General features: G+C 38.4%; 59 protein-coding genes and 1 other annotated feature (1 of these 60 running past the window's edge). Of the genes, 22 read left to right on the top strand and 37 right to left on the bottom strand.

The genetic code is table 11. The features are described from left to right. The 3 genes in view from prmC to hemA are tightly spaced (at most 28 nt apart) and all read right to left on the bottom strand, a layout consistent with a single transcriptional unit that may run on beyond the window. Positions 1–487, bottom strand: the 5' portion of a protein-coding gene (prmC, locus tag AACV01_RS04625) for a peptide chain release factor N(5)-glutamine methyltransferase (RefSeq protein ID WP_049196457.1). The gene continues 362 nt to the left of window position 1, outside the view; the window shows 487 of its 849 coding nt (coding positions 1–487); its start codon is at positions 485–487; the stop codon falls past the left edge of the window. Next, positions 487–1,569: a peptide chain release factor 1 gene (gene prfA / locus AACV01_RS04620; RefSeq protein WP_094959132.1), complete on the bottom strand. Its 1,083-nt coding sequence runs from the start codon at positions 1,567–1,569 to the stop codon at positions 487–489. The genes prmC and prfA overlap by 1 nt, the downstream gene beginning before the upstream one ends. Before the next feature lie 28 nt (positions 1,570–1,597). Next, on the bottom strand, positions 1,598–2,860 hold the full coding sequence (gene hemA, locus AACV01_RS04615) for a glutamyl-tRNA reductase (RefSeq protein WP_004242677.1): 1,263 nt from the start codon (positions 2,858–2,860) through the stop codon (positions 1,598–1,600). Positions 2,861–3,099: 239 nt separating this feature from the next. Here hemA and lolB point away from each other — a divergent pair, with 239 nt between their 5' ends. The 3 genes from lolB (at position 3,100) to prs (ending at position 5,646) form a co-directional block, all read left to right on the top strand. Continuing rightward, positions 3,100–3,738 carry a lipoprotein insertase outer membrane protein LolB gene (lolB, locus tag AACV01_RS04610; RefSeq protein ID WP_004242669.1) on the top strand — a complete coding sequence of 213 codons (639 nt, stop codon included), beginning with the start codon at positions 3,100–3,102 and terminating at the stop codon, positions 3,736–3,738. Then, complete coding sequence (ispE, locus tag AACV01_RS04605; protein WP_004247961.1) at positions 3,735–4,610, top strand: 4-(cytidine 5'-diphospho)-2-C-methyl-D-erythritol kinase; 876 nt, start codon at positions 3,735–3,737, stop codon at positions 4,608–4,610. Before lolB ends, ispE begins: the two co-directional genes overlap by 4 nt. An 88-nt stretch (positions 4,611–4,698) precedes the next feature. Further along, entirely contained in the window at positions 4,699–5,646 is a 948-nt protein-coding gene (gene prs, locus AACV01_RS04600; RefSeq protein ID WP_004242665.1) for a ribose-phosphate diphosphokinase, read from the top strand. Between the two features lie 237 nt (positions 5,647–5,883). Here the strand turns inward: prs and ychH are convergent, their stop codons facing one another. Continuing rightward, positions 5,884–6,162 (bottom strand): stress-induced protein YchH, encoded by a 279-nt coding sequence (gene ychH, locus AACV01_RS04595; RefSeq protein WP_004242663.1) that lies wholly within the window; start codon positions 6,160–6,162, stop codon positions 5,884–5,886. A 345-nt stretch (positions 6,163–6,507) separates the two neighbouring features. Here ychH and pth point away from each other — a divergent pair, with 345 nt between their 5' ends. The 3 genes from pth (at position 6,508) to AACV01_RS04580 (ending at position 9,852) form a co-directional block, all read left to right on the top strand. Continuing rightward, positions 6,508–7,092 (top strand): aminoacyl-tRNA hydrolase, encoded by a 585-nt coding sequence (gene pth, locus AACV01_RS04590; RefSeq protein ID WP_004242660.1) that lies wholly within the window; start codon positions 6,508–6,510, stop codon positions 7,090–7,092. Between the two features lie 191 nt (positions 7,093–7,283). Next, entirely contained in the window at positions 7,284–8,375 is a 1,092-nt protein-coding gene (gene ychF / locus AACV01_RS04585; RefSeq protein ID WP_004242658.1) for a redox-regulated ATPase YchF, read from the top strand. Between the two features lie 397 nt (positions 8,376–8,772). Continuing rightward, positions 8,773–9,852, top strand: a complete 1,080-nt coding sequence (locus AACV01_RS04580) for a hypothetical protein (protein ID WP_237584992.1) — start codon at positions 8,773–8,775, stop codon at positions 9,850–9,852. Positions 9,853–10,120: 268 nt separating this feature from the next. Here the strand turns inward: AACV01_RS04580 and AACV01_RS04575 are convergent, their stop codons facing one another. From AACV01_RS04575 to AACV01_RS04540, 8 genes are all read right to left on the bottom strand, one after another. Beyond that, positions 10,121–10,657, bottom strand: a complete 537-nt coding sequence (locus tag AACV01_RS04575) for a fimbrial protein (protein WP_004242654.1) — start codon at positions 10,655–10,657, stop codon at positions 10,121–10,123. 13 nt (positions 10,658–10,670) lie between these two features. Next, positions 10,671–11,219, bottom strand: coding sequence for a hypothetical protein (locus tag AACV01_RS04570; protein WP_004242653.1), 549 nt, complete (start codon positions 11,217–11,219; stop codon positions 10,671–10,673). Positions 11,220–11,229: 10 nt separating this feature from the next. After that, complete coding sequence (locus tag AACV01_RS04565; RefSeq protein ID WP_004251411.1) at positions 11,230–11,763, bottom strand: spore coat protein U domain-containing protein; 534 nt, start codon at positions 11,761–11,763, stop codon at positions 11,230–11,232. Positions 11,764–11,775: 12 nt separating this feature from the next. After that, positions 11,776–12,786 (bottom strand): fimbrial protein, encoded by a 1,011-nt coding sequence (locus tag AACV01_RS04560; protein ID WP_004251413.1) that lies wholly within the window; start codon positions 12,784–12,786, stop codon positions 11,776–11,778. Positions 12,787–12,796: 10 nt separating this feature from the next. After that, positions 12,797–13,465, bottom strand: coding sequence for a fimbrial chaperone (locus tag AACV01_RS04555; protein WP_004247958.1), 669 nt, complete (start codon positions 13,463–13,465; stop codon positions 12,797–12,799). Further along, entirely contained in the window at positions 13,458–15,833 is a 2,376-nt protein-coding gene (pefC, locus tag AACV01_RS04550) for a PefC/AfrB family outer membrane usher protein (protein ID WP_161682498.1), read from the bottom strand. The genes AACV01_RS04555 and pefC overlap by 8 nt, the downstream gene beginning before the upstream one ends. Positions 15,834–16,042: 209 nt before the next feature. Next, positions 16,043–16,561 carry a fimbrial protein gene (locus AACV01_RS04545; protein ID WP_004247956.1) on the bottom strand — a complete coding sequence of 173 codons (519 nt, stop codon included), beginning with the start codon at positions 16,559–16,561 and terminating at the stop codon, positions 16,043–16,045. Between the two features lie 49 nt (positions 16,562–16,610). Beyond that, positions 16,611–16,874, bottom strand: coding sequence for a helix-turn-helix domain-containing protein (locus tag AACV01_RS04540; RefSeq protein WP_004247955.1), 264 nt, complete (start codon positions 16,872–16,874; stop codon positions 16,611–16,613). A 769-nt stretch (positions 16,875–17,643) separates the two neighbouring features. On the opposite strand from AACV01_RS04540, the gene budA reads away from it, so the two are divergent. The 8 genes from budA to AACV01_RS04500 all read left to right on the top strand — a co-directional run bounded on the left by budA (position 17,644) and on the right by AACV01_RS04500 (position 27,208). Beyond that, positions 17,644–18,480: an acetolactate decarboxylase gene (gene budA / locus AACV01_RS04535; RefSeq protein WP_036894824.1), complete on the top strand. Its 837-nt coding sequence runs from the start codon at positions 17,644–17,646 to the stop codon at positions 18,478–18,480. A gap of 64 nt (positions 18,481–18,544) precedes the next feature. Beyond that, the gene (gene alsS / locus AACV01_RS04530; RefSeq protein WP_124724794.1) at positions 18,545–20,224 is read left to right on the top strand and encodes an acetolactate synthase AlsS; all 1,680 of its coding nucleotides are present in this window, start codon (positions 18,545–18,547) and stop codon (positions 20,222–20,224) included. A gap of 168 nt (positions 20,225–20,392) precedes the next feature. Next, on the top strand, positions 20,393–20,905 hold the full coding sequence (locus tag AACV01_RS04525) for a DedA family protein (RefSeq protein ID WP_004242635.1): 513 nt from the start codon (positions 20,393–20,395) through the stop codon (positions 20,903–20,905). Between the two features lie 405 nt (positions 20,906–21,310). Next, the gene (locus AACV01_RS04520; RefSeq protein WP_004242633.1) at positions 21,311–22,345 is read left to right on the top strand and encodes a TAXI family TRAP transporter solute-binding subunit; all 1,035 of its coding nucleotides are present in this window, start codon (positions 21,311–21,313) and stop codon (positions 22,343–22,345) included. 12 nt (positions 22,346–22,357) lie between these two features. Next, entirely contained in the window at positions 22,358–24,325 is a 1,968-nt protein-coding gene (locus AACV01_RS04515) for a TRAP transporter permease (protein ID WP_004242632.1), read from the top strand. Continuing rightward, positions 24,326–25,039, top strand: coding sequence for a FadR/GntR family transcriptional regulator (locus tag AACV01_RS04510; protein WP_004242631.1), 714 nt, complete (start codon positions 24,326–24,328; stop codon positions 25,037–25,039). Between the two features lie 17 nt (positions 25,040–25,056). Continuing rightward, a complete protein-coding gene (lhgO, locus tag AACV01_RS04505) occupies positions 25,057–26,259 on the top strand; it encodes an L-2-hydroxyglutarate oxidase (RefSeq protein WP_004242630.1) in 1,203 nt (400 codons plus the stop codon). Between the two features lie 580 nt (positions 26,260–26,839). Next, positions 26,840–27,208 (top strand): helix-turn-helix domain-containing protein, encoded by a 369-nt coding sequence (locus AACV01_RS04500; RefSeq protein ID WP_004242629.1) that lies wholly within the window; start codon positions 26,840–26,842, stop codon positions 27,206–27,208. 116 nt (positions 27,209–27,324) lie between these two features. Here AACV01_RS04500 and AACV01_RS04495 read toward each other — a convergent pair whose 3' ends face one another. The 22 genes from AACV01_RS04495 to AACV01_RS04395 form a co-directional block, all read right to left on the bottom strand. Beyond that, positions 27,325–28,344 carry a lipoate--protein ligase A gene (locus tag AACV01_RS04495; protein ID WP_017827232.1) on the bottom strand — a complete coding sequence of 340 codons (1,020 nt, stop codon included), beginning with the start codon at positions 28,342–28,344 and terminating at the stop codon, positions 27,325–27,327. Positions 28,345–28,421: 77 nt separating this feature from the next. Next, on the bottom strand, positions 28,422–28,913 hold the full coding sequence (locus AACV01_RS04490) for an NlpC/P60 family protein (RefSeq protein WP_012367837.1): 492 nt from the start codon (positions 28,911–28,913) through the stop codon (positions 28,422–28,424). 147 nt (positions 28,914–29,060) lie between these two features. Then, complete coding sequence (arnF, locus tag AACV01_RS04485; RefSeq protein ID WP_004242625.1) at positions 29,061–29,462, bottom strand: 4-amino-4-deoxy-L-arabinose-phosphoundecaprenol flippase subunit ArnF; 402 nt, start codon at positions 29,460–29,462, stop codon at positions 29,061–29,063. After that, positions 29,459–29,800, bottom strand: coding sequence for a 4-amino-4-deoxy-L-arabinose-phosphoundecaprenol flippase subunit ArnE (gene arnE / locus AACV01_RS04480; RefSeq protein ID WP_004247948.1), 342 nt, complete (start codon positions 29,798–29,800; stop codon positions 29,459–29,461). Before arnE ends, arnF begins: the two co-directional genes overlap by 4 nt. Further along, on the bottom strand, positions 29,800–31,461 hold the full coding sequence (gene arnT / locus AACV01_RS04475; RefSeq protein ID WP_004247947.1) for a lipid IV(A) 4-amino-4-deoxy-L-arabinosyltransferase: 1,662 nt from the start codon (positions 31,459–31,461) through the stop codon (positions 29,800–29,802). The genes arnE and arnT overlap by 1 nt, the downstream gene beginning before the upstream one ends. A 7-nt stretch (positions 31,462–31,468) precedes the next feature. Next, positions 31,469–32,362: a 4-deoxy-4-formamido-L-arabinose-phosphoundecaprenol deformylase gene (gene arnD, locus AACV01_RS04470; protein ID WP_004242622.1), complete on the bottom strand. Its 894-nt coding sequence runs from the start codon at positions 32,360–32,362 to the stop codon at positions 31,469–31,471. Further along, a complete protein-coding gene (gene arnA / locus AACV01_RS04465; protein WP_004242621.1) occupies positions 32,362–34,344 on the bottom strand; it encodes a bifunctional UDP-4-amino-4-deoxy-L-arabinose formyltransferase/UDP-glucuronic acid oxidase ArnA in 1,983 nt (660 codons plus the stop codon). Before arnA ends, arnD begins: the two co-directional genes overlap by 1 nt. Continuing rightward, positions 34,344–35,324, bottom strand: a complete 981-nt coding sequence (gene arnC / locus AACV01_RS04460) for an undecaprenyl-phosphate 4-deoxy-4-formamido-L-arabinose transferase (RefSeq protein WP_004242618.1) — start codon at positions 35,322–35,324, stop codon at positions 34,344–34,346. Before arnC ends, arnA begins: the two co-directional genes overlap by 1 nt. Then, positions 35,324–36,469, bottom strand: a complete 1,146-nt coding sequence (gene arnB / locus AACV01_RS04455) for a UDP-4-amino-4-deoxy-L-arabinose aminotransferase (protein WP_036894814.1) — start codon at positions 36,467–36,469, stop codon at positions 35,324–35,326. Before arnB ends, arnC begins: the two co-directional genes overlap by 1 nt. A 134-nt stretch (positions 36,470–36,603) precedes the next feature. Beyond that, positions 36,604–37,353 carry a vitamin B12 ABC transporter ATP-binding protein BtuD gene (locus AACV01_RS04450; protein ID WP_161682496.1) on the bottom strand — a complete coding sequence of 250 codons (750 nt, stop codon included), beginning with the start codon at positions 37,351–37,353 and terminating at the stop codon, positions 36,604–36,606. Between the two features lies 1 nt (position 37,354). Further along, entirely contained in the window at positions 37,355–38,389 is a 1,035-nt protein-coding gene (gene btuC, locus AACV01_RS04445; protein ID WP_060554626.1) for a vitamin B12 ABC transporter permease BtuC, read from the bottom strand. A gap of 283 nt (positions 38,390–38,672) precedes the next feature. Further along, positions 38,673–38,969 (bottom strand): integration host factor subunit alpha, encoded by a 297-nt coding sequence (gene ihfA / locus AACV01_RS04440; RefSeq protein ID WP_004242612.1) that lies wholly within the window; start codon positions 38,967–38,969, stop codon positions 38,673–38,675. A 4-nt stretch (positions 38,970–38,973) separates the two neighbouring features. After that, positions 38,974–41,361: a phenylalanine--tRNA ligase subunit beta gene (pheT, locus tag AACV01_RS04435; protein ID WP_161682494.1), complete on the bottom strand. Its 2,388-nt coding sequence runs from the start codon at positions 41,359–41,361 to the stop codon at positions 38,974–38,976. A 14-nt stretch (positions 41,362–41,375) separates the two neighbouring features. Beyond that, positions 41,376–42,359, bottom strand: a complete 984-nt coding sequence (pheS, locus tag AACV01_RS04430; RefSeq protein ID WP_004242610.1) for a phenylalanine--tRNA ligase subunit alpha — start codon at positions 42,357–42,359, stop codon at positions 41,376–41,378. Positions 42,360–42,461: 102 nt separating this feature from the next. Next, positions 42,462–42,584: a sequence feature (Phe leader region), on the bottom strand. Beyond that, on the bottom strand, positions 42,536–42,583 hold the full coding sequence (gene pheM, locus AACV01_RS17845; RefSeq protein ID WP_120655563.1) for a pheST operon leader peptide PheM: 48 nt from the start codon (positions 42,581–42,583) through the stop codon (positions 42,536–42,538). (Overlaps the previous feature by 48 nt.) A gap of 99 nt (positions 42,585–42,683) precedes the next feature. After that, positions 42,684–43,040, bottom strand: a complete 357-nt coding sequence (rplT, locus tag AACV01_RS04425) for a 50S ribosomal protein L20 (RefSeq protein WP_004242609.1) — start codon at positions 43,038–43,040, stop codon at positions 42,684–42,686. 42 nt (positions 43,041–43,082) lie between these two features. After that, positions 43,083–43,280 (bottom strand): 50S ribosomal protein L35, encoded by a 198-nt coding sequence (gene rpmI, locus AACV01_RS04420; protein WP_004242608.1) that lies wholly within the window; start codon positions 43,278–43,280, stop codon positions 43,083–43,085. Between the two features lie 94 nt (positions 43,281–43,374). Beyond that, on the bottom strand, positions 43,375–43,914 hold the full coding sequence (gene infC, locus AACV01_RS04415) for a translation initiation factor IF-3 (RefSeq protein ID WP_012367833.1): 540 nt from the start codon (positions 43,912–43,914) through the stop codon (positions 43,375–43,377). Positions 43,915–43,917: 3 nt separating this feature from the next. Continuing rightward, entirely contained in the window at positions 43,918–45,846 is a 1,929-nt protein-coding gene (gene thrS, locus AACV01_RS04410; RefSeq protein ID WP_004242605.1) for a threonine--tRNA ligase, read from the bottom strand. A gap of 281 nt (positions 45,847–46,127) precedes the next feature. Then, a complete protein-coding gene (locus AACV01_RS04405; RefSeq protein WP_012367832.1) occupies positions 46,128–47,039 on the bottom strand; it encodes a fimbrial protein in 912 nt (303 codons plus the stop codon). Positions 47,040–47,268: 229 nt separating this feature from the next. Continuing rightward, positions 47,269–47,955, bottom strand: coding sequence for a helix-turn-helix transcriptional regulator (locus AACV01_RS04400; RefSeq protein ID WP_049196696.1), 687 nt, complete (start codon positions 47,953–47,955; stop codon positions 47,269–47,271). 91 nt (positions 47,956–48,046) lie between these two features. After that, positions 48,047–48,394, bottom strand: a complete 348-nt coding sequence (locus AACV01_RS04395; protein ID WP_004242601.1) for a tRNA-binding protein — start codon at positions 48,392–48,394, stop codon at positions 48,047–48,049. 266 nt (positions 48,395–48,660) lie between these two features. On the opposite strand from AACV01_RS04395, the gene AACV01_RS04390 reads away from it, so the two are divergent. Both AACV01_RS04390 and AACV01_RS04385 read left to right on the top strand, forming a co-directional pair. After that, the gene (locus AACV01_RS04390; protein WP_004247938.1) at positions 48,661–49,257 is read left to right on the top strand and encodes a GNAT family N-acetyltransferase; all 597 of its coding nucleotides are present in this window, start codon (positions 48,661–48,663) and stop codon (positions 49,255–49,257) included. Between the two features lie 106 nt (positions 49,258–49,363). Continuing rightward, positions 49,364–50,098 (top strand): MarC family NAAT transporter, encoded by a 735-nt coding sequence (locus AACV01_RS04385; RefSeq protein ID WP_004242597.1) that lies wholly within the window; start codon positions 49,364–49,366, stop codon positions 50,096–50,098. On the opposite strand, the gene AACV01_RS04380 is transcribed toward AACV01_RS04385, so the two are convergent. Next, complete coding sequence (locus AACV01_RS04380; protein WP_161682492.1) at positions 50,050–50,751, bottom strand: transglycosylase SLT domain-containing protein; 702 nt, start codon at positions 50,749–50,751, stop codon at positions 50,050–50,052. The two genes, AACV01_RS04385 and AACV01_RS04380, sit on opposite strands and share 49 nt — an antisense overlap. A 390-nt stretch (positions 50,752–51,141) precedes the next feature. Here AACV01_RS04380 and AACV01_RS04375 point away from each other — a divergent pair, with 390 nt between their 5' ends. The 5 genes from AACV01_RS04375 (at position 51,142) to AACV01_RS04355 (ending at position 55,725) form a co-directional block, all read left to right on the top strand. Continuing rightward, positions 51,142–52,050, top strand: coding sequence for a metal ABC transporter substrate-binding protein (locus AACV01_RS04375; RefSeq protein WP_161682490.1), 909 nt, complete (start codon positions 51,142–51,144; stop codon positions 52,048–52,050). After that, on the top strand, positions 52,047–52,934 hold the full coding sequence (locus AACV01_RS04370; protein WP_161682488.1) for a manganese/iron ABC transporter ATP-binding protein: 888 nt from the start codon (positions 52,047–52,049) through the stop codon (positions 52,932–52,934). Before AACV01_RS04375 ends, AACV01_RS04370 begins: the two co-directional genes overlap by 4 nt. Before the next feature lie 2 nt (positions 52,935–52,936). Next, entirely contained in the window at positions 52,937–53,848 is a 912-nt protein-coding gene (locus AACV01_RS04365; RefSeq protein WP_004242585.1) for a metal ABC transporter permease, read from the top strand. Continuing rightward, complete coding sequence (locus tag AACV01_RS04360; protein WP_004242584.1) at positions 53,845–54,702, top strand: metal ABC transporter permease; 858 nt, start codon at positions 53,845–53,847, stop codon at positions 54,700–54,702. The genes AACV01_RS04365 and AACV01_RS04360 overlap by 4 nt, the downstream gene beginning before the upstream one ends. Before the next feature lie 150 nt (positions 54,703–54,852). Continuing rightward, complete coding sequence (locus tag AACV01_RS04355) at positions 54,853–55,725, top strand: fructosamine kinase family protein (RefSeq protein WP_004242583.1); 873 nt, start codon at positions 54,853–54,855, stop codon at positions 55,723–55,725. Between the two features lie 93 nt (positions 55,726–55,818). Here AACV01_RS04355 and AACV01_RS04350 read toward each other — a convergent pair whose 3' ends face one another. Then, on the bottom strand, positions 55,819–56,373 hold the full coding sequence (locus AACV01_RS04350; RefSeq protein ID WP_004242582.1) for a YniB family protein: 555 nt from the start codon (positions 56,371–56,373) through the stop codon (positions 55,819–55,821). 185 nt (positions 56,374–56,558) lie between these two features. Here AACV01_RS04350 and hxpB point away from each other — a divergent pair, with 185 nt between their 5' ends. Then, the gene (gene hxpB / locus AACV01_RS04345; protein WP_004242581.1) at positions 56,559–57,227 is read left to right on the top strand and encodes a hexitol phosphatase HxpB; all 669 of its coding nucleotides are present in this window, start codon (positions 56,559–56,561) and stop codon (positions 57,225–57,227) included. Positions 57,228–57,314: 87 nt separating this feature from the next. Here hxpB and tnpA read toward each other — a convergent pair. Beyond that, positions 57,315–57,671: IS200/IS605 family transposase (gene tnpA / locus AACV01_RS04340; RefSeq protein ID WP_161682486.1), on the bottom strand; the 357-nt coding region annotated here is incomplete at its 5' end.

Genomic DNA, 57,671 nt, shown 5'->3' with positions numbered 1-57,671 from the left:
ATTCTACGTTGCTAAGTGCCAAATGTTGTGCATTTTCTATCGCTAATGCTACCGCTTCTGGTTGAAAATCAACACCAAGGACACGACAGTCAGAACGTTCCGAAGCTATCGCTAAGGCAATAGCCCCTGTCCCCGTACCTAAATCTAAAATTCGACTTGCTTGTGCAGAGAGTTTCTCTAATGCTTTTTCAACTAGACATTCGGTATCAGGCCGAGGGATAAGTGTTGCAGGAGAGACTTTTAAAGGTAGTGACCAAAATTCTCTCTCTCCTACTAAATAAGCGATAGGCTCGCCCTTTATACGTCGAGCAAGGAGGGATGACAATTGCACTAGTTCATCTTCTAAAAGTACAGTTTCACTAAAAGCAATCAAATAAGTACGAGCACGTTTTGTTACGTGCCCTAATAGAATTTCTGCGTCCCGCTTTGGGCTGTCACTATCAATTAATTGCAAGGCTGCTTGATGCAGCCATTGTTTATAATTCATTAATCTTGCTCAGATAAAGCGGATAGCTGATCGGCTTGATATTCAGTGACAATAGGTTGAATAAGTGCATCTAGTTTACCTTCCATCACCTCATCTAACCGGTAAAGCGTAAGGTTTATGCGATGATCCGTCACGCGACCTTGTGGGAAATTATAAGTTCTAATACGATCAGAACGATCACCTGAACCTAATAAGTTACGGCGTTCAGATGCTTCGGCTTCTTGACGTTTTTGTACTTCGGCAGCACGAATACGCGCACCTAATACTGACATCGCTTTCGCTTTGTTTTTATGTTGAGAACGCTCATCCTGACACTCTACCACAATGCCCGTCGGGATATGCGTAATACGGATGGCCGAATCCGTGGTATTTACGTGCTGACCACCCGCCCCTGATGAGCGAAAAGTATCAATACGTAAATCACTTGGGCTAATTTCGGGTAATTCAGCTTCTGGCACTTCAGGCAATACCGCAACAGTACAAGCAGAAGTGTGAATGCGTCCTTGAGATTCTGTTTCAGGCACGCGTTGTACACGATGCCCGCCTGATTCAAATTTCAGTACCCCATAAGCACCATCACCAATGACTTTGGCAATGACCTCTTTATAACCGCCATGTTCGCCTTCGTTTGCATTCATCACTTCAATACGCCAACGACGTGCTTCGGCATAACGGCTATACATACGGAACAGGTCACCGGCGAAAAGTGCGGCTTCATCACCACCCGTTCCGGCACGAATTTCAAGGAAACAGTTGAACTCATCATCAGGATCTTTAGGTAATAACAGTACTTGAAGTTGCTGTTCTAGCTCCTCATTGACGCTTTGTGCTTCTTTTAGCTCTTCTTGAGCCATCTCTTTCATTTCAGGATCATCAAGCATCATTTCTGCCGCTTCCATATCATCTTGCACTTTTCGCCATTGACGATAACAAGATGTGACATCCGTTAATTGAGCATACTCTTTTGAAAGCGCACGAAAACGCTCCTGAGAGGCAATAACATCAGCTTCTGCTAGAAGTGCTTGAATTTCTTCATAACGCTCTTGTAGAGCTTCCAACTTAGCGACAATAGAAGGCTTCATTCGTAGATTAAGATCCTGTTAGATAAAGTTAATTATGGGTAATACCCAAACTTTCACGTAAGAGATTCAGGCGTTCAATATCACCATCACTGGCAGCCTGTTGAAGAGATTTGGTTGGTGTATGAATAAGGCGATTCATCAACTGATGAGAAAGCTGTTGGATCACTTTTTCTGCATCAGCGCCATTTTGTATCAATGCAATCGCTTTTTCTGCCATTTCTGCACGTAACATTTCTGCACTATCGCGATATTCTCTAATCGCCCCGACAGCACCTTGAGCACGTAACCAATCCATAAATTGGCCACTCTCTTGTTGCACGATATGTTCAGCTTCAATGGCTGCGGCTTGGCGCTGTTCACGGTTATGCTGAATGATAGCTTCTAAATCATCAACACTATAAAGATAAACGTTACTCAGTTTTTCAATATCTTGTTCAATATCACGAGGCACAGCAATATCAACGAGTAGCATTGGTTGATTACGACGTTTCTTTAACGCCCTTTCTACCATGCCTTTGCCAATAATAGGCAACGGACTTGCTGTTGAACTGATCACAATATCCGCTTGAGAAAGTGACTCATCAATATCAGATAAAGTGATAACCTCAGCGTCAACTTCATTCGCTAAACGTTGCGCTCGCTCTTTGGTGCGATTAGCAATAATGATTTTTTTGACTTGATGTTCACGTAAGTGACGCGCCACTAATTCAATCGTTTCACCCGCACCGACCAATAAGATAGTCAATGATGATAATGACTCAAAGATTTGGCGCGCTAAAGTACAGGCAGCAAAAGCGACAGAAACAGCATTAGCACCAATTTGGGTCTCTGTTCTCACTCTTTTCGCAACTGAAAAGGATTTCTGAAACAGACGTTCCAGCTCTGAAGAGAGCGAGTGGTAGTTTTGAGAATCGGCAAACGCTTTTTTGACTTGCCCTAAAATTTGCGGTTCACCTAGCACCAAAGAATCTAAACCACTAGCAACGCGCATCAGGTGGCTCACTGCTTGATTATCTTGATGCCAATAAACACTATTTTTAAGCTCATGAGGCTCAATTTGGTGATACTGACATAACCAACTGATCAGTTGTTCATGGCTATTTTCTTTATCTTCTAGACTCAGATAAAGCTCAGTACGGTTACAAGTAGACAGCACTACACCACCTCTTACAGCAGGTTGCTGTAACAAGTTATTTAAGGCGTCACCCATGGTATCAGGAGAAAAAGAGACTTTCTCACGTAACGCTACGGGGGCTGTTTTGTGATTAATACCTAATGCTAATAACGTCATATCTTATAATTGAGTTATGAATAAATACCGACTCGCGACTTGACTTAGTATAAACCTAAAACAGCGCATTTAGTATGGACTCTTCATTGCCGCCATTCTACTTGATGAACTCTTTCAATAAAAGTGCTTACTTGTATGATAGGCAAATTCAATCGACTATTTAACGAAATATCGTTATATCTTCGCGTTTATGATACGCTTTTTTGCAACAAAGAACGAATGTAAGGAATATCTCAGCTATGCGCTCACGCATTTTTCCAACCAAATCACTTTTGCGTCTCCTTCCGCTAGCTGCGCTGCTACTAAGTGCATGTAATTTAAATAATATACAAACACAAGGTTCAGCGTCAGATAACGATGTTCAATGGCAATCGCGTCAACAAGCATTAAATAAGATTTCACAATATGAAACACGTGGCGCCTTCGCTTACATTGAAGGCACCTATAAAACTTACGCACGTTTCTATTGGCAAGATAAAGATACCGATCGCTATCGCTTACTTTTAACCAATCCATTGGGGACGACAGAGCTAGACTTAAATGTGATGCCTGGTGTGATTGAAGTGACTGATAATGGTGGTAAAAAGTATTATAGTGACAATCCAACTGAAATGATTTATCAGCTCACCGGTATGGTGATCCCTTTAAAAAATTTACGCGCTTGGTTAATTGGTTTGCCGGGTGATGCCACGGATTTTGAACTCGATGCAAATCATCTTTTAAAATCGGTTACATGGCCAACCCCAGAAGGTGATTGGGTGGTAACCTACCAATCCTATGACACCGCAATAACACCGAACTTGCCACAGCGCCTTGAATTAAAACAAGGTGAACGCACGATAAAATTAAAAATGGATAACTGGGATATACAGCAATGACACTAAGTTGGCCCTCTCCTGCCAAATTAAATCTTTTTCTCTACATTACCGGGAAACGCCCCGATGGTTACCATAATCTACAAACCTTATTTCAATTTTTAGATTATGGCGATACGCTGACTTTTACGCCCCGTAATGATACTCAGTTAACCATCTTAACCCCCGTTGAAGGGGTTGCAGATGAAGATAATCTGATTATTAAAGCAGCCAAATTATTACGTCAATACTGCCATCAGCACCATATTCCCCTACGCTATCAAGGGGCAGATATTAGTATTGATAAAAAACTGCCCATGGGAGGAGGTTTAGGGGGAGGCTCTTCCAATGCTGCGACAACACTGATAGCCCTTAATTACCATTGGCAAGCAGGCCTAAGCGATGAAACATTAGCCACACTCGGCGTGACGTTAGGCGCAGATGTGCCGGTATTTGTTAAAGGGCATGCCGCTTTTGCTGAGGGTGTTGGTGAAATATTAACCCCGGCATCACCCAAAGAGTGTTGGTATTTAGTTGCTCACCCCGGAATTTCTATCCCAACCCCGACAATCTTCACAGATCCAGAATTAAAACGTAATTCGCCTATTCGCTCTCTGGGCGCATTATTACAGGCTCCGTTTGCAAATGACTGTGAAATGATCGCAAGAAAACGTTTTCGTGAGGTTGAATATCTGCTTTCGTGGCTGTTAGAATATGCACCGTCACGCTTAACTGGGACAGGTGCTTGTGTATTCGGTGAGTTTGAATCGCAAGAGGCCGCTAGTGAAGTGTTAATTAACGCCCCTGAGTGGGTGCACGGATTTGTGGCGCAAGGCGTTAACATTTCCCCTGTGCATTTATTCCGCTCAAGGATACCTGTGTTATTGCACCCGTAACTATGATGTTTACAAACCCTATGTTGATAAACACGTTCTTTACAGGTCAACAATATCTCTCTCTGGACGCAAGCCTGAGGTTTTTCTCGTGCCCGATATGAAGCTTTTTGCTGGTAACGCAACCCCGGAACTGGCTCAACGTGTTGCCAATCGACTCTATACTAGCTTAGGAGACGCTGCTGTAGGTCGTTTTAGCGACGGTGAAGTCAGTGTGCAAATCAACGAAAACGTACGTGGTGGTGATGTTTTTATCATTCAATCAACCTGCGCACCAACTAATGATAACTTAATGGAATTAGTGGTCATGGTTGATGCATTACGTCGAGCTTCCGCTGGTCGTATCACTGCTGTTATTCCTTACTTCGGCTATGCCCGTCAGGATCGCCGTGTTCGTTCAGCCCGTGTTCCTATCACGGCTAAAGTTGTTGCGGATTTCTTATCTAGTGTAGGCGTAGACCGTGTTTTAACCTGCGACTTACATGCAGAACAAATCCAAGGGTTCTTTGATGTACCGGTTGACAATGTCTTCGGCAGCCCGATCCTTTTAGAAGATATGCTTCAAAAAGAATTGGACAACCCTATTGTTGTTTCTCCAGATATTGGCGGTGTTGTTCGCGCTCGTGCTATCGCTAAACTTCTGAATGATACTGATATGGCAATTATTGATAAACGTCGCCCTCGTGCTAACGTTTCTCAAGTTATGCATATTATCGGTGACGTTGCTAATCGCGACTGTATCCTTGTTGACGATATGATCGATACAGGTGGTACATTATGTAAAGCAGCAGAAGCGCTGAAAGAACGTGGTGCTAAACGTGTATTTGCTTACGCGACTCACCCTATTTTCTCTGGTAATGCTGTTGAGAACATCAGAAGCTCTGTTATTGATGAAGTGGTTGTCTGCGATACAATTCCATTGTCAGCAGAAATCAAAGCATTAAATAAAGTCCGCTCATTGACCTTGTCTGGTATGTTGGCTGAAGCCATTCGTCGTATCAGTAATGAAGAGTCAATTTCTGCGATGTTCGAACATTAATTTGTCGATTTAATATCGTACTTTGAGATAATTAAACCCGCTATAGCCTATGTTATAGCGGGTTTTTTGTTATCTTTTTAAGATAAAATATTTAGACAATAAAAAACCCGCGATCACTTTATCAGCGGGTCTTTAGATATGTATTATCTGCATATTAACGACAATGAGTTACTTATTATCTATTCTTACTTTATTATGAATTATGATTTTATCTATATTTTATTGATGCCCACACTGTTATGGATAACGATGATTATCATGGCGACGATAACGTTCGTCATGATTACGCAACCACCAATATCTTTCTGCAACGGTTTCTCTACCACCAATACGAGCCCCTGCTAACCAAACAAGTGCACCAATAAAGATCCCCATTAGCGAAGCATCAGATAAAATATCAGGTAGTCCTAATGGAAAAATATGGCTAAGAAGATTATAACCGAGACTACCGAGCATAAGCACCATACCGATAGCCATCAATAAATTGCCAACGGCAAAAGCATGTTTATATTTCATGTTGCACCTCCAAGCGCGTCGTCAGACGATTCAACACCAAAATACATCGAATAACCTTTTATTCATTGTAGTTATTATAGCCATAAAGACTAAAAAGGTATTGTCGCAGTGATCACATGCTCTGAAAATTATTGACAATTCTTTGCAAAAAATGTGTTTTATTGCTTTTATAAATCATTTATCGGTGCTAATACGCCTGTTTCGCTCTTTTTGCCCTATCAAATAATAAGTATTCTCTCCTAGAAAGATTTCAACAAAATAATCATGACAATCTATTTTGTGCTTCTTGACAGAGAAAGGTAAACTAGATGCTTTCTTTTAAGACGATAACAGTGAAAGGCAATTGTGAGTAAAATTAAACTTATCGTCGGGTTAGCCAACCCCGGTGCTGATTATGCCCAGACTCGCCATAATGCGGGTGCTTGGTATGTTGATTTATTGGCTCAACGTCATCAACAATCTCTAAAAGAAGAGAGCAAATTCTTCGGCTATACTGCTCGTATTAATTTAAATGGTAATGATGTTCGTTTATTAGTCCCTACCACTTTTATGAATTTAAGTGGTAAAGCGGTATTAGCGATGGCAAATTTTTATCGTATTCAACCCGATGAAATATTGGTTGCACATGATGAACTGGATTTACCACCGGGTGTGGTAAAAATGAAATTGGGTGGCGGTAATGGTGGCCATAACGGACTAAAAGATATTCAGAGTAAATTTAGCAATAACCCCAATTTTTATCGATTACGTATTGGGATTGGTCATCCCGGTGATAAAAACAAAGTGGTCGGTTTTGTGTTAGGTAAACCACCAACAAGTGAGCAAAAACTTATTGATGATGCAATTGATGAAGCCCTTGCTTGTACAGATATTCTGATGCGTGATGGTTACGAAAAAGCTATTAATCGTTTACATAGCTTTAAAGCTTAACCCCTATCAATAAAGCTATTAGTGTATCAAATAAGTTAACTGGGCAATGCCATGCCCTTTTCTTTTGCGCAATTAATCCCTGATGATTTAATCAAACAGGGATTTGTTCTATAATAGCGCCAATTTTTTTAACAGCACACAACAGGAGCTCCCCCTTTCCTGTTGTTTTTTATGTGACAAGGTGAACGTTTATGGGATTTAAATGTGGTATCGTCGGTCTGCCTAACGTAGGGAAATCTACACTGTTTAATGCCTTAACTAAGGCAGGTATTGAGGCAGCCAACTTCCCATTCTGTACTATTGAGCCAAATACAGGTGTTGTACCCATGCCTGATCCTCGCTTAGATAAGTTAGCAGAAATTGTAAAACCACAACGAGTGTTACCTACAACAATGGAGTTTGTTGATATTGCAGGTTTGGTTAAAGGCGCATCTAAAGGTGAAGGCTTAGGTAACCAATTCCTTACCAATATCCGCGAAACTGAAGCTATCGGCCATGTCGTGCGTTGTTTTGAAAATGACAATATTGTGCATGTGGCGGGTAAAGTCGATCCTGCTGAAGATATTGAAACAATTAATACCGAATTAGCGCTTTCTGATTTAGATACCTGTGAACGAGCAATGCATCGTAATCAGAAAAAAGCCAAAGGTGGTGATAAAGTTGCTAAAGCAGAGATGGAAGTTTTAGAGAAATGTTTACCGCACTTAGAAAAAGCCGGTATGTTGCGTGCATTAGATTTAAGTGATGAAGAAAAAGCGATTATCCGTTATTTAAGCTTTTTAACCCTGAAACCAACCATGTATATTGCCAACGTCAATGAAGATGGTTTCGAAAATAATCCTTATCTTGATACGGTACGTAAAATCGCTGAAGCCGAAGGCTCTGTTGTTGTTCCTGTTTGTGCTGCTATCGAAGCAGATATTGCAGAGCTAGACGATGAAGAGCGCGAAGAGTTTATGCAAGATTTAGGCATCGAAGAGCCGGGCTTAAACCGTGTTATCCGTGCAGGTTATGCGTTACTCGATTTACAAACTTACTTTACTGCTGGTGTAAAAGAAGTCCGTGCTTGGACAATCCCTGTAGGTGCAACTGCCCCACAAGCTGCAGGTAAGATCCATACTGACTTTGAAAAAGGTTTTATCCGCGCCCAAACCATCTCATATAATGACTTTATCACTTATGGTGGTGAACAAGGTGCGAAAGAAGCAGGTAAAATGCGTGCGGAAGGTAAAGATTATATCGTGCAAGATGGCGATGTGATGAACTTCTTGTTTAATGTGTAATAAATAGCTTTATTATTATTTAGTATTATTCGGTTTTCTTCACGTTTAAATACTAACAAAAGCAGCATAAACTCTACGAGACTTATCGAAAGTTTATGCTGTTTTATTTTATAAAAAATAACTTTAATATAATTTAATATCTAATTTATGCATTAAATTTGCATCCCACTCATTTAATGAGTTTTTACTTAAAAATAAAATAGATTATATATTGATAATCAAAAAAATAATAAAATGCGTATATTTCAATAAAAACAATTTATTACATTTTAATCATTATAATTTCCCATTAAATAGTTTCATTGCAATTTTTTACAACGAAAGTGCCCAATTAATACGTGTTGAGCAACAGACAAATCACCCTTATCGCCAATTTGGATGGACTGATGCCGGTGTTATGGCGTGGCATAGCGATAAATATGGCTTGCGCAGTGAATACCGCTGGGCACTTTCAGAAGATAATCTTTGGCGAGTGATTGAAAACAAAACGAGCGAAGGCGAAAGCTATCGTCTTGAATATGATGATATCAACCTCACACGAACGGCATATTGGCACGATGGTTCAACCTCATTTTGGCAACTTAATCATGATCACCAAATTATTCATTATACCGACCGTACAGGCATTAAAACGGCGCTAATTTGGGATGAGTTTGGATTACCTTGCGGTTGTCGCAATGCGTTGGGTCATACACATATTAGTGAATGGGACGCATTGGGCCGACTACTCAGCATAACGGATGGTAATGGTAACCAAACGCGTTGGCAATATCAGAATGAACGCGAGCGCCTTATCACTGTATTTTGGCCGGATAACACAGAGTCGCGTTTAGCGTATGACAGTTTGGGGCGACTGGTTGAAGAAGCTCACTTAGGCGACAGAGTCTTCACATCCGCACCACGCACAATATTACTCGACTATGATGCGGCGGGGAACCTTGCCAAACGAGAGACTTTAACTGATCGCTATCAATATCAATGGGATAGTATGAACCGCCTATTGGTCGCCAGCAAACAACCTAATCAACGTGGTCTTGAAATGGGTTTGCAAGCGAATCAAGTCCACTTTACCTACGATGCACTTGGCCGCATTATTCGTGAACAAACAGGCGACGATATCGTCGAATTTAATTATGATGAACTCAATAACCTAAGCCGTCTGACGTTACCTCAAGGTGACAGCCTCAACTGGCTCTATTACGGCTCCGGACATACCACTGCCATCAACCACCTTATTGACGGTCGCTCACAGTTAATTACTGAATTTGACCGTGACGACCTACACCGTGAAATCAGTCGAACTCAAGGAGCTCTCACCCAATATCGGCAATACGATAAACTGGGGCGAACCATTAGCACTTTCAGCTCTCGTGATAAACAGCACCCGTTAAATGGCATTACCTTATGGCGTAAGTGGTTTTATGATCCCCAAGATAATCTTGGTGCCATGGAAGACACCTATCGAGGTTGGGTATAATACCTGTATGACTCAGAGCAACGTTAAAAAAAAGTCGCCAGTAGTGAAAACCTTGATACCATGCTGTTTTACGATCGCGCAGATAATCTACTTGAGCGTCCGCAATCAGAAATTGATGCTGAACACTCCCCTAGCACTAAAGACAGTTTTCTATTCATGGGGACAAAATTATAGATCTTAGCCCCAATGATAATATTACAGCAATTGCTCTGTAATATATAAAGGAAACATAATATGGCGTTCCCTTTTTGAATAAGATTAAAATAAATTACTTATATAATGCATTAATAATTATGCTACTTTTTAGTGAACCTTTTTCAACAATTTGAGATTGAGCATATGGTTTTGCAAAAAAACTAATATCAAATTGATTATTAAGATCTGCACTAAAACTTTTATTCACTCCAGATAGATTTATTGGGCTTGAGTCTGCCCATGATAAATAAATTCCTACACCAGATAAATTGGTTTTAAGTTCACCACCAATACCATTATTTAATGCACCTTGGCTACCAGGCTTAACTTTGATATCAATATGCTCAGGTTTAAAACCACTTTTTTGGCAATCAACAATAAATTGTGTTTTTACGGCTGGTTGATTACCAGCTAATAAATTACTTTCGTTAATAACATCAAAATCTACTATTTTATTAAATCCTTTTCCATTATTAATATCACAAGTGATTCTAACTACATCCAAAGAAATTGTTAATTGAGCATCAGGTAAGATTTCATCTGATAAACTTGGTTGAGGAAAATTACTTAAACAAGTAATAATAAAATACATATATATTTTTTTATTCATACAAAAACTCATATCAGATATATTTTATTTTGATAGTTATATGGGTATTTCCATTACCCAAATGAACGGACTTTCCTCCTAATGGAAGTACAACTGGTTTTATTTTAAGTTTAACTTTCATCAATGAAGCATCCGTTTTTTTAAAAAAAAGTGCCTTCCCCATTGGTACCCCTTCACCAATAGCACCTATTTGTTCATCTTCCCACGACACAAAATAGCCAAGTGTGGTATTTTTTGAACCAATATAACCCACACTACCCATGGTTAAATGAGGATTAGCAGGTTCAAAAAGTATTGTAACTCTTTGTGGCTTAATTGTGCCCGTACAATCCAAAAAGAGTGTTGAGTGCCCTTCAACTTCACCCGATAAAATAGTCGCTGTATCAACTGCTCCAAAAGTAACATTGTCAACAGTAGCGGGTAAGCATGTAGCTATTTTTACATTCATACTAAATTGCGATTGAACAGCACCGCCAATGATTGAGGTTGCATTTAACTCAGAGCCATAACAACTTCTTGTGATAAAGATTAACAGGCTGGTAAGCAATATAGATTTGCACATAGTCCCTCAACTAATTGAAAGTTAGTTTAATGTTTAACGCCGTATTTGCTGCACCAGGAGAAACAGTCTCCCCAAGAGCAACAGGTTTAACTTTAATTGGAATAGTAAAACTTTCTTGCGTTGGCTTGTTTGTTGGGGTAATTGTACTGCCATTAATAGTAATTGCTGTATCCACAGGTTTAACGGTCGAATCTCCCCACTTAAGTTGATAACCCACCGTTGAATTTAATTTAGTATTAATAATGCCATTTGCTACATCTTTAACACCATCAGCCGCCGTAAATGCTAATGTGTAATTAGTCATTTTTGTATCGCATACAATAGCCAATGATATTACCTTCTCTGCGACAGCTCCTTTTTTAATATCACCCGCGCTTTGGTCACCAAATGTCACATCACCAACCGTTGTACTGCAAGAGGCTTTCACTGTCATACTTAAATTTGAAGTGACTGTTCCACCAGTAACATTAGAGGTGAAACTTGTTGCTCCAACATAAATAGGAAATAAAATAACGCTAAACATAAAACAAGATTTTTTTACCATCGTTAACTCCATTTAATTTAACTTTATATTAATCGTTAATGCAGTATTAGCCGGCCCAGGGATTGGCTGTGTGGATAACGCAACAGGTTTTACCCTTATCGGAATAGTAAAATTATTGGTTTTTGGCTTTGTATTCGGAGCTATTGCCACATTATTAATAACTACAGCACTATTAATGGGTTTAACCGTGCTATCTGCCCAAGAAAGTTGATACCCCACTGAACTATTATCTTTAACCTTAATGATCCCTGTTGTGGCATTATTCACACCATCTTTACCAGAAAAACTGAGTGTGTATGCAGGTAATACAGCATTACACGTAAAAGAAATATTTATATTTTTTCCTGCAATAGTATTCATTTTTACGTCACTAGCGGTTTGTTCACCAAATGCGACGTCATTAACAGACACTGCACAAGAAGCATTATTTATCAACGTCATCGATGTTGGTGCACTAAGAGCAACGCTTTCCTTTTGTAACGTATTGCCCATTTGACCAATTCGAGAATAATAATTACGTTTCAACATATAGACAGGATTAATAACCGTTTTTCCTACAGGTGGCTTTTTTTGTAAATAAACAACGCCTGAATCAGTACCACCACCGGGACCTGTTAAATTGGTCCAGCCAACCCCAGATATTTTATAATCTAGAACTAGCAGCCAAGAAGAATTAGCACAACTTCCCGTTGAACGAAAACGCAAGTATCCATCTGGTGAATTTTTATCAACTGTACCAGTAGTCGGGCATAATGTTGGTGATGAGCCATATTGATCAACAATATAAATATAATTTCCATTTGTATTTCCCGCCCCACTATTAGCACGTAGACATTGACCAGCAACGTTTATAGGGGCGTCTGGCGCACCAAAAGAATAAAGCTTATCTCCCACTTTTTTATTTGTAATATCTATTTGGGCTGGAAAATTATATTTGATTGACACATTCCGACATCGAGCAGCAGAAGTATCCATAGCAATAAAAAATAATAATAGCGTGAAATAAAATGATTTATTTTTCATTTTTACTTCCTTAATTAAGCTCAATAACACGTCTAGCACCATAATCATCAATAGCTTCAACGGTTACTTTACCTAACAATGGGCGCTGCACATTTACCTCACTGAAAGGTGGAAATAAACTAATAGATTGCTCAATGTCTTTTGACAAGACCAAAGGATTATTATTGACTGACACTTGAGTTAATGCAAAATAGTAAGGTGTAGGATTCTTTAAAACTGAACCACTATATGTCAGACTTTTTTCTGCATCCTCGCGTTTTTCAGCTAAAATCTTAGGGCGATAAATCAGTTTAACTTGTGTGTTTAATGCAACAGCAAGCACATTACTGTCATCGGCAGAAGAAATTGGCGGGATTTCCTGAATATTGAGCCAAAACAATGATTCCCTATCTTTAGGTAAAATATCATTTACATATAGCAAGCGGATTAATTGTTTTTCTCCTCCAGTTATTTTGAATAAATTAGGTGCAGGAATAAAGAACACTTCATTCCCATTAAGATTATCAATCCAAACTTGGCCACCATAGGTTTTATCACTATTATTCTTAACTTCTATCGCGATATTCTTGCGACCTTCATCATAAATAAAGCGAGTACCATTAAGCGTAAACGCTGAATATGCTTTAAAACAGGTTAATGACGATATGATTAAAGCAAAAACAAATACTATTCTATTCATTACATTCAATTTCCATAATTTTATGATCATTAGATTCTACTTTCTCCAAATTTAAAGTACATTTTTCACCATTAGGTGATATAACGAATAGCTTATTAGGCTTATCTAATAAATTTAATAAAAGAACCCCAGAATTTGAAACAAATCCTATATATTCATCATTTTTATTTCTAACAGCACTTCCAGCAGAAATAAAATCACCATTTTTATTTTTTATTCTTAATATATACCTTTGAATTGTTGAATATTTAAACTCGCGATAAATAATAGCTTTATCTACTGGAGTAAAGTTTTGAACAGAATCAAGTAATTCAACATTATTCGGAATTTCTTCTGTATTTATTTTTAAATTATTTTCAATGTATGGTGATACCCCAACAATAGTGTTTCCTTCTTTGTCAGTTGGCGGTGAGTCATTGAATGTTATACCCTCTATATTTTTAATTTTTGCAATTGCGACAGTATCTCTTCTGACATTACTGAATAATAATCCTGTATCTGGGGTGGCTAATAAACTTCCTGAAGCATTAATAGAACTGGTAGTTTGATGGCCATTTTGAGAAATCGCATATCCCGTATTAATAATACTATGATCAATACCAAAATAAGCAGAATTAGACCAATTATCACGATCTTTACTTGTATTGATACTATAGTTTATTTTTTCATTAATACTTCCAGAAACACCAGAATTAAAACTAGCTTTATTTTTCCTATCGTAGCTAACAGAATTTGCCCAAAAATGATTTTTATCATATAAGCTAAAGGGAATATTTATTCCAACAGAAATAATATAATTATCATGCTCATAATCGTTTAATTTTTGATAATCCGCTGATAATGAGAAATCGACAGATTTAATTGTTGTATTGTAAGTAATATTTGTGCCAACTTCATTACTAATACTATTTCTATATGTTTGCATCCAAGCAGATAAGCTAACAAAGCTACCATCAAAACTTTGGGACAATATCGTTTCATAACGCTCTTTACGATTACTGCGATGATATAAAGCATTTGAATTAAATTCATTAAAATCAACATAATCTTTACCAGTATAGCGATATGCGAGTAGCTGTAAATTAGTATTATCAGTCAATGAATTTGCATATTGTAACGAATAGCTGATACCAGACTGCCTAACTTCGGGTGCTGTTGGTGTCTGTTTTTGAAATACACTTACAGCAGTATTAGCAGTAAATGACATTGCACCAAATCGTCCAAAATCTTTACTCATTCCTAATGCTGCACTTTTATAATTATTATGCAAAATTCCCGCAGCATGAACCGTAACATTAGTTAATCCGTAGTCAAATGCACCTAGAAAAAATAAACTATTTTCTCTTTTACCTACTGTTTCTTTTTCTCCGATAGCAATGTTGTAATTTATTTCATCTGTGCGTAATAAGGAAGAAAGTGTGGCAACAGGATAATAGCGAACTGTTTTTGTCCCATCACTTTCTTCTACTGTCACTGTTATATTTCCATTACTTACTGGTGCTATATTTTTTAATTGATAAGCCCCTGCGGGAACAACTTGTGAACTTAATACATATCCATTTTGAGATATAGTAATTTTAGCATTAGAGTTTGCAACACCAGAAATAACCGGTGCATAACCTCGTTTTTCCCATGGGCGCATATCCCTTTCCGAGCGGAGTGACATTCCATAAAAAGCAAAGTTAGGTAATATTGATAAAGAGGTTATTGTTTTACCTACGGTAAAACTTCCTTGTATTGATTTAATTGCTGTGGAAACTGTTGCCTCCGATGTTTCTGTACCCGAGTTCCTTTGGTAACTACTACGAACATAAGCGACCCAACGACCTAAATTAGCATATAAATCAAAATCACCATAAATTTGTGCTTGTGAAGAACTGGTTTTAGAAATATAGCCCGAATAGTTTAATTTAATACCTGTTATCCCATAATCCCATTCCTGCCGGCGCAGAGATTCATCTAATGCAATTTGAGGAATACTAAATGTTAAAGTTTGCTTCGAATTATCAAAAATAACCTGAGCCCCAGGATAACGGCTAATATCATAACAATCGCGCTCAGGATGATAATATAATTCAAATAAATTTAATTTTATTGGAAGCGATAACTCATTAATCCAATCTTTTTTTAAACATAAATTTTCATTATCTTCTGGTGAGATAATTAATTCTTTTTTACTAATTAATTTTCGATTGAAAATAACCTCAACAATATAATGCCCAGCAGGATAATTGGTATTTTCATCAAATACACCAGCAGCTTGCAGTTGAACTCCTCCATGTAAGAAGTCCATATTTAAATCTGCGCAAACATAAAATGGACTTACTAACAAGGATAACACAAAAGCATTAATTGATTTTAAACGCATTGATATTATCCATTAATATTTTCAAATGAAATAAAGGATCAATGACCCTTTATTCCAGTCATAATGCTTATATTAAACTTTATTTATATTCACAAAAATAGAATAGATTAAAAGCACCCTAAATAGAGCATAATAATAACTATTATTAGAATAATTAAATAAAAGTAACTACATTGATAATAGACATTATAAAATTAAATAATGAAACATTATTTATAAGCTACTGCATAAGTTGCGCTTGAAATTACAGTACCCTCTGTAACAGTTTGACCTGCCGTTGCTGTCATTCTTGCTTTAAATTTCATATTACCAATTGGATCATTACCATTACCAAAATCAACACTTTGGTTATTATAAGTTACATCCTGATTAGGTGTGGTTGAATTAATCGCTGTTAATTGAATAGATACACCACCGGCAGTACCTTTCATATTAGCAAGACCTGAATTAGTAAAACCTGCACTTTGCCAACCAACTTGGCCACTGGTTTTTTTCAGGCATTCATCCGTACGAGGGACTAATTCAAATTCAACATATTTACCATTGGTATCTGCAGTGGTCATTTTACCCAAATCGATTGTTGATTTAACTAAACCACCAATTTCTGTATCAATATCACACGTTTCCGACGTAACCGCACCAATAAATTGAACTTCACCAGTATTAGCTAATGTATATCCACTAAATAATGCACTGCTCATGACTAAAGGTAATAATAATTTTTTCATTTAAACTTCCCCATATATTAAATATTAATTAACAACAATTAAATCAGAATTAATACCTATCAGTTAATTCATTAAATGTTAAAAACTCACTCCATGATGAGTCCAATATCATCAGTATTTTATTAAGTAAGGTAACAGTAATATTTGTAGTTCCATTTTCATATCGAGAAATTTGTTGCTGACTAACATTCAATATGATCGCTAAATCCTGTCCTGTTAAACCTAACTCTTTCCTTTTATACTTTATAAACAACCCTGTTTTTTTATTAAAAAAATCCGACATACTAACGCTATTATTATCATCTTTTTTCATTTGTGAAAGCATTCCTTTTTCTTACTTTACCCTCTACTTAACTAAAATTTTTATTACTATATTGTCATAATTAGACTTAGTAAAAACGTTTTAATCGATCAATTAAGTGAAATATAATAGATAAAACCTATCATAATCAGACCATCGATCGGAAATACCGATCATAAATGTAAAAAAATCAACATAATCTGTTGATATATAATGACAAATGAAAATTAACAACTTACATAATAACAACAGCAATCTTACATATATAGATACATTTCTGTTTACCTGGAATTAAAAGTTACATTTTGTAACACTTTTATCCTTCTTGATAACTCTAACTTCCTCCTAAATAATAATTATTAAAATTAATCTTTTTTTAAATTTTAATAAAATTAATTTTATTATTTATAACTAAAAATATATTTCTAATAAATCACAATGAAAATAAAAAACTATTAATATCCATTTTCTTTAAATTCTTCTTTAATTTCCTTGTGATTACTCATAATCGCTTAAAATAATTCCATTAATTTATAGTTTCTCATGGAAACAAACAAATCAACCTCATCAATAACATTGATATTTTTTTAATTTTTTTTTAATAAAGTTACACTTAAAATTAAATTCATAAAAAACAATTAAATAGCTTTAATCTCACTCTCTATGATTATCACATCTTTTTTAATATCAATTAAAACATTTGAAAATCTTACCTATAGGGCTAATAATGAAATTGATAGTTGATGAATGTCTATCTAAATAAATAAGGATCTGCTTCATTATGAAAACTAGCTTTAACCATATCGAGCGAGATAATAGTGATATCACCCACAACCATAAAAATACTCATAGTTCCTGCAACTGCACCCAAGAAATAATAACTTCTTTAAATCATTATATTAATAAACACCCAGAATGTACTATCTACCAAAATTCTTTAATGAGTAGTCTTATTGCTGGTGTTTATGATAGTGATGTTACTATTGCTGATTTATTAAAGCATGGTGATTTTGGTTTAGGTACTTTTAATCATCTTGATGGCGAATTGGTAGCCTTTGATAGTAACGTTTTTCAATTACGTTCAGATGGCAGTGCGCGAGAAGCCCGTCCAGATCAAGGATCGCCTTTTGCTGTAATGACATTCTTTAAACCTGATATTACACATCAGTTTTCAGATCCTGTCTCTCAACAACAGGTTCACAATATTATTAACCAATATGTCCCTTCCGATAATCTATTTTGTGCCATCAAAATTGAAGGCGAATTTGAATTAGTTAAAACACGTACAGTGCCACGTCAAGAGCCTCCTTATGTACCCATGTTAGAAGCCATTGAAAATCAGCCTATTTTTACCTTTCACGATGAAATGGGTATTATTGCCGGCTTTCGTTCCCCGCAATTTACTCAAGGCCTTAATGTTGCTGGATTTCATGAGCATTATATTAATCACCAACGTGAAGGTGGTGGCCATGTACTTGATTATCAATTAAAAAAAGGCACCCTACAAATCGGTGTTATCTCTCGTTTTACTATTGACTTACCTCATCAATCAACATTCTTAGAAGCTAATTTAATGCCCGATGACCTTCATCAGGCAATAGAACAAGCCGAAAACTGAAAGTAATCATTCCTAAAGGTCATTCTGTTTTTATTCATTCACTTGCAAACTTAAAGAAGGTTTTATGAACTCTCATCATTGGAATTGCGGTGCTGACTTGGTGGTTAAGCAATTAGAACAACATGGTGTTAAACAAGTTTTTGGGATCCCCGGAGCCAAAATTGACCGTGTTTTTGATTCTTTGGTTGATTCAACAATTAAAACTATTGTTGTGCGTCACGAAGCCAATGCGGCTTTTATGGCGGGTGCGGTAGGACGTTTAACCGGTAAAGCGGGTGTGGCGATAGCCACTTCTGGTCCCGGTTGTTCTAATCTAGCAACGGGCATTGCGACAGCTACATCAGAAGGTGATCCTCTAGTTGCCTTAGGAGGCTCAGTTAAATCTACGGATAGACTTAAACTGGTTCATCAAAGTATGGACACAGTAACAATGTTTAACCCAATCACTAAGTTTTGTGCTGAAGTTGATTCTTCACAATCAATTTCAGAGACGTTAGCCAATGCTTTTCGTCATGCGGAATCAGGTCGTCCCGGCTCGGCTTTTTTAACCTTTCCAATGGATATACTCAATAATGAGGTAGATAGCCCATTATTAACACCTAAATCCAAACCTAATTTAGGTGCCGCGAGTGATAGTGCAATTCAAGAAGCGATCAGCTTATTATTACAAGCGAAAAACCCTGTGATATTAATAGGGCTTCAAGCCAGCGATCCGGAAAATGCTCTTGCCTTACAAAATTTCCTTGATATTTTTCCTGTTCCTATTGTAGGTACTTATCAATCTGCCGGGGCTATTGCTCATCGCCATTTTCCACTCTTTGCCGGGCGAATTGGCTTATTTAATAATCAGCCAGGGGATGAATTACTGGCACACGCTGATTTAGTTATCACTTTAGGTTATAGCCCGATTGAGTATGAGCCTTCCTTATGGAACAGTCATAATGCCAATATTATCCATATTGATGAGATCCAAGCTGAAATCGATTTAGCTTACTGCCCTGCCTTAGAATTAACAGGCAATATTAAATTAACACTGGATGAGTTAACGCAACAATTAACTCACCAGCCTAATTCAAAATTACAATTGTCTAATCAGAGCCAAGGAATACTAGAGAAAATACGTCAGCAAAGGGAAATTTTGCAACAAAATAGTTATTTTAGACAAGGCACACCTATTCATCCTTTAACTATCATACATGAAATGCAAGATATCATTGATAACGATGTCACTCTTTGTATTGATATGGGGAGTTTTCATATTTGGCTTGCACGTTACCTTTATAGTTTTAGAGCGAGACAAATGCTAATTTCTAATGGTCAACAAACCATGGGAGTTGCATTACCTTGGGGAATAGGCGCTTCTTTTGTACGTCCTTGCGATAAAATTATCTCTGTTTCTGGTGATGGGGGATTTATGCAATCTTCAATGGAGCTAGAAACCGCAGTTCGTCTTAATACCAATATATTGCATATTATCTGGGTTGATAATGCTTATAATATGGTGGAGATGCAAGAAGAGGTAAAATATGGCCGTCCTTCTGGCGTAAAATTTGGTCCCATTGATTTTAAACACTATGCAGAATCTTTTGGTGCTAAAGGATTTTCTGTTGAGTGCGCATCTCAACTTCGTGAAACCTTACGTAAAGCGATAGCTGTTGATGGTCCTGCTGTGTTAGCCATTCCTGTTGATTATCGTGATAACGATAAATTAATGAAGCACATTAATTATAATTTAATTATTTAGTAATAAGCCCCTCCAGCTAACAGATTAGTCATTAAAATGGAGGGGCATTTTATTTACAAGCTCTTGACTTACTTTTTCTGACCATTAAATTTTGCTAGGCTAACGGACAGTCTGGTATAAAGATGCACTCTATACTAAAGGGGCAAAATATTATCAAAGGAGAATAAAATGGAAATACTCCATTCAATGCTTGACACATTAAGTCATGTTTCTCCTATCGCTTTATTTTTTACTATTACCCTACTCACTGCGGGAAAATCTACTATTGGTATTTCATCCTTTTTACCTCCCGCATCGTTAATGCTGATCTTAATATTTGGGGTTTGCTTGCCCTTCCATTCGCCTATTTTACTTTGGTTAGCAACTAGTTTAGGTGCCTTATTAGGATCTATAGCGAGTTATCAGTTAGGGCGTTCCATTTATTATTTCCCTCGCTTAAATAAATGGGTTACCCGCTATCAAACAAAGATCTTACGTATACAACAACTGTTAAAAAATAAAGCATTCTTTATTCTTTTTATTTCACGCTTTTTAGCTGTGTTTCGCTACCTTACGCCTTTTAGCGCAGGTTTATTAAAACTCCCCATTTATGGTATTTATCTAACAAGTGCTGTTTCAGCCTTAGTGTGGTCAGGAGTATTTATTTTAATAGCCAATGGCGTAATCTCCATCTCATTATAAAATAATAATTTTTAATTATTTATTATCTTTAATTGACTAATTTTGATATTTATTCGTTAGCCATACCCGTTAATTATTGTTTTCTCGCCCCTCTCTGCTCTTATTTATTCCTTTAATGTAAATAGTTATTTATTTTATAAAATCTATTATTAATTTATTTTTTAGTGAATTATTTTTCAAACACCCCAAATTATCGATATTTTCTCTGTCTTCTTGATAAAAACCCCTTAATTATGAATATAATTTACATAATTACCATCATGATCACAATTTGTTACATTCACGTATCAAATTAATCAACCCAGTTCACAATTTCGTAACCTTCCTTTACCTATAAAAGTTGTCATGTTGTATACAAGTTGATGTGAAATATTCACCTGCGTTTTTATGTACAGGAACAACATCATGAGAATAAGAAAAACAAAGCTTGCCATCGGTATTGTTGCTGTTATTGCTGTTGTATCACTAGCAATGATCGGCAAAAAAGAGAATGCCAATAAGCAATTTCTCTCTGTAGCAACGGCCTCAACAGGAGGAACTTATTACCCGATGGGAGTCGGTTTAGCCAATGTTTGGAGCACCCACCTCAAGGATAGAGGAATACAAGTCACAGGGCAGTCCTCTGCTGGCTCAATTGAAAATATCTATTTAATGCAACAAAACGAAGCTCAGCTTTCTATTCTACAAAGTCTATTAGCTGTGGAAGCTTACGAAGGTGTGCGTAATTTTGAAGGCAAACCTGAAAAAAATCTACGTTCTATATCAATGCTTTGGCCAAATGTAGAGCACTTTGTCTTAATGAATGACAAAGTAAAAACAGGAACATTGGATGATATTCGTGCCACCAGCTTCTCTGTCGGGCCACAAGCCAGTGGCACTGAACAATCGACCATTATCATTCTTAAAGGTGTGAATTTAACTAAAAAAGAGATCACTCCTGAATATCTTGGTTATGGAGATACCGTTTCAGCAATGCGTGATGGACGCCTTGATGGGGGAGCATTACCTGCGGGTGTTCCCGCCTCTGCGGTTACCGATATGTATGCCAGTGGTGTTAATGCCAAATTACTTGAAGTGACTGATAAGCAACTTGATGATATTAATCATATTGCTAACTCTTGGTTTCGCTTTGAAATACCAGCAAATACCTACCCTCGCCAAGCAGAAAAAGTAAACACCATTGCACAACCTAATATCTTAATGACAACCACAAGTATTGATGACCAGTTAGTTTATGAATTGACTAAAACCATGTTTGAAAACTTACCAGAAGTTCATCAAGTACATAGTGCTGCAAAATACATCACCACCGAAAATGCGTTAAAAGGTGTTTCTGTGCCATTACACCTTGGAGCTTATCGTTATTACAAAGAAATTGGATTAGATATCCCTGACTATTTAATTCCACCTGAAGCTCAAACGCAAACTAATAATAAATAACAGGAGTGAGTTATGACTAATAATGACCACCTAACTCCGGTAGAGCCACCAGCATTAGATAAAGAAGCTAGCTCAGGCACTCGTCACCTTACCGGTATCTATTTAAAAATCACCACCACGCTGGCGATATTCATTTCGTTGTATGCTATTTACTCTAATGCCTTATCCAACACCCAAGAGTTTTATCGTAATACTATTTTTCTTAGTGGTATTTTGATCCTTGGTTTTATTTTATTTCCATTCTCTAAACGATTTTCTACCGCAAAATTTAATGGCTGGGATTATCTGTTTATCGCTTTAACATTAATCAGCTATGGCTATTTTTTCTTTAACTATGTTGATCTCCATGTGGTAAGAAAAAGCATTCCCAACACAATGGATTATGCGATGGCAATTCTTGGCATTATTGTTCTTTTTGAAGCAGCAAGAAGAACAACGGGCTATTTTATTCCGAGCCTAGCCACATTCGCTATTATCTATGCCCTATTTGGCCAATACTTTATGGGTATTTTTGGTCATGCAGGATTTTCTGTAGAGAGACTGTTATATCGTTTATTTATGACCAGTGAAGGTATTTTTGGTATTACACTCTCTACTGCCTCTACCGCTATCGTGGTATTTATTTTATTCGGTTCGTTTTTAAGTGTTAGTGGTGCCACAGCACTATTTAATGATTTAGCGCTAGCCATGGCGGGACGTCGCCGTGGGGGACCTGCTCAAGTTGCCGTCATTTCATCAGCATTAACAGGTTCATTAAGTGGTAGCGCGGTCGCCAACGTAGCCACTACGGGAACCTTTACCATTCCATTAATGAAAAACATTGGCTTAACATCACGTTTTGCGGGTGCCGTTGAAGCTACTGCATCTACAGGTGGAATGATCATGCCACCAATTATGGGTGCGGCAGCTTTTATTATGGCGGGCTTTTTGGGAATTTCTTATACCACGATTGTTATTGCCGCGATTATTCCTGCGTTGCTCTATTACGCGGCCTTGATCATGGCAATTGATATTGAAGCGAAAAAACAAGGTTTAAAAGGACTTAGCAAAGAGAATATTCCACAAGTTAAAGCGGTATTAAAAGCACGCGGTTTATTACTATTACCTTTAATTATTGTAATTGGCACGCTATTAATGGGTAAAACCCCTATTTATGCGGGTTTTCTTGGTATATTAACCATTATTGTTGCCAGCTGGCTAACACCTGATAAAACGGTACGAATGACATTAACTAAAGTGGCTGATGCTTTAGCAGAAGCGGCTCGTGGCTCGGTACAAGTGACTATCGCTTGTGCTGCCATTGGTGTGATTATTTGTGTTGTTACCATGACCGGTATCGGTGCGACCTTAGCATTTAATATTGTCTCTATGACTGACAATACATTATGGATGATCTTACTGGTTGTGATGTTAGTCTGTATTGTATTAAGTATGGGCTTACCATCAACTGCTCTATATATCGTGGTTGCCGTTACAGTGTCACCTATTTTAATTAAAGCCGGTGTGATGCCTTTAGCAGCGCATTTCTTTGTCTTCTGGTTTGGCGCGTTATCCAATATTACTCCTCCGGTCGCCCTAGCGAGCTATACGGCAGCAAGTATTGCGAGAGCCGATCCGATGCAAACTTCATGGGATGCGGTACGTTTAGCACTCCCTGGTTTTATTATTCCTTTTATTTTGGTTTATAACCCTGCATTACTGATGCAAGGTGATAATTTAAGTGTTATCTCTATCGGGTTAATGGTCATTAGTGCATTAGTGGGAATTTATGCACTAAGTATTGCCACTGCGAATTTTTGGATAATCAAAACAACATGGTTTGAACGTATCGCCTTTGCAGCGGCCGCTATTTTAATGATTAAGCCCGGACTATATACCGATTTATTAGGTATGGCGTTGATCTTACTTACTGGCGCTTTCCATCTGTTGCGCTCTAAAAAACAGCTGGTCAATGTAGGGCAAGTATCTGGAGAAAACTAGATGATAAAAAAGATCTCACGCCAAAAAGCGTCGCAACAAATTCTTGATCAAATTAAGCAAAATATTTATGACGGGACCTATCCTATTGGTGAAAAACTACCGTCTGAAAATGTACTCGCTGACGCCTTTGGCGTTAGCAGAGTTCCCATCAGAGAAGCATTAGGGGTATTAGAAGCGAGTGGCATTATTACGTCACGCCAAGGGGGCGGTAGACGCGTTATTGACCACTCTATCTTGAGTAAATACGAACCTATTGTGATGGAAATTGCTTGTCCTCAAGAAATTGAATCACTGCTTGAAATGCGTGAGGTCATTGAACATGAAGCGGCAGCCATTGCCGCTTTACGTCGAACACCAGAAGAATTGCTGACGATAGAGCAAGCACATCAGGCCTTTATCTTAGCCACGCAGAAAAACAACAACATTGGTCATCAAGAAGATTATCAATTTCATCGTGCCATTATGGTTGCTTCACATAATCCTTTTTTCGTGCGCATCCTCGATAACTTACATGAGCTTTATCTTGGCGTATTGATGTATTCCTTAAGCCAAAATAAAGGACGTATTGCCGAAACTGAGCGTGTTATTGCAGAGCATGAAGCTATTGTTGAAGCAATAAGACAACAAGATAGTGATGAAACTAGCCACAAAATGCGTCTTCATTTAGCCAATGTACGTGGAAAGTTAAAGCGTTTACAACAAGAAAAAAATTAACTCTTATACTGGATTATATGGGTAGTATTATGACTTATGACGTAATTATCATCGGTGCAGGATTAGTAGGATTAGGGGTTGCCAGTGCATTACAAGAAAGCCAACCTGAGCTTAAAGTACTGGTGATTGATAAGGAATCTGGCCCCGCCGTTCATCAAAGTGGCCATAACAGCAATGTTGTTCATTCGGGGATTTACTATACACCAGGAAGCTTAAAGGCAAGACTCGCTAAGCAAGGTAACATCACGACTTACAATTTTTGTAAACAGCATCATCTCTATTACGATCGTTGTGGCAAAGTGATTGTGGCAACTGATGAAAAAGAGCTACCAGCATTAGAAAATATCTATCAACGCGGAATACAAAATGGCCTTGAAGTGATTAAAATGACCGAGAGCGAGCTAAAAGCCAGAGAGCCTTATGTTAATGGTATTGCTGCTTTGCTTGTTCCTGATGCCGGTATTGTCAATTATCCGGAAATTGCCGCCAAACACGTTGAAATCATTCAAGCTCGAGGTGGAGTATTTGCCTTTAACCAAGCAGTAAATGCGATTAATGAAACGGACGAAACGGTAACAGTCACCACGTCCACAACACAATTTACCGCAAAGTGGCTGATTAATTGTGCTGGATTATTTAGTGATCGGGTAGCAAAAATGGCGGGCTACGATACTGGCATGAAGATAGTTCCCTTTCGTGGCGAATATTTTATGCTCAACTCAAATAAAAATTATTTAGTTAATCATCTTATTTATCCTGTGCCGAATCCTGATTTCCCATTTTTAGGTGTCCATTTTACACGTATGTATAACGGGCATCGTGACGTAGGCCCTAATGCCGTATTAGCCTTTAAACGTGAAGGCTACAAGAAAAGTGATATTGACTTAAAAGATCTCACTGAAGTACTAACCTATAAAGGATTTTGGAAAATAGCCGGAAATTATTTAGGTGAAGGGATGGCCGAATTACGTCGTTCCTATTCACGTAAGCTGTTTGCCCAAAATGCACAAAAGCTTATTCCTGCTCTACGTGAAGCAGATATTCACCCTGGCCCGGCAGGTGTACGCGCCCAAGCTTTAACTCGCGAAGGAAAATTAGTCGATGATTTTCACTTTGTTAAAGGCAAACGTTCATTACATGTATGTAATGCCCCTTCTCCTGCCGCAACAGCATCGATTGAAATTGGTCGTGAAATTGTAAGAGAGCATTTTTTATTATAAAAAATCTTTCGTCTCACTCGCAGAGTGTCTCCCGTTGTCTGCGAGTGAGCTTATTTAGCATATCTGCTTTTATCTTCTGCTCCTGTCTACAATCCCCCCTATGCAATAACCGTTTTTTGACAGATTTATGTTAGCCTCTATATATTGATAAAAGCACCTTAAACAACCAAGTATCAATACTTATTTTAATTAGAAATATTAATCATTAAAAAAACGATTTCAACCAATAAAATTGGATTTGAAATACATCTTCATCAATGATTTAATTGATTTTTTATCAAAAAATATAACAGTCTGCAAAACAACAGCTATAACAAAATTTAGCGATTGTTAAATAATAGAGTAAATTCAATAAAATAAAATGCGCCAATTTTATAAAACTTATCACTTTCTTTTTGATAGACTATCTATCAATCATTGTTTATTACTTATCTCTATTGCTTTGATAATGATTATCAATCATAAAAAGCACTTTTTGCCTACCTATTATTTCCTCTATGCTTAAAATAGATTACAAATAACATACGTTACTATTCTATTTAATTGGGCACTATGTCCCCACCTATTGTGGGAGGTTTTTATGGCTGAAAATGTCGTTAATGATATTCTGAAATGGTTAGAAACTCAGTTACAACGTAATGAGGGTATAAAGATTGATACGATTGCAAATAAAAGTGGCTACTCGAAGTGGCATTTGCAACGTATTTTTAAAGATTTTAAAGGTTGCACATTAGGCGAATATGTACGTAAACGTCGCTTATTGGAAGCAGCAAAGTCTTTACAAGAAAAAGACATGTCCATTTTAGATATTGCTTTGATGTATGGCTTTAGTTCCCAAGCAACATTTACTCGTATCTTTAAAAAACACTTCAACACTACACCAGCTAAATTTAGAGAACATGGTGAGTTACCAGATACACGTCGTTTTATGTCATGTGAAAATAGCTAATATAGCCAGAAGTATTGACTGACAAAACAAAGCGGGAAAACATCATGTTTTCCCGCTTTGTTTATTATATCAAACCATTTTATTGTCAGTCGTTTTCTTAAATAGATAATAATCAATTAAGAAAGCGCATGAACAAGCCACTGTTGCAGCTCTTCAAGCTCTGATTGGTTATTTGGGTACTGCTCTATTAATTGCGCTAATAGTCTTTTCATCGAACTAGAAGCATAACGCTGTCCAACTAACATCTGCGATAACTTTTCTAATGGTGCGGGATCTAAACTGTCGGTATAAATTTGGCTTCTAATAATCGTACCGCGTTCAATATCAAAGTGCAGCTCAACACCACCCCATTTAAAGCGATTATCTAATAGATGTGAAAACGCAGGCGCTTGACCAAAATTCCACTCCCAACTACTTTGTTTTGCAAATGTTTCTGCAAAACCCGGTAAATCAGGTAATTTTTGTGGTGAAATAATTTCAGCTTCAACACGCTCACCATAATAGTCAAAAAAACTGTCAGTAATCGCTTGGCATAACTTTTCATGAGTTATATCGGGTTTTAATTCCACTAAATTAGTGACACGAGAGCGCACCGAAGTGATCCCTTTCGCCTGTAGTTTTTTCGGATCTGGATTTAAATAGTTAGCTAAACGAGATAAATCAGCATTAATTAATAAAGTACCATGATGAAAACCACGATCTTTTGTTTCTTTATAGGCTGAGCCAGAAATTTTTCTTTCACCATCAGCCAATGGTACGACTAAATCATTTCGTCCTGATGCCGTTGCTTGTATGCCGGCTTTCGATAACCCATCTAAAATAATTTGCGTCGAAATGGTTTTATTATATTCGGGTTTGCCTGCCATAAAGGTAAAACAGGTATTACCTAGATCATGAAATACTGCACCGCCACCACTTGAGCGACGCGCCAATTTCACACCATCTTCTTCCATTTTTCGGGTATTACACTCTTTCCATGGGTTTTGTGCTCGACCAATCACCACAGTATTATCATTACGCCATAAAAAAAGGACTCGTTGATCAGCTGGCATCTGTTTAAAAATGCACTCTTCAACCGCAAGGTTAAACCATGGATCATAAGACTCAGAAAGAAGTAGACGCAATTTGCCTGACATAAGATATCCCTATATGAAAAAAGTTAGCTATAAGATAGCATAACACTCAGTAGGTTAGCGCCTTCAATGGCACAAAATTACAATCGACGAGCCTGCCAGAAAGTTTTTTTCCAATAGGCATTATCTAATGATGAACGAATAACGCCTTTACTGGTAGAAGCATGAATAAAGGTATTGTCAGTATCATAAATACCAACATGAAGCCCGTTATCCCCTCCTCCTGTTTTGAAAAATACTAAATCACCAGGCATCAAATCACTTTTACTAATTTGTGTACCATATTTAGTTTGATCGATAGTCATTCTTGGCAGTTGTATATCAAAACGATCACTATAAGTCCTATACACAAACCCTGAGCAATCAATACCTGATGGGCTCATGCCACCATAGCGATAAGGCGTACCATACCATTGCTCTAGCTGAGATTTTAATTGCACAATGACCATAATAGGATCAGAAAGTTGCGTTTTTAACGGGGGCGCGGGTGGGAGACGCTTAGAGGGACTCGATGAGCATCCAGCTAGCAGAATAATACAGAGTAAGAAAGAATAAAAAGTAGGCTTTCTCATTGCATCCACCCAATTATTGACAATAGATTTAAAATCTATCTGCTTTTTTACGTAAAAACAAGTGATTGAAGGTGAATACACAAGCATTGATAGTGTCAATCGCACAATAGCTCACTTTAAAGAGAAAATAACACTTGATCAGTTAAGCTAATGCGATGTTGTTTGCTCCGTTTTTTGGCTTATTAACCAAACACCTAGCATAATAAAAATGATACCTATTGTTTTAGACCACGACAGTGTTTCTTGAAACCAAGGTAAGACCACCGCGAGAATATAAACAAAGACATAGCTAAGGCTGATGAGTGGATAAGCTTTGTTTAGGGGGATTGTACGTAAAGTCAATAACCAACAAACCATTGACAGTACGTAGCCAATCAGTCCCACGAAAACAACGCTGATAGGTATTATGTTTGCCCATAACCAATGAAGATCAAACCACTGTTTTTCTAATTGCAGATCAGGTAATTCTGACATACCTATTTTTAACAGTAGTTGTGCAACTGTGACTAATAATGCGCTGGCGATAGCCCATAAGTAACCGGTTTTCATGACTGCATACTCATCAACACAATACCTAACATAATCGAGGCAATACCAATCCAATGTTTCACATTAACCGTCTCTTTATAGATAAATTGGCCTATCAAAGTGACGACAATAAAGTTAATACTCAACATCGGATAAGCAATACTAAGTGGGAGGATTTGCAGTAAACGTAACCAAAATAACATGCCAAAGCCTAGCATAGCGATGGCAGTAATAAGCCAGAAAATCGTCTTTCTGGCTTTAGTGGTTGAATTATTTTGCCAACTCACCACTGCTTGTTTCTGACAAACTTGGCCAATACAGGTTAGCAAACTAACAATAAGTAACAAAAAAAAGGCCATTACTTACGTTTCTCATAGGTCAAAATAGCCATACGACGATTCGTCACTAACTCTTCAGGTCGTGGCATCTGTGCCAGTTTCTTCGGATCTTTATAAGTGATCACCACAGAGACATTACCTTCTTTTCTGGCATTTTCTAACCATTGCTCAAAACTTTCAGGTTTTAGTAATCTATGTTGAGAATCTGGATATTCAATTCCATAGGTTAATTCCCCTGTTCTCTCATAAAGGTAGATATCGCTACGTTGCAATTCCCAAGCTAATCCAGCCCCCACACCAACGCTGTTACTGACTATATATTTGCTCGCATTGAGGGTATCGATATTTTGGCGAATAAACTCTTGCGGTAATTTACCATCAATAGAGCTATTGGGAATGGCTTGCCCAATACATAAGCTTACCCCTAAAGAGCAAGAGGCTGCCCATAGCCAATGTTTACCATTTAATGTAGAGCAGAGATAACCAATGATGCCCCATAATGAGAAAGCGACAATCGCTAATACCCATTTGGACCATTCATAAGGCATATAGATAGGTTTAGAAGAAACCAATTGAATAATTAATATCGCAACAACAGCAGCAACACCAATAAAAATATTAATATAGCCATTAATGCGCAGTGCTTTCATTTTAAATTTTCTAGCACAGTCTACACCGTATTTGGCCATTAGCATCGCCAACGGTCCCATAAATGGCAACATGTAAGTAGGTAATTTACCTTTCGCGATACTAAAAAATAGGAAAGGTACTACAAACCAACATAGTAAGAAAAAGAGTTCAGGACGCTTACGGCGCTTCTTCCATGCACTAGTTAGTGCCCCTGGTAATAATCCAAGCCAAGGAATAACACCCAGTAAAATTATAGGGATGTAATACCAGAAAGGAGAACTATGCTGAGCATCATCACCAGAAAAACGCTGGATATGCTCAACCCAAAAGAAATAGTGCCAATAATCAGGCTCAGCCTTCGCCACCGCTAAAACCCATGGCAAGCTAATTAACGCCGCACTTAAAACAGCAAGCACACCATAGAGTAACATCCGAGTGAACTGTTTTTGGTAAAGGGTTACAGGGATCATCACGATAACAGGGATAGCTAATGCCAAAAAGCCTTTGGTCATAAAGGCCATACCACAAGCTAAACCTAGCGTTATCCATGCCAGTATACGCGTTTTTACCGTGGTTGCTTTCAACGCCCAAAAACAACACACCATACTTGCAGTAACCCAAAGCGCTAACATCGGATCAAGTACGCTATAAGTTCCGACGCTAAACACCAAAAACATGGATAAATAAATTAAGCTAGCCACAAAAGCGACTTGACGATTACGCCACATCATCCGTGCTAATAAATAAATAAGTAGCGCACTTAATAGGATAGAAATAACTGAACCAAAGCGTACGGCAAAATTGGTGTGGCCAAATATTAACTGGCTAATATTATTAATCCAGTAACCTGCTACTGGTTTTTCAAAATAGCGGATATCAAGCATATGGGGAACAATCCAGTTCCCGCTCACCACCATTTCACGGCTAATTTCCGCATAACGTGTTTCATCAGGTTGCCATAATAACCGGCTGTTCAATGGAAATAAGTAGGTAAGAACAAAAAAAAGAGCCAAGAGGATGGCCCCGATTTTACTCGCCCGGTTATTCAACATAGTTTTGTTAGACCTCTTGTTGGCACCCTAACCAGCCTTCTCGACCTGGAAAGTCAGATCGGACAACTTTACCCATCGGAAGCATGTCTATATCTTGTGGTAGTAGATGGCTTAATGGACAGAATTCGATGCCTTCGTTTGCAATCATTGCCAATAACTGCTCAAATTGAGCCGCTTTTGACATTCCCTCAACTTCGGTATGAATAGTATAAACAGGTATACCCTGATCTTTTTTGATTTCATCAATAATAAATTGATTAAAATCTTCGTCCTTTACCTTAGTACCGACCACTTCATCATAAGTTGGTAATGTTACTGGAATTTGCACTGTACCGATAGAACCATTTTCTAGAACTGGCCTAAATGGATGCGTTCCCCGACAATCACTATTGTAGTCAAATTGGAAAGCTTCTTTAACCATTAAAACACGTTCATCAGCACGCCACCCAGCAACCGCAGAACATTTTACAGGTTTTTCAAGTGCTTTTTCCAGTGCTTCTACACCTAAACGAACCTGTTGCATTAATTCTTCTGTTGACCAACGGCCTACTTTAGCTTGCCAACCTTGATGATCCCATGAGTGTAATCCGACTTCATGCCCCGCATCTTGGGTTTGTTTCATCAAATAGCCTAAATTTTTGGCAATTTTTTTACCCGGCCACGCCGTACCGGCCAATAGAATATCCAGTCCATATAATGAAGCGGCATTCGACCTTAGCATTTTCCACAGAAATTTCGGTTTTAAAAGGCGCCATAAATGGCGCCCCATATTATCTGGACCGACACTGAAGAAAAAGCTGGCCTGAATGTTATGCTTGTTAAAGACATCCAGCAATTGTGGAATACCTTCTTTTGTACCTCGATAAGTATCCACATCGACTCTCAAGCCAACTTTCTTCATTACTTATTACCTAACTCTTCAACTGCACCACGTAAGAAGAAGTCTAATGTCTCTTCTACCGTTTGGCGTGTTTCGATAGTTGGTTTCCAATCTAATAGACGCTCAGCATTTTTGATGCTTGGTTTGCGGTGTTCAACATCTTGATAGCCTTTACCGTAGTAGCTGCTACTTTCGATTTTCTTGAAGCCAGCAAATGGAGGGAAGTGACCGCGTAACTCATGTTTTTCAAAGCAATCTAACAGCATTTCTGCTAGCTCACGAATACTAGCTTCGTTAGTTGGGTTACCGATATTGATGATCTGACCATCACATTTGTTATCACGATTTTCAATAATGCGGAATAATGCTTCAATACCATCATTGATATCAGTGAAACAACGTTTTTGCTCACCACCATCAACCAGTTTAATCGGTGAGCCTTCCACTAGGTTCAAAATTAACTGAGTAATTGCACGAGAGCTACCAATACGCGCTGAATTTAAGTTATCAAGACGTGGCCCCATCCAGTTAAATGGACGGAATAAAGTGAATTTCAGCCCTTCTTTAGCACCATAAGCCCAAATAACTCGGTCTAATAACTGTTTAGAAACAGAGTAAATCCAACGTTGTTTATTAATAGGACCGACGATTAAGCGTGAATTATCTTCATCGAACTCTTTATCATCACACATACCGTATACTTCTGATGTGGATGGGAAAATAATACGTTTATTGTATTTAACACAATAACGAACAATTTTTAAGTTCTCTTCAAAGTCTAATTCAAATACACGTAATGGATTACGGGTATATTCAATCGGTGTTGCAATCGCTACTAATGGCAAGATCACATCACATTTCTTGATGTGATACTCAATCCATTCTGTATGAATGCTGACATCACCTTCAATAAAGTGGAAACGAGGGTTACCAATAAAGCGTTCAATTGCTGATGAACCGATATCCATACCGTAGATATCATAGTTACCATCTTTTAATAAACGCTCAGTTAGGTGGTTACCAATAAAGCCATTGACACCTAAAATCAGTACACGTTGACGACGTTTCACTTGTGCTGTTGCTTTTGGTCCAACGCGTACATCTGTCACGATCCCCATTTCAGTGGCTAAACGGCTGCCTTGAACATAAAGACCATTTTCACTTTGACCTGTGATAACTTCAATTGCACCTTTCGCACATGCGATAACTAAAGGCTCAGTCGAAATAACAGTACCCGGACGTTTACCTTGGTTATCTGCCACTGGACGTGCACGCCAGATAATCATTTTGCGCTCACCTAAGAAAGTGAAAGCACCTGGGTATGGTTCAGTAACGGCGCGAACTAAATTATGAACCGTTTTAGCATCTGCATTCCAGTCAATTAAACCGTCATCAGCACAACGACGACCATAATAAGTTGCTTGGCTTTCATCTTGCGCTGTTGTTGAATAGTTACCTGAGGCGATATGCGGTAACGTATGAGCCATTAATTTCGCCGCAGCTTCTCTGACTTTTTCATGTAAAATTAATGAAGTATCAGTATCTTCAATCGTTACTTTTTCTTGTGCAACGATATCACCAGCATCTGCTTTAGCCGTCATTTTATGTAAAGTGACACCTGTTTCAGTTTCACCATTAACAATGGCCCAATTGATAGGTGCACGACCGCGATATTTAGGTAATAAAGAGCCATGTAAATTAAATGCACCTTTAGGTGCTAAATTCAGGATCTCATCGCTTAGCATATGGCGATAATAGAAAGAGAAAATGACATCTGGCTTCATCTCACGAATACGCTCAATCCATAATGGATGATTAACGTTTTCTGGAGCAAACACGGTTAATCCCATTTCTGCGCTAACACGCGCTACGGATGAGAAGAAATGATTTTCGTTAGGATCGTCAGTATGGGTAAATACAGCTTGAATATCGAAACCCGCTTTTTCAAGTGCTTTTAAACCAACACAGCCAATATCATGATAGGCAAATACTATTGCTTTCATTAGTCTTCTTCCTGATTTTTGTTGGGTTTTTTAACGCCAACCACTTTTTGGATAAAATACCGAGGACGCGCTCTTACATCATTATAAATTCGGCCTATATATTCACCTAATAGACCCATTGCAACGAACTGCGCACCGATAAACATGAATAAGATAGCAAAGAGTGTAAACACTCCGTCTGCCGCCCAAATTGCACCGAAAATAAGTCGTAGTACAATCAGTAATACGGCAAGTAAAAAGCCGGCAACAGCAATCACACTACCTACGACACTTAATAAACGTAATGGTGCAGTTGTCAGACAGGTTAATAAGTCGTACATCAAATTGATGAGTTTTAAGAAACTGTATTTTGAATCACCATATTCACGCTCAGCGTGAGCGACTTCAATTTCAATCGTACGACGAGCGAAGGTATTCGCTAAAATTGGGATAAAAGTACTACGCTCATGGCATTGCAACATCGCATCAATAATATGACGACGATATGCTCTTAACATACAACCATAATCCCCCATTGAACGACCTGTTGCCTTGGTTATCATGGCATTAATCATTTTAGAGGCCGTTTTACGAAACCACGAATCTTGACGGTTACGGCGTCGAGTTCCGACAACATCATACCCCTCTTCTGCGGTTGCCACTAAACGGGGGATCTCCTCTGGTGGGTTTTGTAAATCAGCATCTAAGGTAATGACTAAATCCCCATCAGCTTGGTTAAAACCCGCCATAATAGCGGAGTGTTGACCATAGTTGCGATTTAAAATAATCGCAATAACATGGTTATCTTCAATGTTGGCAGCTTCTTCTAGCATTTTTGCTGAATTATCACTGCTTCCGTCATCAACAAGGATCAGCTCATACTCTTGTTCTAACTGTTTACAGCTTTTGATTGTTCGCTCTAAAAGCTGTGGGAGACTCTCTTCCTCGTTATAAACGGGAATAACGACTGATACTTTATTGATTTTTTCAAATGTTGACACTAGATATGCTCCGAAAGAATTTCATTGATCGCATCGACAACGCGAATAACATCTTTATTGCTCATATCAGGAAACAGCGGCAGCGAGCATAACGTTGCAGAGTTCCATTCTGATTGAGGAAGGGATAACGAAGGGTAGCGCTCACGATAATATTTTTGTGTATGCGCAGCACGGAAATGAAGCCCTGTACCAATCTCTTTTTGTTTGAGTTTTTCCATAAATGTATCACGATCGATACCACAGGCATTTTTATCAACTCTGACCATAAAGAGATGGTTAGCATGTAAGTGTGGATATTCCGGCACACTTAACATTTCCAATGGTGAATCTTGAAGTTTTTCACGATAAAGGGCAACTAACTCAGCACGTTTAGCATTCATTTCTTCTAAGCGACTTAATTGCACTACCGCGATAGCAGCATGAATATCCGAGAGATTATATTTATAACCAGGCTCAACGACTTCCGCTTGAGGTTTACGTCCTTGGATTTGACGATCAAAAGCATCAACACCCAAACCATGAAATTTTAAGCAACGGACTCGATTGGCTAATTCATCATCGTCCGTAACAACTAATCCACCTTCGGCACAAGTGACATTTTTAATGGCATGAAAAGAAAAAATAGAAGTTCCCTTCTCACCTATCCATTCATCTTTATATCGAGTACCTATCGCATGTGCTGCATCTTCAATCAGAGGAATGCCCGCCTCATCAGCAACCGCTCTTAGTGCATCAAGATCACAAGGCGCTCCGGCATAATGCACAGGGATGATTGCTTTGGTTCTTGGGGTAATCGCTTTTTTTACCGATTCAGCGCTGACCATTAATGTGTCACGATCAATATCGACCATTACTGGCTCTGCGCCTAATAACGTAATGATATTGATAGTTGATACCCAAGTTTGGGAAGGTGTAATAACTTCATCACCAGGCCCTATTCCCATTGCCATCAAAACAACATGCATACCCGCTGTTGCAGAACAAACCGCAATAGCATGTTTGCTACCAAATTTTTCACAAAAATCTTGTTCTAGCTGATGATTTTGGGGACCTGTTGTGATCCAGCCGGAGCGTAAAACGCTTTCAACTGCTTTAATCTCTTCATCCCCGATAGCAGGACGGGAGAATGGAAGAAAGTGACTCATAAAAATGTAGCCTAATTAATGAATGAATAAAAACTAATTATATACAATTTGCTGTTTCACAGCACCCGTTGTTATTAAGAAAGCCTTAAAGAAGGCTTAATAATTTCCGATGCGCAGACTCTGACTCAATAACATCACTCTATTACTTGCCAAATTACACTATTTGCTGATCTATTACATCTAATCTTAGTATTAAATGTAGTAGATAATAAATTTTCATCCAACAAAAGTGCTGAGTCACCTGAGTTGATTATTGTTCCCTCTAACATAAACCATAACTTATCTGCTTTTAGATAAGAATGATTCAAATCATGAGTACTCATAATAATACTGCCACCTTGTAGACAAAATTTATCTAGCCATTTATCCAATAAAGTAAGTTGTACAATATCTAAATTATTTGTCGGCTCATCAAGCATCATTAATTTTCCTGTTAAATCATCGCTTGACCATAATTGTATAAAAGTGGCAACAATCCGAACGCGTTGCCATTCCCCACCAGATAAATGATGAATATTTTTTGACAATAATTTATTGATTTGAAAATCGCTTAATAGTGCATTCAATTCTTGAATATCCATTTTTGATAACTGATAGGATAAAGAAAGATAATGAAACACTGGCATAAATGGCAAAGCTAACGATTGTTGTCTAACAACGCTTTGTATTCTAGAAAGTTCGACAATTTTATAATCTCTCATTGAAGTTTCGTTTAAAAATATATTTCCAACGTATGAAACTTCACCAGCAATGGCCATTAACAACGTACTTTTACCCGCCCCATTCGCGCCAATTAAATGAATGCGTTCGCCATCATTAACTTGTTCAGTAATACCATATAGTCTTTTATTGACAGCTAATTTATATAGTTTTAATTGTGCCATATTATAAGCGCTCCATCTGTTTAGTGGCTAATAACCAAATAAAAAGAGGTGCGCCTAAGGTGGCAGTTATCACGCCAATAGGGACTTCTGCGCCATTTAACATCAGCCTTGATATTAAATCAGCGAATATCAGTAAACTCGCTCCTGTTAAAGCACAGCCCGGTAACAAGGTTTTATAATGTGTGATACCAGACAATCGTAATAAATGCGGTACAATCAACCCGACAAAACTAATTGCGCCGGCTAGAGCAACGCTAAAACCAATTAATAAACCAACGGTTAAAATAAACCAATTACGCCATATAATCACAGAAATGCCGAGTTTTTTGGCTTCAAAACTCCCCAGAGAAAGGTAATTTAAAATATCGGCTTGCCAAATAAGAAGTGTGATGATTGGAAGTAATGCCCAAAATAATATTTGGTGACGCCAGTCAATGCCACTAAAGCTCCCCATAAGCCAGTACATTAATTGTCTTAAATCTAACGCAGAGCTAAAATAGACCAGCCAAGTCATAACAGCACTTGCTAATACCCCTAATGCTACGCCTATTAATAATAATTGAGCATTAGATAGTTTTTTTATTTGTGAGAAAAACATTAATAAGCAGGTGATCCCCAAAGCCCCTAATATCGCGGCACTGCTTATTAACCAGTATGCAGTTCCTAATTGGAAAACAATCAGTAACACAACACAAACACCCGCACCACTGCTTACACCTAAAAGTCCCGGCTCTGCTAACGGATTTTCAAAGATTGCCTGCATAATGGCACCAGCAATCGCTAAGCTTGCGCCAACCATCATCACAGCCAATATTCTTGGAAGCCTAATTTGCCAAATAAATAAACTAGCTTCTTCAGTGAGCCATTTATTGGGGAATAACCAAATTTCACCGGCTGAAAGTGAGATAACAATAAGAACAAATAAAACTAACGCCAGCAAAGTGAGTTTTAGCTTATCACTAATTTGCTGTTTGTTTCGTAATTGATTAAGCGGATCATCATATTGATTATTCATATTGTTTAGTAAATAGCCCATAAATTACGCTATTTTTATAAATATATTGCTAATAAATGTAGGGCAACATAACACAGTCCCTTTCAATGAAGAAAATTAAATTTTCTATCTTAAAGAAATAAACCTTCCAGTATGATTAATTTTAAACCAATGATTATTCCCCTCAAGCACATCTTATTTAAACAATAAAATGACTATTAGGCGCTTATCACAGATAAGCAAAAGAAAAATAGAAGGAGTAAATCGTAGAAGTAAGTCGCAAAAAAAACGGCTTTCAATAGAAAGCCGTTTTGGTGTTTAAGTATTACTCTTTTGGTGTCGCATTTTCAACCCGGCTTTTTAACTTTTGTCCCGGGCGGAAAGTTACAACACGGCGGGCTGTAATAGGAATATCTTCCCCTGTTTTCGGGTTACGACCTGGGCGCTGATTTTTATCACGTAGGTCAAAGTTTCCGAATCCAGACAGCTTCACCTGTTCTCCATTTTCCAGAGAACGACGCACTTCCTCAAAAAAGGCTTCTACAAGGTCTTTTGCATCGCGTTTGCTAACGCCAAGTTTTTCAAACAGATTTTCTGCCATTTCAGCTTTTGTAAGCGCCATAGGTCTAGTCCCTCAAGGATGCTTGGAATCGCTGTTTCAATGCTGCAACACAGGTATTGACTGTGGCAGCAATCTCATCTTCTTCCAGAGTATGCTCGATATCCTGCAAGATTAAGCTAATAGCGAGGCTCTTATAACCCTCCGCTACTCCCTTACCACAATACACGTCAAATAAGTTTATGCCAACTATTTGATTTCCGCCAACTTTCTTACATTCAGCTAAAATATCTTCTGCAGCCACATCATTTGGAACAACTACAGCGATATCTCTACGATTCGAAGGGAAACGTGAAACAGCTTTCGCTTGCGGTAAATTGCGGTTTGCGATTGCGTCCCAACGTATTTCGAATACTACCGTACGGCCGTTTAAATCAAGTTTACGTTCAAGCTCTGGGTGAACAACACCAATACAGCCAATATATTCATTTCTCAGATAAATCTCAGCACTTTGTCCCGGATGGAGCGCTGAATGATTGGCTGGTTTAAATGTAATTTCATCTAACTGGCCTGTCAATTCCAGAATTGATTCAATATTACCTTTCAAATCAAAGAAATCAACAGTTTGCTTCTCTAAAGTCCAATGTTCTTCATAACGGTTGCCCGCGATCACACCAGCTAGCATAAGTTCCTGACGTATTCCATATTCTGCTTGATTATCAGGAACAAAACGCAGACCTGCTTCAAATAACCTAACTCTAGCCTGTTGACGGTTCTGATTGTAAACCACTGTGGTTAATAATCCGGTCAACAATGACAAACGCATGGCTGACATATCGGCAGAAATTGGGTTAGGTAAGATCAACGCTTCTTCATTAGGATGTAGTAAGCTTTGGATCTTCGGATCAACAAAGCTATAAGTGATAGCTTCTTGGAATCCATTATCAACCAGCATGGTTTTTACACGTTTTAATGGCAGATCCGCTTCACAGTGGTCTGTCATAATCAGATCGGCACGTAAAGGTACATCTGGAATATTGTTATACCCGTAAATACGTGCAACTTCTTCAATTAAGTCTTCTTCAATTTCAACATCAAAACGCCATGAAGGCACAGTGGCTAACCACCCGTCATTTTCAACGGTGACGCCAAAACCTAAACGTGTTAACGAATCAACAACTTGTTCATCATCAATAACATGACCTAATAAACGGTCTAATTTTGCACGTGTTAATTTGATAGGAGCGACATGGGGTAAATAGCTGTCATTGGTGACATCAATAATTTCACCCACTTCACCACCACAAATTTCGAGTAATAATTTCGTTGCTCGCTCAATGGCCTGATATTGCAGCGCTGAATCAACACCACGCTCAAAACGATGAGATGCATCGGTATGTAAACCATAACGACGTGCACGGCCGGTGATCGCTAATGGAGAGAAGAATGCGCACTCTAAAAATACGTTTTTAGTTTCTTCATTAACACCAGAAGATTCACCACCGAAAATACCTGCCATTCCTAATGCTTGTTTTTCATCAGCAATAACCAGTACATCATCTTTTAAGGTGATTTCATTACCATCAAGTAAAGTTAGTTTTTCACCCTCTTTGCCCATACGAACAACCACAGCCCCATCGACATGGTCAAGATCAAACGCATGTAATGGTTGTCCCATTTCAAGTAAGACAAAGTTAGTGATATCAACGATTGGATCGATAGAGCGAATACCACCACGACGTAATTTTTCTTGCATCCATAATGGTGTGTTCGCTTTCACATTCACATTAGTGAAAACACGACCTAAATAGCGAGGACAAGCTTGTGGTGCTTCAACTCGCACAGGAAATGTCGCTGAAGAAGTGGCTACAATTGGTGACATATCAGGGATTTGGCATGTCATTTTATTAATGACCGCGATATCGCGAGCAACACCCATAATACCTAAGCAATCTGCTCGGTTTGGTGTAATGCTGATTTCAATCGCATTATCATTTAATTTTAAGTATTCGCGAATATCGGTACCGATAGGTGCATCAGCAGGTAATTCGATAATGCCTTCATGGTTTTCTGAGATAGCTAATTCAGAAAAAGAGCACAGCATACCTTCTGAAGGCTCACCACGTAGTTTGGCTGCTTTAATTTTAAAGTTACCCGGTAATACCGCCCCAACCGTTGCTACAGCAACTTTTAAGCCTTGGCGACAATTTGGCGCACCACACACGATGTCCAATAAACGCTCACCACCGACATTGACTTTTGTCACTCGTAGTTTATCTGCATTTGGGTGTTGTCCACATTCAACCACTTCACCCACAACAACACCGTGAAAATCACCGGCAACAGGCTCTACACCATCAACTTCAAGGCCAGCCATGGTTAGCTGTTCAGAAAGCTCTTCGCTACTAATTGCTGGGTTTACCCACTCACGTAACCAAAGTTCACTGAATTTCATGAGATAATCCCACCTTATTTAAACTGTTTGAGGAAACGAAGATCATTTTCGAAGAATGAACGTAAATCGGTGACACCGTAACGTAACATAGTTAAGCGTTCCATACCCATCCCGAAAGCAAAACCAGAATAAACTTCAGGATCGATACCTACATTACGCAACACATTTGGATGCACCATACCGCAGCCCAAGACTTCTAACCATTTGCCATTTTTACCCATTACATCAACTTCGGCTGAAGGCTCTGTAAATGGAAAATAAGATGGGCGGAAGCGAATTTCCATATCTTCTTCAAAGAAGTTTTTCAGAAAATCGTGCAGTGTTCCTTTTAAATTAGTGAAGCTAATGTCTTTATCAACAATTAAGCCTTCAACTTGATGGAACATTGGAGTATGAGTTTGGTCATAGTCATTACGATAAACACGGCCAGGTGCAATAATGCGGATCGGTGGCTGTTTATTTTGCATAGTGCGAATTTGTACACCAGAGGTTTGAGTACGCAATAAACGTTTAGCATCAAACCAGAAAGTGTCATGATCAGCTCTTGCAGGGTGATGAGCAGGAATATTTAACGCATCAAAGTTATGATAGTCATCTTCAATTTCAGGGCCTGATTCCACAGAGAACCCTAATTCACCAAAGAAAGTTTCAATACGTTCAATTGTGCGAGTAACAGGGTGCAGACCACCATTTTCAATACGACGTCCAGGCAAAGAGACATCAATTTTCTCAGCCGCTAAACGTTCGTTTAATAGCGCTGATTCCATTTGTTCTTTACGAGCGTTCAGTGCTTGCTGAACCTCTTGTTTTGCCTGATTAATGACCGCTCCAGCAGCTGGACGCTCTTCAGCGGGTAAGTCGCGCAGCGTGGACATCTGGAGCGTTAAATGACCTTTTTTCCCCAAGTATTCAACACGAACCGAATCCAGCGCAGCAACATCCTGTGCCTCTTCGATAGCTGCTTTAGCTTGAGCAACGAGTTCAGCGAGATGTGGCATCGTTTCCTCTTCCTTTGACCTGATGAGGTCTATTAGTTGTTATCAATGATGACGATTAAAAAATTGCCCTTTTGATTTCTGAACTCAAGTTTGAGTACTGAAAACAAAAAAGCCTCCAAAATGGAGGCTCCGGCGCTACTTTTCGTTTCTTTTCTTACGCGCAAAAGCCCCCAAAATTAGGCGCTAAAGTAAAAAAAGAAGCGGAAAAAAGCGATATTTAACATTGAGACATTCTCATTATGTGTAACTTATTGAATTTTACCATTAAGCCACAAATTTAGACAAAATAAAAGAGGGAGTTAACTCCCTCTTCCATTGACTTAATTAAGCCAGAGCACCTTTCGCTTTTTCAACTAAAGCAGCAAATGCAGCTTTGTCGAATACAGCGATATCCGCCAGGATCTTACGGTCGATTTCAATAGATGCTTTTCTTAATCCATTGATGAAACGGCTGTAAGACATGCCGTTCTGACGAGCTGCTGCGTTGATACGCGCAATCCACAGCTGACGGAACTGACGTTTTTTCTGACGACGGTCACGGTACGCATATTGACCAGCTTTGATAACAGCCTGGAAAGCTACACGATATACACGAGAACGTGCACCGTAATAACCTTTAGCTTGCTTTAAAATTTTCTTGTGACGAGCACGGGCGATAACACCACGTTTAGCGCGAGCCATATAACACTCCTAATGTCTATAATTCTGTTAAAAAACTGATACTTATGCGTATGGTAGGCAAGCTACGACCAGGCCTAAATCTCCTTTAGAGATCATACCTTTTGGACGTAAATGACGTTTACGCTTAGTTGATTTTTTAGTCAGAATGTGACGGAGGTTAGCGTGCTTACGCTTAAAACCACCACCTGCAGTCTTTTTAAAGCGTTTAGCTGCACCGCGTACTGTTTTAATCTTTGGCATTTCTATAATCCACTTCGCATTGTTAATAACATAAAATAATAAGGCGAATAGCAGTCAGTCAATAAAGACTGACGCTATTACTTGAATTGCCTAACTATTTCTTCTTCGGCGCTAGCACCATGATCATCTGACGACCTTCAATCTTATTAGGGAAAGATTCAACAGAAGCCAGTTCATCCAAATCTTCACGGATGCGATTAAGCATTTCCATACCGATTTGTTGGTGTGCCATTTCACGACCACGAAAACGCAGTGTGACTTTGGCTTTATCGCCATCTTCAAGAAAACGAATCAGGTTGCGTAGTTTGACCTGATAGTCGCCTTCATCTGTACCAGGACGGAATTTAACTTCCTTGACCTGAATAACCTTTTGTTTCTTTTTCTGTTCTTTGAGAGTCTTACTTTTCTCATAGAGGAATTTGCCGTAGTCCATAATACGACAAACTGGCGGCTCGGCATTAGGACTGATTTCAACTAAATCAGCACCTGCTTCCTCGGCTTTCTCAAGAGCCTCTTTCAGACTAACAACTCCAATCTGTTCGCCGTCTAAACCTGTTAAACGAACTTCATGAGCGCGAATCTCACCATTGATACGATTCTGACGCGTTGATTGAATTCTTTTTCCGCCTTTAATACCTTATTCCTCCAACTGATGAAGACTTCTGCTTCTGATTTCTTGCAGAAGTTTTTCTTTAAAATCGTTAACGTCGATACTGCCAAGGTCTTTACCTCGACGAGTACGAACCGCTACTTTGCCTGATTCGACTTCTTTATCACCGCAAACAAGCATGTACGGAACACGACGTAAAGTATGTTCACGAATTTTAAAGCCAATCTTCTCATTTCTCAAGTCTGCTTTTGCACGAATTCCGGCATCTTGCAATTCTTTGACGAGTTTTTGTACATAATCAGCCTGTCCATCCGTGATATTCATCACGACAACCTGCTGTGGTGCTAACCAAGTCGGGAAGAATCCTGCGTATTCTTCAGTTAGAATACCGATAAAACGTTCTAATGATCCTAACACCGCTCGGTGAAGCATAACAGGTACTTTACGCTCATTATTTTCAGCAACATAAGAAGCGCCTAATCGACCTGGCAATGAGAAGTCCAGCTGTACTGTACCACACTGCCATGCACGATCTAAACAGTCGTAAAGTGTAAATTCAATTTTAGGGCCATAAAACGCCCCTTCACCCGGCTGATATTCAAATTCAATATTGTTATCAGTCAAGGCTTTTGCTAAGTCTGTTTCTGCAATATCCCATAAAGCATCTTCACCGATGCGTTTTTCTGGACGAGTAGACAGCTTAACAACGATTTTTTCAAATCCGAAAGTAGAATATACATCATAAATCAATTTGATGCAGTTATTTACTTCACTTAAAATTTGTTCTTCTGTACAGAAGATATGTGCGTCATCTTGTGTAAAGCCACGAACACGCATTAAACCGTGTAATGCACCAGAGGGTTCATTACGATGACAGCTACCAAATTCAGCCATACGTAATGGTAAATCACGGTAAGAACGTAGACCTTGTTTAAAAATCTGCACGTGGCCTGGGCAGTTCATGGGTTTGATACAATATTCACGGTTTTCCGAAGAAGTAGTGAACATATTCTCTTTGTAGTTTTCCCAGTGACCTGTTTTTTCCCAAAGAACACGATCCATCATAAATGGACCTTTTACTTCCTGATAATCATATTCTTTTAATTTGCAACGTACAAATGTTTCTAACTCACGGAAAATAGTCCAACCATCATTATGCCAGAAAGCCATACCCGGCGCTTCTTCTTGCATATGATATAAATCAAGTTGTTTACCTATTTTACGGTGATCACGTTTAGCGGCTTCTTCTAAACGTTCTAAATAAGCTTTTAACTGTTTCTTATCAGCCCAAGCGGTACCGTAAATGCGTTGTAGCATTTTGTTATCGCTATTACCGCGCCAGTATGCACCTGCGATTTTCTGTAATTTAAAGTGATGGCAGAAACGCATGTTTGGCACATGGGGGCCACGGCACATATCAATATATTCTTGGTGATGATAAAGTGCTGGGTGTGCATCTTGACTGATATTTTCATCAAGGATAGCGACTTTATAATCTTCACCACGAGCAACAAAAGTTTCCCGTGCTTGTGCCCAAGTTACGCGTTTTTTAATGACATCGTAATCTGTTTTCGCCAACTCTAGCATACGTTTTTCTAACGTTTCTAAATCTTCCTGCGTCAGAGAATGATCTAAATCCACATCATAGTAGAAACCATTTTCGATAACAGGACCAATCGCCATTTTGGTTTGTGGCCATAACTGTTTAATTGCGTGTCCTAATAAGTGGGCACAAGAGTGACGAATAATTTCAAGACCTTCATCGTCTTTTGCGGTAATAATCGCCAGTTGTGAATCTTGCTCGATTAATTCGCAAGCGTCCACCAGCTCACCATTAACGCGCCCTGCAATGCAGGCTTTGGCAAGTCCAGGACCGATATCTGCAGCGACATCCATGACAGAGACTGCATTTTCAAATTGACGTTGGCTCCCGTCAGGAAGAGTAATAATTGGCATTTAAAATCCTTAGTTACAGTGGTGACCCATACGCAAGATCACATGCATTATTAATTTTACTTTAAAATTTAATACGTTATTAGCAGTTACTTGCTTCACTCTGCAAGTTATGTACACCAAAGTGTTTAGGATAATAAAAGTGCTTTGGCATACTGCTATAACTCAAGCGTGATATTATCATAGCAACAACAAATTATATATGCTTTTAATTGCGCGAGTATATCTGTCCCCGTTTGCTATTTACGCTAATTAAAATCATAGATATTAAATTAATAAATAACTCACTCATATATAAAGTTAACATCTATAATTGATTTTACTTTTCCAGCAGTTACTCGCTCTCCAGTCATACCATACCTCGCCTTTAAACCTAACGAAGTCGACGAATTAACTCTACCTAAAGATATTGCTTTATTAGCAGGGATTACATATCCATTACGCATTAATTGAACCCCCATACCTTTAGAGACTTCCCCTGCAGAGCCTGCTAAATTAATAAAGGTTGTATCATCATTAGTGGTTTGTCCGGAAAGATAAAATGATATATTTTGTGGTTGCGCGCAGTGAATATTTAAATTGACCGGTGCTTCGCCTGGGTAAGGAGGTAAATTAACATTGACATTTCGGCTACTAACGTCGCATCCACTAATTGGCATTGTAACATCATATTTAGACACTATTTCCCACGTAAAATATTTAGGATTACCACCATCCCAATCCGCTATTTTATACATATTAATAGTTGCAATAGTTTCACCCGATCTAATGAGTACTCCTCCTGCTGGTGAGTTATTTATAGGCGTTAAATACAACATCATTGGCATCGGCATAGGGGTAAGATCACCGATATGTAAAACTTTAGTCGCACTATTTAAAGGTAATGAATATGTATTTCCATACCAATATACTGAACCACTAAAATTAAATAGTGGCCCAGATAAGCCCGTCCCTGGTTCTAAATTGATATGGTCAACATCTTGCCATCCACCATAACTATTCCAACATTTTAAATGCCTAGAGAGATCAACAATTAAATTCTGATAAGGTTGCACCTCAGCCTCTAATTGCACATAAATATTATAATTACCAGACTCAATATCATATCCATTATCAACACTGCACCCAAAAGATAATGCATATGCTGAAAAGAAAACAAAAAAAGGATAAAGAAGCCCCTTTATTATTAAATTCATTTACATATCCAATTTAAAAATATTAGTTAATATTATTTTAGCAATACATATGGATTTTGACAAAAAATATTAATAATCAATTAAATACATTCAAAAAAAGACTATACAAATAATATAACCTTGTTGTTCTCTATTTATCTATAATAAATAGAGAATAAAAAATAAATTAATAAAATTAATTAATTAACAAGTCACACATCAAAAGTCAGCATTTTTATCAGTAAGTCGTTTACTGTCGATATTCACTGGGGGTTTTATGAAAGTATTGACGAAAAGCTTGGCTAAAAGCCGAATGTGAATCATACCCTACCGCTAAAGCAATATTTTCAATCGTTGATGATGTGTATTTGAGCAACTCTGCGGATTTAGCGAGTCGCTTTTGCATCACATACTGCATAATAGATATGCCTAATTCCGCTTTTACTTTGCGCTGTAGCGTACTGATTGATATGTTTAATGCACCAGCAATATCAGAAGCTGTTAATGGCATATGCAGTTTATCTTCTAGCCAGAGATCTAATTTATCCCCCCAGCTTGGTTGTACTTTCATTTGGGCTAATAGCAGACGTGCGAGAGTGGTATGATGCTCTGGCGCTTGAGGGTATTGATGCACCCACGCTAATAATCCTATTGCTGCGGGTGATAAGGCAAACATTCCCCCTCTTTCATTCAGTCGCCACTGTGATGTGACAGGAAGTTCTAAAATAAGATTTTTATTATTGAGATGACCGGCAAAAGCATGATCGATGGTAGGTGGGATAATTAAATAGTTTTGTTGAGAAATAAGAAAATCTTGCCGATTGAAATTAACTTCCATCGTTCCGGTTAAGCCAAAGATGATCTGCCAGATATTCTCATGCTGATGTGATACCGTATCTTGTGTATAACATCGCAAATGTAATTCAGGTAATAACAAAACATCCCCTTACACATTAACGCTCACAGTGAAATAAATACTATAACAAAATCGCTGCGAGCGTTAAAAGAAAAGGACTATTAGCTATAGATCATGCTAAACGAGCCCCATCAGGCACAGGTAAATTAAATTCTGCGAGAACGATAGCACCGTTTTCATCAGCAGCCCCGGTAATCAACACCTCAGACTTGATCCCTGCAATCCGCTTAATAGGAAAATTGCAAACACATAAAACTCGGCGACCAATTAGCTCTTCAGGGGTATAATTCACGGTAATTTGCGCACTAGAGCGTTTAGTCCCTAGCTCTCCCAAGCTGACTTCCATTACATAAGCGGGTTTCTTAGCTTTTTTATTTATTTCAGCACTTATAATTGTGCCAACCCGCATTTCTACCCGTAAAAAGTCATCCCATTCGATGGTGTTGGTGGTATCTGTCATATTGCTACCTATTATTTTATTGCTATGTCTTCATTAAGATTATCGAATAAGTATAGATTAGCATGACATCGGTATCCTGCCCTGTTGCTAAGCTGTCATTCTCTGTTGTTAAACACTCATGACGTTATTTTTCTCTTTATACAAAAACAAATTCTTAAGCTATTTTTAATCACCGTTAAAATAAGCGTACCAATTAATAAATTTGTTATGTATAAAAAGTATTCTTGCCTTGAAACTATTTAATACACCGACTTAGAGAATCGCCTATGAGAAAGATAACAGACTGGACTACCTTAGAAGGTAATTTAGTACGTTTAGTACCATTAAGCATGGAGCATGCATCACCATTACGTGAACTGATTGCTAAAGATAGGCCTGATGAACTTTGGTTTACCACAGTTCCTTCTGTCACTACATTAAAACAAGATATTGAGCATAAAAGACAATTACAAAAACAAGGAGTAATGCTTCCTTTTGCCGTTATTGATAAACGCCGTGAGCGTGTGGTGGGAGTGACGACCTATATGAACGTAGATAACCATACACCTAGAGTAGAGATTGGTTCAACATGGTATGCAAAAGAGGTACAAAGAACGGGTATTAATACCGAGGCGAAATATCTATTACTTAAATATGCATTAGAAGATCTGCAATGTATTGCTGTTGAATTCCGCACTCATATCTTAAATCAAACCAGTCGTAGAGCGATTGAGCGTTTAGGTGCAAAACTCGATGGCATATTACGTAATCATCGTTTAACCACCAACGGTCAGCGCAGAGATACCTGTATCTATAGTATTACCGATTATGATTGGCAAGCGGTGAAAACACATCTTGAGTGGTTAATGAAAAAATACCCATAACCTTCTTATAAATATAAAAATATTTCTTGATATCAACACTATTATTACTATTTATTTGCTATGATCGGTAGCCTTAATTACCTGTTGTTAGGAGCCTTTACACTCTATGTACTCTGTTTACCAGTTTTTTCAGGCTATCGGTCTTGGTCTTATTTTACTTCTACCGCTAACTAACCCACTCACCACGGTCGCGCTTTGGCTTGGTCTGTCGGGGAATATGACCAAGGAACAGCGTAATCAACAATCCTTTATGGCATGTGTCTATATTTTTATTATTATGACCATCGCTTTTTATGCGGGTCGTGTAATAATGACGACCTTTGGTATCTCTATTCCAGGCCTTCGTATTGCAGGGGGGATGATCGTTGCTTTTATTGGTTTTAGTATGTTATTTCCCCATACTCCCAATGTGGACGATCCGCTTTCAGAAGAAAAAAATCCGCATCGAAATCCTCAGGCGCCCAATATTGCTTTTGTGCCCTTAGCCATGCCAAGTACCGCAGGGCCGGGGACAATTGCGATGATCATCAGTACAGCAGCATCAATTCCTTCACGTACAGATATTGCGCAATGGGTATTGTACGTTGCACCTATTACCACTTTCTTTTTAATTAGCCTGATTGTTTGGCTTTCACTGCGCGGTTCAACCGGTATTATGCGCTATCTCGGTCACAGTGGTATCGATGCTATTTCTCGTGTTATGGGATTTTTATTAATTTGCATGGGAGTTCAGTTTATGATTAATGGTGTACTTGAAATCATTGCTGACCTCCCCGCTTTATTACAACAAGCTCAATCAGCGGCGGCTGCCAGCTTATCAGAAAAGTTATCCGCTAAATGATAGGCTGCTTTGACCTTCGCTAAATAGCGTGGTGCTTGAGATGCAGGATGATTTTTTTCAACGTAACGATAAAAATCATCCGCGCTCATGGCATTAATTTTGGCAATCGCCGCATCTCTATTTTTATCAAAAGTTCTGAGTAATGCACCCGCCCCATTCACATAAGCCAAAATAGTCGCGTAATAGAGTGTTTCAGGATTGGAGATCCCAGATAAATGGCGCTCTCTTAATAATTGAATATAAGCAGTCCCTAAATCAATATTAGTAGCCGGATCTTTTAGCTGAGCGGTGGTTGGTTGCCCTATTTTTCCTCTATTTTGATAAATATCTCTCCCCGCAGTGGATGCCTTTATTTGCATTAATCCAACCGCATTCGATTTACTTATCACTTCTGGCCTAAAATTAGATTCTACCTGAATAATGGCTTTAATTAAGGTTTCATCAACACCATAACGGGCTGAAGCTTGTTTAATATGCTCATCAAAAGGGGTGTTTTTCCATTGAGCAGTAGAAATTGAGGCATTATTAACTCTGTGCTCTACAGGCTGGCTATTTAAAAATCGCGGTGTCTCTTTTTTCGCCGTTTGGTGATTGGGATCTGCACACCCTGCCAGCAGTAAAATTGCCAAAGGAAATATTATGTTGGTCTTCACACGTTATCCTCATCATTTCGCCCTATGCTTTATAGGAGATTATTAAAAAACACAAACCTAACGCTGTCCATTAAAAAAATGGACTAAGGATAAGCTTCTCTCATAAAAACAGATACCTTAACCAGCAGTAAGCCATGATTTGGCTGTAAATTTCATCAATTGTGAGTATTAAACAACCTTTCACACCAATAGTTACCATCGATTGTTAATTTTTATAAAGAAAGACGACAATTTACTTAACATTTATTGAAATACATGCTGTTATCTTAGTATCAGCTGTTATCAAATAGCTATTTTCACTTTCACACAGAGATAACTTGACTTTTTTGAAATGATATTGATAATCATTATCAGTTAGAGAATTCCACGAAAATTATAAGGCTATATAATATGGATATGTTCCGCTCTGTAAATAAAATTTCGCTTACGGCATTATGCTTAGTTGCCTCAATCTTCTTTATAACCCCTGCACAGGCAAAAGATAAGCTAAAAGTTGTCACGACTTTTACTATTATCCAAGATATCGCACAAAATGTTGCTGGCGATGCTGCCGTTGTTGAATCTATCACCAAACCCGGTGCAGAAATTCATGATTATCAACCAACACCAAAAGATATTGTCAAAGCGCAAAAAGCTGATCTTATTTTATGGAATGGGTTAAACCTTGAGCGTTGGTTTGAACGTTTTTTCAATGAATTACGTAATGTGCCTGCGGTCGTTGTCACTGAAGGTATTACCCCTATGCCTATTCGTGAAGGGGCTTATAAAAACAACCCAAACCCACATGCATCGATGTCGCCTAATAATGCATTAATTTATATCGAAAATATTCGTAAAGCGCTCGTTGAACACGATCCAGATAATGCTGCAATTTATAACCAAAATGCCGCGCGTTACGCTGAACAAATTAAACAACTTGATGCGCCATTAAGAGCAAGATTAGCGCGTATTCCTGAAGAAAAACGCTGGTTAGTAACGAGTGAAGGTGCCTTTAGCTATTTAACCAATGATTATGGTTTTAAAGAAGTGTATTTATGGCCAATTAATGCAGAAGAGCAAGGCACCCCACAACAAGTAAAATACGTGATTGATACCGTAAGAGAACATCATATTCCTGTCGTGTTTAGCGAAAGTACGATTTCCGATAAACCTGCTAAACAAGTGAGTAAAGAGACTGGTGCAAAATATGGTGGCGTTCTTTATGTAGACTCACTTTCTGCCCCAGGTGGAGAAGTGCCTACTTATATTGATCTACTTAATATTACTGTCGATACCATTGCGAAAGGATTTGGACAATGAATGATAAAAAAATAAATCCTACTCTTACTGTTGATAATGCAACGGTAACCTATAACAACGGTCACACTGCTATTTATGATGCAAGTTTCTCTATCACTGGTGGCACAATTTGTGCCCTAGTGGGCATCAACGGTAGTGGTAAATCCACACTTTTTAAAACCATTATGGGATTAGTCAAACCCTCAAAAGGTACCGTAACATTAAATAATCGACCTATTCAGCAAGCACTTAAACAGAATATGATTGCTTATGTGCCACAAACAGAGGAAGTTGACTGGAACTTTCCTGTACTGGTTTCTGATGTGGTGATGATGGGACGTTATGGAAAAATGGGTTTTTTTCGTATTCCATCGAAACAAGATCATGAAGTGGTTGAAGCTTGTTTAGAGCGTGTCGGTTTATCAGGCCTTGGACATCGCCAAATTGGTGAGCTATCTGGTGGGCAGAAAAAACGGGTATTCTTAGCACGAGCAATGGCACAAGAAGGCACCGTACTGCTATTAGATGAACCTTTTACTGGCGTGGACGTAAAAACAGAAAATGCCATTATTGAATTATTACGTAACTTGCGTAAAGAAGGTCACCTAGTATTAGTATCAACTCATAACTTAGGTAGTGTACCCGAGTTTTGTGATCACGTTATTTTAATTAATAGAACAGTGCTTGATAGCGGGCCAACAGAAACCACCTTTACCCAAAAGAATTTAGAGCATGCTTTTGGTGGCGTATTGCGTCATATCAGCTTATCAGGCCCTGATCTTCACGACGACGACGATCCACGTTCACTTACCGTTATTACTGATGATGAACGCGCTGCCGTTTTCTATGGTCACCATGAACAACATACTCCCGCTCATCAAAGTAAGCGTAAACAAGGAGATTAGCGATGCTAGAATTACTCCTACAACCTTTTGAGTATAACTATATGGTAAAGGCTATCTGGGTAAGTGCCTTAGTTGGTGCTGTCTGTGCCTTTTTATCTTCTTACCTTATTCTTAAAGGTTGGTCATTAATGGGAGATGCCCTCTCCCACTCCGTCGTTCCCGGCGTTGCCGGTGCTTATATTTTAGGGCTGCCATACGCAGTGGGTGCTTTTTTTACGGGTCTACTTGCTGCTTTATCAATGACTTTTATTCGTCACATCACAAGATTACGTGAAGATGCGGTGATCGGCTTTATTTTTTCTACTTTTTTTGCTTTTGGTCTGTTGCTGGTTTCATTAAACCCTACTGCCGTCAACGTTCAGACCATTATTTTAGGGAATATTCTCGGCATTGCTGATGAAGATGTCTGGCAAGTCGTTATCATTACTGGTGTCTCTTTTCTTATTCTATTTTGTATGTGGAAAGATTTATTAGTTGTATTTTTTGATGAAGTACATGCTCGCTCTATTGGTTTATCCCCTTTAAAACTAAAAATCATCTTCTTTACCTTGCTCAGTGCATGTACCGTTGCTGCGCTACAAACGGTCGGCGCTATCTTAGTTATTGCTATGGTGGTTACTCCCGGCGCTACCGCTTATTTACTCACTGACCAATTTAAACGACTCGCTATTATCGCTATTTGTATTGGTACAGTAACCAGTGCTGTTGGTGCTTATCTAAGTTATTTCTTTAATGGTGCTACGGGGGGCGTTATCGTCACAATGCAAACCGCCCTTTTCTTATTAGCCTTCTTATTTGCGCCTAAACATGGCATGTTGGCAGCCCGTCGCCGCGCACGTCAAAGTTCACAAGCACTTATTTCACAATCCCAGCATCCAAAAGACGTTACTCAACAAGAAGAGGTGCAACTATGAATGAATTAATGGAATTTTTCATTGAACCTTTTCAATATCCTTTTATGCAACGTGCAATTATTGCCGCGGTTATCATTGGTATCGCCTGCGCTATTTTATCTTGCTATATGGTGTTAAAAGGTTGGTCACTAATGGGAGATGCTATTTCTCACGCTGTTTTACCTGGCGTGGTATTAGCTTATGTCACTGCAATTCCTTTAACGATAGGGGCTTTTCTTTCGGGCCTATTTTGTTCATTTGCAACAGGTTATTTAAAAGAGCATAGCCGAATAAAAGAAGATACGGTAATGGGAATTGTCTTTTCTGGTATGTTTGCTGTCGGTTTGGTGATCTTCGCTAGTGTAGATACTGACCAACATTTAATGCATATATTATTTGGTAATATCTTAGGTATCACCCCAGATGTGCTTATACAGATTAGTGCTATTTGTTTAATTACTATTACTATTATGCTGGTTAAACAAAAAGACTTTATGTTGTATTGTTTCGATCCTAATCAAGCAAGAATTGTCGGTCTCCCGGTCGCTTTATTACATTATGGCTTACTCTCTATTTTGGCGTTAACGATTGTCGCCTCGATGCAAGCCGTTGGGATTATTTTAGTGGTCGCCATGCTGATTTCTCCGGGGATCACCGCTTATCTATTAACGCGAAGCTTCTCTCGAATGATCACACTCGCTATCCTTTTTTCTGTTATATCGAGTGTTATTGGTACATTTATCAGTTTTCATATTGACGGTGCCACAGGCCCTTCTATTGTACTCACGCAAGCGGTGTTCTTTATTATTGCATTACTCTGTAATCAGATTAAATTGGCAAAAATAAAACGGCAAACTAAACCCGCCAATGCCTAATGAAAATCTTTATTACTATAAAAACGGGATAATCATCCCGTTTTTTAGTTTTATACTGTATTGATTTAATTAAAGTGTTATTGTCATAGTATAAACATCGCTCGTTACTATTTGGGTCTACTAAGTAAACAACTTTGCGAGGTGTAATCTATGTGGCAGAATATTGGTCGTTTGCTTGAATCAAATTTAGGATTTTCAGCAAAGATCAGCGAAAAACACCACCTTTCAAGCGGTGATATACACCACACTTGGAAAATTCAATATGGTGAGATCCCTGTCTTTGTAAAATCTAACCTACGGGAATTTTTGCCCACCTTTAAAAATGAAGCAGAACAGCTTGAAATGTTGGCAAAAAGCCAAACGATCCGTATTCCTCGCGTATTAGGCATTGGCAATAGTAAAGATACTAGCTTCTTACTGTTAGAATTTCTGCCTGTGCAACCTTTTACACCTCACAGCGCGTATTGTTTTGGTCAACAGTTAGCTAAATTGCATCAATGGGAAGAACAACCCCGTTATGGTTTTGATTTCGATACCCATATAGATACCACTCCTCAAGCAAATGGTTGGGAGAAGCGCTGGAATTACTTCTATTCGGAAAAGCGTATCGGTATCCAGTTGCAACTCGCTTCAGAGAAAGGGATGGTTTTCGGTGATATAGAAGAAATCATTCAAATCATTAATCACCGTTTAGCCGATCATCATCCACAACCCTCGCTATTACATGGCAACTTATGGCCTAAAAATTGTGCTGCTATAGGTCAATCTGAAGGAACGATGTTCGATCCTGCTTGTTATTGGGGTGATCGCGAATGTGATATTGCCATGTTACCGCTATGCTCTTCTGTGCCGGCCAATATTTTTGATGGTTACCAAAGCATCTGGCCTTTATCTGAAAAATTCCTATCACGCCAGCCTATCTACCAACTCTACTATTTCCTTAATCGCTGTCATTTATTCGGTGAAGAAAAAGATTACCTAGCAGCCAGAAAAATCATTGATGATTTGCTCGGCACACACTAAAACAATCTGATTTTATTTACCGATAGATAAAAATAAACCTCGCAAAATGTCACCCTGCGAGGTTTATTTTAATTAAATCAATGTGATAGATAACTACCAGCCTAAAAATTTCAGCAGAAAATAACCAATTGCGATCACAATAATAGGTGAAATATACAGCACCATGACTTGAGTAAATAGTGTATGTCTTGGCAATTTTATATTCTGCTCTAGCTCTTGCGCTGTAATACCACTTTTTAGTGCTCGTTCAATAATTAGTTGATCTTGAATATTTTCCTTTAAATATTTCACTTGGCGATACATTCTTAACCCTGATGCACTCAGTGCTAAGCCAATAAACATTAAAAAGAAGATCACAAAGAAGATAATATTCTGTTGGCTAAAACCTATTTGAGTGTTGGGTACTGGAGAATGACGCCAAAAAAAGTCTAGCCACGGGGTGTTAAATTGTACCATTTCTGCTAATACTCGAAAAAAATCATTAATCACAGCATTAACACCCTCGCCATTTGCTCTTGGCATCGCAGCTAACTCAATCAACGAAACTGTCGTTGAAATAAAGGCAGGAATAAAAATAAGCCAACCAATAACACGTTTTACGATGGCATATATTCCTGCATGTTGATAACTCATTTTGTCCTCACTCATAGAATTCGGCAATATGCACCTAAATATCCTAATCTAATTAACGGCTAATATGTCAATAATTTAATAGCTATCATTTTCTCTATTTATTTTTTAAAAGAAATAAGAAACTGATTAAAAAAGATTTTCCAATCAACTCTTGCTACAATCATTTTTCATCAACATAGACCTTATTATGGAGAGTAAACATGTCTTTTAAATTGCCCATTGAAGCCGCTATTTTTGATATGGATGGTTTGCTAATCGACTCAGAGCCGTTTTGGGCACAAGCAGAACATGAGGTCTTTGCACAATTAGGTGTCGATTTATCACTTGCTGACAGCATGCCCGACACCGTCGGCTTAAGAATAGATCAAGTTATCGAACTTTGGTATCAAGTGTCACCTTGGCAAGGCGTAACACAACAAGAAGCTAAAGAGAGAATGATTGCTCGCGTTGTACAACTTATTGAAGATAAAAAACCGCTACTCCCTGGTGTTGAACATGCCCTATCTTTATGTCAATCATTAGGTTTAAAGATAGCCTTAGCCTCAGCATCACCGCATTTTATGCTAGAGCGTGTACTTGAGTTATTTAATATTCGTCATTACTTCTCTGCTGTTGTCTCTGCAGCTGATTTAGCGCACAGTAAACCTCACCCAGAAGTCTATCTCAATGCTGCTAAGGCACTTAATGTCGCACCCATTAATTGTGTCTCTTTAGAGGACTCACGCAATGGTATGATTGCTTGCAAAGCCGCAAGAATGCGCTCAATTGTTGTGCCTGCAGCGGAGCAGTTTAATGACAAATGTTGGGGATTAGCCGATGTTAAAATTGCCTCTCTCAACGAATTAACCAAATCTCAATTATTAGGCTAACGACTTTAGTTATAGCCTATAACAATTTATCCAAAGCACCGTAAAACCCCGTCCTTCAGGTCGGGGATATAAGGCGCGGTTTTTTAACTAACTCGGTGTTTCCTGTTGCTCAATGTACTGGCGGATAATGGATATTGGTGCGCCACCACAACTCCCCGCGAAATAACTTGGCGACCAAAGAACCCCCTTGTAGTAATCACGTTGGGCAATATCAGGACGATCACGTCGAAGTAATCGACTCGATACCCCTTTAAGGCTGTTAACCAGATTAGATATCGCCAGTTTTGGCGGGTAATTAATCAGTAAATGAACGTGATCCCGTTCCCCATCCATTTCAACCTGTTCAACATCAAAATCAGCACAAACACTGGCAAAGTAGCTTCGCAATTTTTCAATTGCATCCTGATCAAATATTTTTCGCCGGTATTTTGTGACAAAGACCAA

Source organism: Proteus sp. G2609 (assembly GCF_963896135.1).
Classification (GTDB): Bacteria; Pseudomonadota; Gammaproteobacteria; order Enterobacterales; family Enterobacteriaceae; genus Proteus; species Proteus mirabilis.
Note: the sequence above shows the minus strand (reverse complement) of the source record. Positions and strands in the feature narration are given on the sequence as shown.

Bases quoted from the DNA above. Each gene is read 5' to 3' on its own strand.
- prfA (WP_094959132.1), bottom strand. From the start codon at position 1,569: ATGAAGCCTTCTATTGTCGCTAAGTTGGAAGCTCTACAAGAGCGTTAT.
- hemA (WP_004242677.1), bottom strand. From the start codon at position 2,860: ATGACGTTATTAGCATTAGGTATTAATCACAAAACAGCCCCCGTAGCG.
- lolB (WP_004242669.1), top strand. From the start codon at position 3,100: ATGCGCTCACGCATTTTTCCAACCAAATCACTTTTGCGTCTCCTTCCG.
- ispE (WP_004247961.1), top strand. From the start codon at position 3,735: ATGACACTAAGTTGGCCCTCTCCTGCCAAATTAAATCTTTTTCTCTAC.
- ychH (WP_004242663.1), bottom strand. From the start codon at position 6,162: ATGAAATATAAACATGCTTTTGCCGTTGGCAATTTATTGATGGCTATC.
- ychF (WP_004242658.1), top strand. From the start codon at position 7,284: ATGGGATTTAAATGTGGTATCGTCGGTCTGCCTAACGTAGGGAAATCT.
- AACV01_RS04580 (WP_237584992.1), top strand. From the start codon at position 8,773: ATGGCGTGGCATAGCGATAAATATGGCTTGCGCAGTGAATACCGCTGG.
- AACV01_RS04575 (WP_004242654.1), bottom strand. From the start codon at position 10,657: ATGAATAAAAAAATATATATGTATTTTATTATTACTTGTTTAAGTAAT.
- AACV01_RS04570 (WP_004242653.1), bottom strand. From the start codon at position 11,219: ATGTGCAAATCTATATTGCTTACCAGCCTGTTAATCTTTATCACAAGA.
- AACV01_RS04565 (WP_004251411.1), bottom strand. From the start codon at position 11,763: ATGGTAAAAAAATCTTGTTTTATGTTTAGCGTTATTTTATTTCCTATT.
- AACV01_RS04560 (WP_004251413.1), bottom strand. From the start codon at position 12,786: ATGAAAAATAAATCATTTTATTTCACGCTATTATTATTTTTTATTGCT.
- AACV01_RS04555 (WP_004247958.1), bottom strand. From the start codon at position 13,465: ATGAATAGAATAGTATTTGTTTTTGCTTTAATCATATCGTCATTAACC.
- pefC (WP_161682498.1), bottom strand. From the start codon at position 15,833: ATGCGTTTAAAATCAATTAATGCTTTTGTGTTATCCTTGTTAGTAAGT.
- AACV01_RS04545 (WP_004247956.1), bottom strand. From the start codon at position 16,561: ATGAAAAAATTATTATTACCTTTAGTCATGAGCAGTGCATTATTTAGT.
- AACV01_RS04540 (WP_004247955.1), bottom strand. From the start codon at position 16,874: ATGAAAAAAGATGATAATAATAGCGTTAGTATGTCGGATTTTTTTAAT.
- budA (WP_036894824.1), top strand. From the start codon at position 17,644: ATGAAAACTAGCTTTAACCATATCGAGCGAGATAATAGTGATATCACC.
- alsS (WP_124724794.1), top strand. From the start codon at position 18,545: ATGAACTCTCATCATTGGAATTGCGGTGCTGACTTGGTGGTTAAGCAA.
- AACV01_RS04525 (WP_004242635.1), top strand. From the start codon at position 20,393: ATGGAAATACTCCATTCAATGCTTGACACATTAAGTCATGTTTCTCCT.
- AACV01_RS04520 (WP_004242633.1), top strand. From the start codon at position 21,311: ATGAGAATAAGAAAAACAAAGCTTGCCATCGGTATTGTTGCTGTTATT.
- AACV01_RS04515 (WP_004242632.1), top strand. From the start codon at position 22,358: ATGACTAATAATGACCACCTAACTCCGGTAGAGCCACCAGCATTAGAT.
- AACV01_RS04510 (WP_004242631.1), top strand. From the start codon at position 24,326: ATGATAAAAAAGATCTCACGCCAAAAAGCGTCGCAACAAATTCTTGAT.
- lhgO (WP_004242630.1), top strand. From the start codon at position 25,057: ATGGGTAGTATTATGACTTATGACGTAATTATCATCGGTGCAGGATTA.
- AACV01_RS04500 (WP_004242629.1), top strand. From the start codon at position 26,840: ATGGCTGAAAATGTCGTTAATGATATTCTGAAATGGTTAGAAACTCAG.
- AACV01_RS04495 (WP_017827232.1), bottom strand. From the start codon at position 28,344: ATGTCAGGCAAATTGCGTCTACTTCTTTCTGAGTCTTATGATCCATGG.
- AACV01_RS04490 (WP_012367837.1), bottom strand. From the start codon at position 28,913: ATGAGAAAGCCTACTTTTTATTCTTTCTTACTCTGTATTATTCTGCTA.
- arnF (WP_004242625.1), bottom strand. From the start codon at position 29,462: ATGAAAACCGGTTACTTATGGGCTATCGCCAGCGCATTATTAGTCACA.
- arnE (WP_004247948.1), bottom strand. From the start codon at position 29,800: ATGGCCTTTTTTTTGTTACTTATTGTTAGTTTGCTAACCTGTATTGGC.
- arnT (WP_004247947.1), bottom strand. From the start codon at position 31,461: ATGTTGAATAACCGGGCGAGTAAAATCGGGGCCATCCTCTTGGCTCTT.
- arnD (WP_004242622.1), bottom strand. From the start codon at position 32,362: ATGAAGAAAGTTGGCTTGAGAGTCGATGTGGATACTTATCGAGGTACA.
- arnA (WP_004242621.1), bottom strand. From the start codon at position 34,344: ATGAAAGCAATAGTATTTGCCTATCATGATATTGGCTGTGTTGGTTTA.
- arnB (WP_036894814.1), bottom strand. From the start codon at position 36,469: ATGAGTCACTTTCTTCCATTCTCCCGTCCTGCTATCGGGGATGAAGAG.
- AACV01_RS04450 (WP_161682496.1), bottom strand. From the start codon at position 37,353: ATGGCACAATTAAAACTATATAAATTAGCTGTCAATAAAAGACTATAT.
- btuC (WP_060554626.1), bottom strand. From the start codon at position 38,389: ATGGGCTATTTACTAAACAATATGAATAATCAATATGATGATCCGCTT.
- ihfA (WP_004242612.1), bottom strand. From the start codon at position 38,969: ATGGCGCTTACAAAAGCTGAAATGGCAGAAAATCTGTTTGAAAAACTT.
- pheT (WP_161682494.1), bottom strand. From the start codon at position 41,361: ATGAAATTCAGTGAACTTTGGTTACGTGAGTGGGTAAACCCAGCAATT.
- pheS (WP_004242610.1), bottom strand. From the start codon at position 42,359: ATGCCACATCTCGCTGAACTCGTTGCTCAAGCTAAAGCAGCTATCGAA.
- rplT (WP_004242609.1), bottom strand. From the start codon at position 43,040: ATGGCTCGCGCTAAACGTGGTGTTATCGCCCGTGCTCGTCACAAGAAA.
- rpmI (WP_004242608.1), bottom strand. From the start codon at position 43,280: ATGCCAAAGATTAAAACAGTACGCGGTGCAGCTAAACGCTTTAAAAAG.
- thrS (WP_004242605.1), bottom strand. From the start codon at position 45,846: ATGCCAATTATTACTCTTCCTGACGGGAGCCAACGTCAATTTGAAAAT.
- AACV01_RS04405 (WP_012367832.1), bottom strand. From the start codon at position 47,039: ATGAATTTAATAATAAAGGGGCTTCTTTATCCTTTTTTTGTTTTCTTT.
- AACV01_RS04395 (WP_004242601.1), bottom strand. From the start codon at position 48,394: ATGACAGATACCACCAACACCATCGAATGGGATGACTTTTTACGGGTA.
- AACV01_RS04390 (WP_004247938.1), top strand. From the start codon at position 48,661: ATGAGAAAGATAACAGACTGGACTACCTTAGAAGGTAATTTAGTACGT.
- AACV01_RS04385 (WP_004242597.1), top strand. From the start codon at position 49,364: ATGTACTCTGTTTACCAGTTTTTTCAGGCTATCGGTCTTGGTCTTATT.
- AACV01_RS04375 (WP_161682490.1), top strand. From the start codon at position 51,142: ATGGATATGTTCCGCTCTGTAAATAAAATTTCGCTTACGGCATTATGC.
- AACV01_RS04370 (WP_161682488.1), top strand. From the start codon at position 52,047: ATGAATGATAAAAAAATAAATCCTACTCTTACTGTTGATAATGCAACG.
- AACV01_RS04365 (WP_004242585.1), top strand. From the start codon at position 52,937: ATGCTAGAATTACTCCTACAACCTTTTGAGTATAACTATATGGTAAAG.
- AACV01_RS04360 (WP_004242584.1), top strand. From the start codon at position 53,845: ATGAATGAATTAATGGAATTTTTCATTGAACCTTTTCAATATCCTTTT.
- AACV01_RS04355 (WP_004242583.1), top strand. From the start codon at position 54,853: ATGTGGCAGAATATTGGTCGTTTGCTTGAATCAAATTTAGGATTTTCA.
- AACV01_RS04350 (WP_004242582.1), bottom strand. From the start codon at position 56,373: ATGAGTGAGGACAAAATGAGTTATCAACATGCAGGAATATATGCCATC.
- hxpB (WP_004242581.1), top strand. From the start codon at position 56,559: ATGTCTTTTAAATTGCCCATTGAAGCCGCTATTTTTGATATGGATGGT.